General features: G+C 71.6%; 54 protein-coding genes (1 of these 54 only partly in view). 30 read left to right on the top strand and 24 right to left on the bottom strand.

What is annotated here, in order from left to right:
* Positions 1-373: 373 nt before the first annotated feature.
* Positions 374-2,110, bottom strand: coding sequence for a DEAD/DEAH box helicase (locus tag ACLJPY_RS14760; protein ID WP_410588904.1), 1,737 nt, complete (start codon positions 2,108-2,110; stop codon positions 374-376).
* A gap of 227 nt (positions 2,111-2,337) precedes the next feature.
* Here ACLJPY_RS14760 and ACLJPY_RS14755 point away from each other — a divergent pair, with 227 nt between their 5' ends.
* Positions 2,338-3,489: a YihY/virulence factor BrkB family protein gene (locus tag ACLJPY_RS14755; RefSeq protein ID WP_410588902.1), complete on the top strand. Its 1,152-nt coding sequence runs from the start codon at positions 2,338-2,340 to the stop codon at positions 3,487-3,489.
* Positions 3,490-3,578: 89 nt separating this feature from the next.
* On the top strand, positions 3,579-6,719 hold the full coding sequence (locus tag ACLJPY_RS14750) for an efflux RND transporter permease subunit (protein WP_410588900.1): 3,141 nt from the start codon (positions 3,579-3,581) through the stop codon (positions 6,717-6,719).
* Between the two features lie 111 nt (positions 6,720-6,830).
* On the opposite strand, the gene ACLJPY_RS14745 is transcribed toward ACLJPY_RS14750, so the two are convergent.
* Positions 6,831-7,667, bottom strand: a complete 837-nt coding sequence (locus ACLJPY_RS14745; RefSeq protein WP_410588899.1) for a hypothetical protein — start codon at positions 7,665-7,667, stop codon at positions 6,831-6,833.
* Positions 7,668-7,834: 167 nt separating this feature from the next.
* Complete coding sequence (locus tag ACLJPY_RS14740; RefSeq protein ID WP_004561020.1) at positions 7,835-8,077, bottom strand: DUF3039 domain-containing protein; 243 nt, start codon at positions 8,075-8,077, stop codon at positions 7,835-7,837.
* Between the two features lie 69 nt (positions 8,078-8,146).
* Between ACLJPY_RS14740 and ACLJPY_RS14735 the strand changes: the two genes are divergently transcribed.
* Genes ACLJPY_RS14735 through ACLJPY_RS14725 form a run of 3 tightly spaced genes read left to right on the top strand, consistent with a single transcriptional unit; the run spans position 8,147 to position 10,548 of the window.
* Positions 8,147-8,764 (top strand): hypothetical protein, encoded by a 618-nt coding sequence (locus ACLJPY_RS14735; RefSeq protein WP_410588898.1) that lies wholly within the window; start codon positions 8,147-8,149, stop codon positions 8,762-8,764.
* Positions 8,765-8,773: 9 nt separating this feature from the next.
* Positions 8,774-9,679 carry a pseudouridine-5'-phosphate glycosidase gene (locus tag ACLJPY_RS14730; RefSeq protein WP_410588897.1) on the top strand — a complete coding sequence of 302 codons (906 nt, stop codon included), beginning with the start codon at positions 8,774-8,776 and terminating at the stop codon, positions 9,677-9,679.
* On the top strand, positions 9,676-10,548 hold the full coding sequence (locus ACLJPY_RS14725; RefSeq protein WP_410588895.1) for a carbohydrate kinase family protein: 873 nt from the start codon (positions 9,676-9,678) through the stop codon (positions 10,546-10,548). Before ACLJPY_RS14730 ends, ACLJPY_RS14725 begins: the two co-directional genes overlap by 4 nt.
* Before the next feature lie 29 nt (positions 10,549-10,577).
* Here the strand turns inward: ACLJPY_RS14725 and ACLJPY_RS14720 are convergent, their stop codons facing one another.
* Both ACLJPY_RS14720 and ACLJPY_RS14715 read right to left on the bottom strand, forming a co-directional pair.
* Complete coding sequence (locus tag ACLJPY_RS14720) at positions 10,578-10,892, bottom strand: DUF3099 domain-containing protein (protein ID WP_410588894.1); 315 nt, start codon at positions 10,890-10,892, stop codon at positions 10,578-10,580.
* 38 nt (positions 10,893-10,930) lie between these two features.
* Positions 10,931-12,196 (bottom strand): amidohydrolase, encoded by a 1,266-nt coding sequence (locus ACLJPY_RS14715; protein WP_410588892.1) that lies wholly within the window; start codon positions 12,194-12,196, stop codon positions 10,931-10,933.
* A 28-nt stretch (positions 12,197-12,224) separates the two neighbouring features.
* Between ACLJPY_RS14715 and ACLJPY_RS14710 the strand changes: the two genes are divergently transcribed.
* The 4 genes from ACLJPY_RS14710 (at position 12,225) to ACLJPY_RS14695 (ending at position 17,906) form a co-directional block, all read left to right on the top strand.
* Entirely contained in the window at positions 12,225-13,727 is a 1,503-nt protein-coding gene (locus tag ACLJPY_RS14710; RefSeq protein ID WP_410588890.1) for a methyltransferase, read from the top strand.
* On the top strand, positions 13,724-14,149 hold the full coding sequence (gene dtd, locus ACLJPY_RS14705; RefSeq protein ID WP_410588889.1) for a D-aminoacyl-tRNA deacylase: 426 nt from the start codon (positions 13,724-13,726) through the stop codon (positions 14,147-14,149). Before ACLJPY_RS14710 ends, dtd begins: the two co-directional genes overlap by 4 nt.
* A 288-nt stretch (positions 14,150-14,437) precedes the next feature.
* On the top strand, positions 14,438-15,472 hold the full coding sequence (locus ACLJPY_RS14700) for a sigma-70 family RNA polymerase sigma factor (protein WP_410588887.1): 1,035 nt from the start codon (positions 14,438-14,440) through the stop codon (positions 15,470-15,472).
* A gap of 775 nt (positions 15,473-16,247) precedes the next feature.
* Complete coding sequence (locus ACLJPY_RS14695) at positions 16,248-17,906, top strand: fumarate hydratase (protein ID WP_410588886.1); 1,659 nt, start codon at positions 16,248-16,250, stop codon at positions 17,904-17,906.
* Positions 17,907-17,965: 59 nt separating this feature from the next.
* Here the strand turns inward: ACLJPY_RS14695 and ACLJPY_RS14690 are convergent, their stop codons facing one another.
* The 4 genes from ACLJPY_RS14690 to ACLJPY_RS14675 all read right to left on the bottom strand — a co-directional run bounded on the left by ACLJPY_RS14690 (position 17,966) and on the right by ACLJPY_RS14675 (position 20,856).
* Positions 17,966-18,643: a hypothetical protein gene (locus ACLJPY_RS14690; protein ID WP_410588885.1), complete on the bottom strand. Its 678-nt coding sequence runs from the start codon at positions 18,641-18,643 to the stop codon at positions 17,966-17,968.
* A 161-nt stretch (positions 18,644-18,804) separates the two neighbouring features.
* Positions 18,805-19,281: a hypothetical protein gene (locus ACLJPY_RS14685; RefSeq protein WP_410588884.1), complete on the bottom strand. Its 477-nt coding sequence runs from the start codon at positions 19,279-19,281 to the stop codon at positions 18,805-18,807.
* A 244-nt stretch (positions 19,282-19,525) separates the two neighbouring features.
* The gene (locus ACLJPY_RS14680) at positions 19,526-20,032 is read right to left on the bottom strand and encodes a hypothetical protein (RefSeq protein WP_410588882.1); all 507 of its coding nucleotides are present in this window, start codon (positions 20,030-20,032) and stop codon (positions 19,526-19,528) included.
* A gap of 41 nt (positions 20,033-20,073) precedes the next feature.
* Positions 20,074-20,856 carry a GntR family transcriptional regulator gene (locus ACLJPY_RS14675; RefSeq protein WP_410588881.1) on the bottom strand — a complete coding sequence of 261 codons (783 nt, stop codon included), beginning with the start codon at positions 20,854-20,856 and terminating at the stop codon, positions 20,074-20,076.
* Between the two features lie 80 nt (positions 20,857-20,936).
* Between ACLJPY_RS14675 and ACLJPY_RS14670 the strand changes: the two genes are divergently transcribed.
* Both ACLJPY_RS14670 and ACLJPY_RS14665 read left to right on the top strand, forming a co-directional pair.
* Entirely contained in the window at positions 20,937-22,148 is a 1,212-nt protein-coding gene (locus tag ACLJPY_RS14670) for an APC family permease (protein WP_410588880.1), read from the top strand.
* Positions 22,149-22,272: 124 nt separating this feature from the next.
* Positions 22,273-23,073 carry a S1 family peptidase gene (locus tag ACLJPY_RS14665; protein ID WP_410588879.1) on the top strand — a complete coding sequence of 267 codons (801 nt, stop codon included), beginning with the start codon at positions 22,273-22,275 and terminating at the stop codon, positions 23,071-23,073.
* Between the two features lie 53 nt (positions 23,074-23,126).
* On the opposite strand, the gene ACLJPY_RS14660 is transcribed toward ACLJPY_RS14665, so the two are convergent.
* Positions 23,127-24,227, bottom strand: coding sequence for an NAD(P)H-dependent flavin oxidoreductase (locus ACLJPY_RS14660; RefSeq protein WP_410588877.1), 1,101 nt, complete (start codon positions 24,225-24,227; stop codon positions 23,127-23,129).
* Positions 24,228-24,240: 13 nt separating this feature from the next.
* On the bottom strand, positions 24,241-25,857 hold the full coding sequence (locus ACLJPY_RS14655) for an acyl-CoA synthetase (protein WP_410588876.1): 1,617 nt from the start codon (positions 25,855-25,857) through the stop codon (positions 24,241-24,243).
* 62 nt (positions 25,858-25,919) lie between these two features.
* Here ACLJPY_RS14655 and ACLJPY_RS14650 point away from each other — a divergent pair, with 62 nt between their 5' ends.
* The 4 genes from ACLJPY_RS14650 to ACLJPY_RS14635 all read left to right on the top strand — a co-directional run bounded on the left by ACLJPY_RS14650 (position 25,920) and on the right by ACLJPY_RS14635 (position 29,957).
* Positions 25,920-26,708 (top strand): crotonase/enoyl-CoA hydratase family protein, encoded by a 789-nt coding sequence (locus ACLJPY_RS14650; protein ID WP_410588875.1) that lies wholly within the window; start codon positions 25,920-25,922, stop codon positions 26,706-26,708.
* Between the two features lie 90 nt (positions 26,709-26,798).
* The gene (locus ACLJPY_RS14645; protein ID WP_410588874.1) at positions 26,799-27,776 is read left to right on the top strand and encodes a Zn-ribbon domain-containing OB-fold protein; all 978 of its coding nucleotides are present in this window, start codon (positions 26,799-26,801) and stop codon (positions 27,774-27,776) included.
* Between the two features lie 7 nt (positions 27,777-27,783).
* Entirely contained in the window at positions 27,784-28,797 is a 1,014-nt protein-coding gene (locus tag ACLJPY_RS14640) for a thiolase domain-containing protein (protein ID WP_410588872.1), read from the top strand.
* Positions 28,794-29,957: a thiolase domain-containing protein gene (locus ACLJPY_RS14635; RefSeq protein ID WP_410588871.1), complete on the top strand. Its 1,164-nt coding sequence runs from the start codon at positions 28,794-28,796 to the stop codon at positions 29,955-29,957. The genes ACLJPY_RS14640 and ACLJPY_RS14635 overlap by 4 nt, the downstream gene beginning before the upstream one ends.
* A gap of 26 nt (positions 29,958-29,983) precedes the next feature.
* Here ACLJPY_RS14635 and ACLJPY_RS14630 read toward each other — a convergent pair whose 3' ends face one another.
* Both ACLJPY_RS14630 and ACLJPY_RS14625 read right to left on the bottom strand, forming a co-directional pair.
* Positions 29,984-31,003, bottom strand: coding sequence for a YhjD/YihY/BrkB family envelope integrity protein (locus ACLJPY_RS14630; protein WP_410588870.1), 1,020 nt, complete (start codon positions 31,001-31,003; stop codon positions 29,984-29,986).
* A gap of 49 nt (positions 31,004-31,052) precedes the next feature.
* On the bottom strand, positions 31,053-31,844 hold the full coding sequence (locus ACLJPY_RS14625; protein WP_410588869.1) for a transglutaminase-like domain-containing protein: 792 nt from the start codon (positions 31,842-31,844) through the stop codon (positions 31,053-31,055).
* 35 nt (positions 31,845-31,879) lie between these two features.
* On the opposite strand from ACLJPY_RS14625, the gene ACLJPY_RS14620 reads away from it, so the two are divergent.
* A complete protein-coding gene (locus ACLJPY_RS14620; protein ID WP_410588868.1) occupies positions 31,880-32,449 on the top strand; it encodes a dienelactone hydrolase family protein in 570 nt (189 codons plus the stop codon).
* Positions 32,450-32,530: 81 nt separating this feature from the next.
* On the top strand, positions 32,531-32,770 hold the full coding sequence (locus ACLJPY_RS14615) for a hypothetical protein (protein WP_410588866.1): 240 nt from the start codon (positions 32,531-32,533) through the stop codon (positions 32,768-32,770).
* A 39-nt stretch (positions 32,771-32,809) separates the two neighbouring features.
* Here the strand turns inward: ACLJPY_RS14615 and ACLJPY_RS14610 are convergent, their stop codons facing one another.
* On the bottom strand, positions 32,810-34,036 hold the full coding sequence (locus ACLJPY_RS14610) for a cytochrome P450 (protein ID WP_410588864.1): 1,227 nt from the start codon (positions 34,034-34,036) through the stop codon (positions 32,810-32,812).
* Between the two features lie 231 nt (positions 34,037-34,267).
* Here ACLJPY_RS14610 and ACLJPY_RS14605 point away from each other — a divergent pair, with 231 nt between their 5' ends.
* Complete coding sequence (locus ACLJPY_RS14605) at positions 34,268-35,425, top strand: steroid 3-ketoacyl-CoA thiolase (RefSeq protein WP_410588863.1); 1,158 nt, start codon at positions 34,268-34,270, stop codon at positions 35,423-35,425.
* On the opposite strand, the gene ACLJPY_RS14600 is transcribed toward ACLJPY_RS14605, so the two are convergent.
* Positions 35,422-35,808 (bottom strand): RidA family protein, encoded by a 387-nt coding sequence (locus ACLJPY_RS14600; RefSeq protein ID WP_410588862.1) that lies wholly within the window; start codon positions 35,806-35,808, stop codon positions 35,422-35,424. The genes ACLJPY_RS14605 and ACLJPY_RS14600 overlap by 4 nt on opposite strands.
* A 43-nt stretch (positions 35,809-35,851) precedes the next feature.
* Between ACLJPY_RS14600 and ACLJPY_RS14595 the strand changes: the two genes are divergently transcribed.
* The gene (locus ACLJPY_RS14595; RefSeq protein ID WP_410588861.1) at positions 35,852-36,649 is read left to right on the top strand and encodes an alpha/beta fold hydrolase; all 798 of its coding nucleotides are present in this window, start codon (positions 35,852-35,854) and stop codon (positions 36,647-36,649) included.
* A gap of 352 nt (positions 36,650-37,001) precedes the next feature.
* Here the strand turns inward: ACLJPY_RS14595 and ACLJPY_RS14590 are convergent, their stop codons facing one another.
* The 4 genes from ACLJPY_RS14590 to ACLJPY_RS14575 are packed head-to-tail and all read right to left on the bottom strand — an operon-like array spanning position 37,002 to position 41,008.
* Complete coding sequence (locus ACLJPY_RS14590; protein WP_410588859.1) at positions 37,002-38,204, bottom strand: amidohydrolase family protein; 1,203 nt, start codon at positions 38,202-38,204, stop codon at positions 37,002-37,004.
* A complete protein-coding gene (locus ACLJPY_RS14585) occupies positions 38,201-39,616 on the bottom strand; it encodes a sodium:solute symporter family protein (protein ID WP_410588858.1) in 1,416 nt (471 codons plus the stop codon). The genes ACLJPY_RS14590 and ACLJPY_RS14585 overlap by 4 nt, the downstream gene beginning before the upstream one ends.
* Positions 39,613-39,810 carry a hypothetical protein gene (locus tag ACLJPY_RS14580; protein ID WP_410568387.1) on the bottom strand — a complete coding sequence of 66 codons (198 nt, stop codon included), beginning with the start codon at positions 39,808-39,810 and terminating at the stop codon, positions 39,613-39,615. Before ACLJPY_RS14580 ends, ACLJPY_RS14585 begins: the two co-directional genes overlap by 4 nt.
* Positions 39,811-39,814: 4 nt before the next feature.
* Positions 39,815-41,008 carry a M20 metallopeptidase family protein gene (locus ACLJPY_RS14575; protein WP_410588856.1) on the bottom strand — a complete coding sequence of 398 codons (1,194 nt, stop codon included), beginning with the start codon at positions 41,006-41,008 and terminating at the stop codon, positions 39,815-39,817.
* Between the two features lie 68 nt (positions 41,009-41,076).
* On the opposite strand from ACLJPY_RS14575, the gene ACLJPY_RS14570 reads away from it, so the two are divergent.
* Positions 41,077-42,141 (top strand): Lrp/AsnC family transcriptional regulator, encoded by a 1,065-nt coding sequence (locus ACLJPY_RS14570; RefSeq protein WP_410588855.1) that lies wholly within the window; start codon positions 41,077-41,079, stop codon positions 42,139-42,141.
* 801 nt (positions 42,142-42,942) lie between these two features.
* On the opposite strand, the gene ACLJPY_RS14565 is transcribed toward ACLJPY_RS14570, so the two are convergent.
* The 4 genes from ACLJPY_RS14565 to ACLJPY_RS14550 form a co-directional block, all read right to left on the bottom strand.
* Positions 42,943-43,866 (bottom strand): SCO0930 family lipoprotein, encoded by a 924-nt coding sequence (locus ACLJPY_RS14565; RefSeq protein WP_410588854.1) that lies wholly within the window; start codon positions 43,864-43,866, stop codon positions 42,943-42,945.
* A gap of 39 nt (positions 43,867-43,905) precedes the next feature.
* The gene (locus ACLJPY_RS14560) at positions 43,906-45,300 is read right to left on the bottom strand and encodes a DUF1996 domain-containing protein (RefSeq protein WP_410588853.1); all 1,395 of its coding nucleotides are present in this window, start codon (positions 45,298-45,300) and stop codon (positions 43,906-43,908) included.
* Positions 45,301-45,571: 271 nt separating this feature from the next.
* Positions 45,572-46,360 carry a zf-HC2 domain-containing protein gene (locus tag ACLJPY_RS14555; RefSeq protein ID WP_410588852.1) on the bottom strand — a complete coding sequence of 263 codons (789 nt, stop codon included), beginning with the start codon at positions 46,358-46,360 and terminating at the stop codon, positions 45,572-45,574.
* A 7-nt stretch (positions 46,361-46,367) separates the two neighbouring features.
* Entirely contained in the window at positions 46,368-46,925 is a 558-nt protein-coding gene (locus tag ACLJPY_RS14550; RefSeq protein WP_364286316.1) for a sigma-70 family RNA polymerase sigma factor, read from the bottom strand.
* A gap of 239 nt (positions 46,926-47,164) precedes the next feature.
* On the opposite strand from ACLJPY_RS14550, the gene ACLJPY_RS14545 reads away from it, so the two are divergent.
* From ACLJPY_RS14545 to ACLJPY_RS14525, 5 genes are read left to right on the top strand one after another with little or no spacing between them, the layout of a single operon-like run.
* Positions 47,165-47,764, top strand: coding sequence for a hypothetical protein (locus ACLJPY_RS14545; RefSeq protein WP_410588850.1), 600 nt, complete (start codon positions 47,165-47,167; stop codon positions 47,762-47,764).
* Positions 47,748-48,548 carry a DUF4142 domain-containing protein gene (locus ACLJPY_RS14540; protein WP_410588849.1) on the top strand — a complete coding sequence of 267 codons (801 nt, stop codon included), beginning with the start codon at positions 47,748-47,750 and terminating at the stop codon, positions 48,546-48,548. The genes ACLJPY_RS14545 and ACLJPY_RS14540 overlap by 17 nt, the downstream gene beginning before the upstream one ends.
* Positions 48,541-49,158: a ferric reductase-like transmembrane domain-containing protein gene (locus tag ACLJPY_RS14535; protein WP_410588848.1), complete on the top strand. Its 618-nt coding sequence runs from the start codon at positions 48,541-48,543 to the stop codon at positions 49,156-49,158. Before ACLJPY_RS14540 ends, ACLJPY_RS14535 begins: the two co-directional genes overlap by 8 nt.
* Position 49,159: 1 nt before the next feature.
* The gene (locus ACLJPY_RS14530; protein ID WP_013224408.1) at positions 49,160-49,390 is read left to right on the top strand and encodes a ferredoxin; all 231 of its coding nucleotides are present in this window, start codon (positions 49,160-49,162) and stop codon (positions 49,388-49,390) included.
* On the top strand, positions 49,383-50,807 hold the full coding sequence (locus ACLJPY_RS14525) for an NAD(P)/FAD-dependent oxidoreductase (protein WP_410588846.1): 1,425 nt from the start codon (positions 49,383-49,385) through the stop codon (positions 50,805-50,807). The genes ACLJPY_RS14530 and ACLJPY_RS14525 overlap by 8 nt, the downstream gene beginning before the upstream one ends.
* An 820-nt stretch (positions 50,808-51,627) precedes the next feature.
* Here the strand turns inward: ACLJPY_RS14525 and ACLJPY_RS14520 are convergent.
* Positions 51,628-53,034, bottom strand: coding sequence for an MFS transporter (locus ACLJPY_RS14520; protein ID WP_410589209.1), 1,407 nt, complete (start codon positions 53,032-53,034; stop codon positions 51,628-51,630).
* A gap of 138 nt (positions 53,035-53,172) precedes the next feature.
* Here ACLJPY_RS14520 and ACLJPY_RS14515 point away from each other — a divergent pair, with 138 nt between their 5' ends.
* The 5 genes from ACLJPY_RS14515 to ACLJPY_RS14495 form a co-directional block, all read left to right on the top strand.
* Entirely contained in the window at positions 53,173-54,063 is an 891-nt protein-coding gene (locus tag ACLJPY_RS14515) for a LysR family transcriptional regulator (protein WP_410588844.1), read from the top strand.
* A gap of 143 nt (positions 54,064-54,206) precedes the next feature.
* Positions 54,207-54,650 carry a helix-turn-helix transcriptional regulator gene (locus tag ACLJPY_RS14510; protein WP_410568409.1) on the top strand — a complete coding sequence of 148 codons (444 nt, stop codon included), beginning with the start codon at positions 54,207-54,209 and terminating at the stop codon, positions 54,648-54,650.
* A gap of 10 nt (positions 54,651-54,660) precedes the next feature.
* The gene (locus ACLJPY_RS14505; RefSeq protein ID WP_191315778.1) at positions 54,661-55,071 is read left to right on the top strand and encodes a VOC family protein; all 411 of its coding nucleotides are present in this window, start codon (positions 54,661-54,663) and stop codon (positions 55,069-55,071) included.
* A 7-nt stretch (positions 55,072-55,078) separates the two neighbouring features.
* Positions 55,079-55,336 carry a helix-turn-helix transcriptional regulator gene (locus tag ACLJPY_RS14500; RefSeq protein WP_410588842.1) on the top strand — a complete coding sequence of 86 codons (258 nt, stop codon included), beginning with the start codon at positions 55,079-55,081 and terminating at the stop codon, positions 55,334-55,336.
* 34 nt (positions 55,337-55,370) lie between these two features.
* Positions 55,371-56,152: the 5' end (the start) of an ATP-binding cassette domain-containing protein gene (locus tag ACLJPY_RS14495; RefSeq protein WP_410588840.1), read on the top strand. It continues 1,600 nt past the right edge of the window; only the first 782 of its 2,382 coding nucleotides appear in the window; its start codon is at positions 55,371-55,373; its stop codon lies beyond the right edge, outside the window.

Genomic DNA, 56,152 nt, shown 5'->3' with positions numbered 1-56,152 from the left:
CACGGTTCGGCAACACGGGCTGCCCATCGCCCGGAAAGAGTAGATCCGCTGACGATGTGATCGCCAGCACTCACGGTAAGTTACATCCAGGTTTCATCAAGGCGTGATATTGCGCCGGTGGTGTGCACCGAGCGCAACCCGTGGCGAAGCCACGCTCCCGAGCCGTGATTGGTCGCCGACTTGCGGGATCCGGCGCCCGTCGTGCCCGCAAGGCCACCACGCGGGGGACGGACGGGCAGTTCGCCGGTGACAGCGTGATACAGAGCGTCACAAGCTCGGCCGTGCGACGACGACCGCTTCCGGGAACGGACGGTGACCGGGGAACTTCAGCCTCCCGGGCGACAAGCGGCGTCGCCCGGGAAGCGGCGCCGCCTCACCAGGACCGCAGCGTGACGATCCGTTCCTCGAGCTGCTCGACGGTCGCCATCGCGGTCACCGGGCCGCCGCAGACCCGCCGCAGCTCGTTGTGGATCGCGCCGTGCGGCTTCTTCGTCCGGTGGTGGTACATCCCCACCAGCGCGTTCAGCTCCTTGCGCAACGCGTTGAGCCGCTCGCTGACCGACTGCGGCCGGGCCGTCGGCGGGGGCGCTTCCTCCTTGGCCGGCTTGCGGCGCTTCTCGTCCGCGATCTGCTCTTCCTGCCGCTTGCGCAGCAGGGCGCGGACCTGGTCCGGCTCCAGCAGGCCGGGCAGCCCCAGGTACTCCTGCTCCTCGTCGGACCCCGAGAACACCGCCGTGCCGAACGAGTTGCCGTCGTAGATCACCTGGTCGAGCTCGGCCGAGGCGCCCAGCGACGTGAACGCCTTCTCTTCCTCGCCCGGCTCGTCCTCGGTGCGGTTGGCCTGGGCCAGGAGCTCGTCCTCCCAGCCCTCCTTCTCGCGGTGCGGCTTGCCGAGGACGTGGTCGCGCTGGGCCTCCAGCTCGCTGGCCAGCTCCAGCAGCACCGGCACCGACGGCAGGAACACGCTCGCCGTCTCGCCCTTCTTACGCGCCCGCACGTACCGGCCGATCGCCTGGGCGAAGAACAGCGGGGTCGACGCGCTCGTCGCGTACACGCCGACCGCCAGGCGCGGGACGTCGACGCCTTCGGAGACCATCCGGACCGCGACGATCCAGCGCTCGTTCGTCTCCGAGAACTTCTTGATCCGGCCCGACGCCTTCGGGTCGTCCGAGAGCACCAGCGTCGGCATCTCGCCGGAGATGCGCTCCAGGATCTTCGCGTACGCCCGCGCCGACTCCTGGTCGGTCGCGATCACCAGGCCGCCGGCGTCCGGCACGCTCTGGCGGACCTGCGACAACCGCGTGTCGGCGGCCTGCAGCACCGCGGGGATCCACTCGCCCGCCGGGTCCAGCGCCGTGCGCCACGCCCGGGCGTTCTGCTCCGCCGTGAGCGGCTCGCCGAGCCGGGCGGTGAACTCCTCGCCCGCGCTCGTGCGCCAGGACGCCTCGCCCGAGTACGCGAGGAAGACGACCGGCCGGACCACGCCGTCGGCCAGCGCGTCCGCGTAGCCGTACGCGTGGTCGGCCTTGCTGCGCTGGAAGCCGCCCGCGTCCGGCTCGTAGGTGACGAACGGGATGGCCGAGTCGTCGGACCGGAACGGCGTCCCGGTCAGCGACAGGCGCCGGACGGCCGGGGTGAACGCCTCGCGGATCGCGTCACCCCAGCTCTTCGCGTCGCCGCCGTGGTGGATCTCGTCGAGGATGACCAGCGTCTTGCGGTTCTCCGTGCGCACCCGGTGCAGCGTCGGGTGCGCCGCGACCTGCGCGTACGTCAGCGCGACACCGTTGTAGTCCGACGAAGTGACGCCGGTGGTGTTGCGGAAGTTCGAGTCGATGGCGATGCCGGCCGCCGCGGCCGAGGCCGCCCACTGGTGCTTGAGGTGCTCGGTCGGCGTGACGATGGTGACCGCTTCGATCGTGCGGTCGCTGAGCAGCTCCGCGGCGATCCGCAGGCCGAACACCGTCTTGCCGGCACCGGGTGTCGCCACCGCGAGGAAGTCCTTCGGCTTCCGCGTCAGGTACTTCGTGAGCGCCCGCCGCTGCCACGCCCGCAGCGGGCGCGCGGTCGAGTCCTTCTCCGCGGGAGGCGCCCCGAGCTGCGTCTCCGTCATCGCCGGTCCTCCCCCTCGCTCAAGTGCTTTGACGTGCGAAAACCCTCACTGTGGTACCGACTTCTGCTGCGTTGGGCCGGTCGGCGACTGCGGTGAGGGCACTGGAGCGAGTCTACCGGCCGGGTCCGGCGGTTCCGGGCACCGGCACGGGTGATGTCCCCCGACACGCCCGGCCGCAGGGGGTGTGACGAGCCAAATCAGCACGGATGGACCATGCTGGACACGTCATGGGTGAGGTGCAGCCGTCCGCAGCGACGAAGGTGGCCCGCAAGGGGCCGTGGCGGCTCGTCACGCGCACGTTCGCCAAGGCCTGGGAGGGCAACATCTTCTCCGAGGCCGCCGAGGCGGCCTTCTGGCAGACGCTGTCGCTGCCGCCGCTGCTGCTCGGGCTGCTGGGCAGCCTGGGCTTCGTCGGCGAGTGGTTCGGCCAAGGGGTCGTCGGTGCGGTCCACGACCGCATCATCGGGTTCTGCCGGACGGTGTTCAGCCAGAACGCCGTCCATGACATCATCGAACCGACGGTGAACAGCATCCTCACCGTCGGCAAGGGCGAGATCGTCTCGGTCGGCTTCCTCATCTCGCTGTGGGCGGGTTCGTCGGCGATGTCGTCGTTCGTGGACGCGATCACCGTCGCGCACGACCAGTACGGCGTCCGCAACGACGTCTGGCAGCGGATCTTCGCGCTGCTGCTCTACCTGTGCGGCCTGGTGATCCTGGTGGTCGGGCTGCCGCTGCTGGCGATCGGCCCCGACCTGCTGCCGGAGTTCTTCCCGCTCGCCTGGCGTCCGACCGTGACGTCGTGGGTGAGCGCGCTGTACTTCCCGGCCCTCGGCGCGATGATCACCCTCGCGCTGACCACGCTGTACAAGCTCGCGCTGCCGCGGAAGCTGCCGTGGCACCGCGGGCTGCCCGGCGCGGTGCTCGCCATGGTCGTGTTCCTGCTGTCCTCGGTCGGCCTGCGCGTCTACCTGAACTGGATCACCAAGACCGGCTACACCTACGGCGCGCTGGCCGCGCCGATCGCGTTCCTGCTGCTGATGTTCTTCATCGGGCTGGCCGTGGTGGGCGGCGCGTACTTCAACAGCGCGATCCAGGAGCTGTGGCCGGCCAAGGCGACCCGGCGGCAGCGGCGCAGGTGGCGGCGGCTGGAGATGGAACGCGCCTCCGAACGGCTGCGCTCGGAGGAGGGCCGCAAGCTGTGGGAGCGCTCGACCACGCCGCTGCGGCGCCCGCGCGCCGAAGACGCCTCGCCTGACGGCGAAGCACCCGAGCCGTCCGAAGAGGACCGGTCGTCACCGAGCGCGCCCGAGCCGGCACCCAGTGCTGCTCAGGGTCGCGGGTCCACCGGAGGGACGACCCGGAATCCACCCGGAGACTGAGTCGCTCCTCAGGTCGGACGTGGCACGCTTCCCCCGTCACTGACGCAGGCGTCGGTCGCCGCGTCGTTCCCGAGGGGGTTTTCGAAGTCATGTCCGTGCTGGCCAGACTGAGCCTGCGCAACCGGAGCCTGATCGGCCTGCTCGCGCTGGTCGTCGTCGGCTTCGGCGCCTTCGCGCTGCCGCAGCTCAAACAGCAGCTCTTCCCGTCCCTGCAGTTCCCGCAGGCCCAGATCGTGACCGCGTACCCCGGCGCTTCGCCGGACGCGGTCGACCGGCAGGTCTCCGAGCCCCTCGAAGGCGGCCTCCAGGGGCTGAAGGGCCTGGAGCAGATCACTTCGACGTCGTCGGACGGCGTGTCGCGGGTCGTCGCGCAGTTCGAGTTCGGCACCGACATCGACGCCGCCGTCTCGCAGATCCAGCAGGTGGTGAACCAGGTCCGGCCCCGGCTGCCGCAGAACAACGAGCCCGCCGTGTCCGCGGGCAGCACCGACGACCTGCCGGTCGTGCTGGTCGCCGCGGGCACCGCCGGGGACCCGCAGACCCTCGCGCCCGCGCTGACCGACCAGGTCGCGCCGGAGCTGCGGAAGATCGAAGGCGTCCGCACGGTCACCGTCACCGGTGTGCAGACACCGCGCGTCACGATCACCCTCGACTACGCGAAGCTCGCCGCCGCCGGGGTCGACCCGGCGTCGGTCGGCACCACGCTGCAGACGGCGGGGGCCGCCGTGCCGGCCGGGACGCTGACCGAGGACGGCAAGACGCTGTCGGTCCAGGTCGGCGGCGGACAGACCACTGTGGACACGCTGCGCAACCTGTACCTGACGCCGGGTGCTTCGGCGGCGCGCCCGGGCACTCCGGCGCGCGGTCCGGTGAAGCTCGGCGACGTCGCCGACGTCCAGGCCGGGTTCGCGCCGCCGACGTCGATCACGCGCACGAACGGCAAGCCCAGCCTCGGCCTCTCGATCACCATGGTGGACAACGGGAACGCCGTCGCGATCTCCCAGGCGGTCCGGGACAAGCTGCCGGACCTGGCGAAGAAGACCGGCGCCGAGATGAGCGTCGTGTTCGACCAGGGCACGCCGGTCAAGGACGCGATCAGCGGCCTGACCACCGAAGGCCTGCTGGGGCTGGCCTTCGCCGTCGTCGTCATCCTGTTGTTCCTGCTGTCGGTGCGCTCGACGCTGGTGACCGCGGTGTCGATCCCGCTGTCGGTGGTCGTCGCGCTGCTGGCGCTGTGGACCGGCGACCTGTCGCTCAACCTGCTCACCCTCGGCGCGCTGACCATCGCGATCGGCCGGGTGGTCGACGACTCGATCGTGGTGCTGGAGAACATCAAACGACACCTGGCCTACGGCGAGGAGAAGCAGCGGGCGGTGCTCGACGGCGTCCGCGAGGTGGCCGGCGCGGTGACGTCGTCCACGCTGACGACGGTCGCGGTGTTCCTGCCGATCGCGTTCGTCGGCGGGTTCGTCGGCGAGCTGTTCTCGCCCTTCGCGATCACCGTGACGGTCGCGCTGCTGGCGTCGCTGCTCGTGTCGCTGACCGTGGTTCCCGTGCTGGCGTACTGGTTCCTGAAGCAGCCGGCGGTCCCGGCGGACGCCGTCGAAGCCGAGCGGGCGCGTGAAGCCGCCGTCGAGAAGGAGCGCCGCAGCGTCCTGCAGCGCGCGTACCTGCCGGTGATCCGGTTCGCGACCCGGCGGCGGCTGACCGTCGTGCTGCTGGCGCTGCTGATCTTCGCCGGCACGGTCGGGCTCGCGACGCGGCTGAACACGAACTTCCTCGACCAGTCCGGCGGCACCACGCTGAACATGACGCAGAAGCTGCCCGCGGGCACCAGCGTCGACGCCAAGGAGAAGGCGGCCACGGCGGTCGAGCAGGCCCTGTCCGCCGAGCCCGCGGTGCAGACCTACCAGGTCAGCATCGGCGGTGGCGGCACGTTCGGCTTCGGCGGCGGCACCAACACGAGCATCTCGGTCACCGTCGCCAAGGGCACCGACCTCGACGCGCTGTCGGACCGGTTGCGCGCGAAGCTGACGTCCCGGCCCGAGCTGGGCGAGGTCAAGATCGGCGCGGACGCGTCCGGCTTCAACTCCGACCAGGTCTCGGTGACGGTGACCGCGCCGTCGGAGGCCACGCTCAAGCCCGCGTCCGACCAGGTCGTGGAGGCGCTGCGCGGGGTGTCCGGGCTGACCGAGGTGTCGAGCGACCTGAGCGTCGGCTCGCCGCGGGTGCAGGTCGAGGTGGACGACGCCGCGGCCGCCGCGCACGGGCTGTCGGCGAGCACCATCGGGCAGATCGCCAACCAGGCGATCGCCGGGCGCACGGTGACGCAGCTGCCGGTCGACGGGCAGCGCACGGACATCGTGCTGCGCGCCGGCACCGCTCCGGTGACGGTGGACCAGGTTCGCGGGCTGCCGATCCCGGGCCCCGGCGGCGTCGTCCGGCTCGACGAGGTGGCCAAGGTGTCCACTGTGGACGGCCCGGCGTCGGTGCACCGCACCGGCGGCGACCTGAGCACCACGGTGACGGCGAAGAACACCGGCGACAACCTGAGCAAGACGACCGCGGACATCAAGTCCAAATTGGACGGTCTGACGTTCACCGGCGGGGCGGCGTACTCGCTGGGCGGGGTGAGCCAGGACCAGCAGGAGGCGTTCTCGAACCTGTTCCTGGCGCTGCTCGCGGCCATCGCGATCGTGTTCCTGATCATGGTGGCGACGTTCCGGAGCCTGATCCAGCCGCTGATCCTGCTCGTGTCGATCCCGTTCGCGGCGACCGGGGCGATCGGGCTGCTGCTGGCCACCGGCACCGCGCTCGGCCTGCCGGCGCTGATCGGGATGCTGATGCTGGTCGGCATCGTCGTGACGAACGCGATCGTGCTGATCGACCTGATCAACCAGTACCGCGCGGAGGGGATGAGCGTCGCCGACGCTGTCACCGAAGGCGGCCGGCGCCGGCTGCGCCCGATCCTGATGACCGCGGCGGCGACGATCTTCGCCCTGGTCCCGATGGCACTGGGCATCACCGGCCAGGGCGGGTTCATCGGCCAGCCGCTGGCGATCGTGGTGATCGGCGGCCTGGTCAGCTCGACGCTGCTGACCCTGGTCCTGGTCCCGACCCTCTACACGATGGTCGAGACCCGCAAGGAACGCCGCCGCGCCCGCCGCGACGCCCGCCGAACCCCATCCCAGGCCCCCGAATCGGAGTCCCTGAACCCGGAACTCGCGTGAGCCAAGCCGGAACTCGCGTGATCTGAGCCGGATGTCGCGTGATTGGGGCCGTAACTCACCAGTTACGGCCCCGATCACGTGAGTTACGGCTTCAATCACGCGAGTTACGGGTTACTGGCGGAAGCGGTAGGTCTTGCTGTCCCAGAGGATGCAGATGCTCGGGGCCATGACCACCACGCGGAGGGTGTTGTCGCGCTCGTCGAAGTCGATGCCTTCGACCTCGAACGAACCCGAGCAGCCGCTGCGGAGCGGGAGCTGGCCCAGTGAGGTGACGTGGGCGGTGACGTCCGCGCCGGAAAGCGGGCCGGCCAGGTCGACCTGGAGCAGGGGTTTCGTCGTGCCGAAGAGGCTGCCGTCCGGGTCGTCCGACGCGCAGAGCAGGCGGGTCGCGGTCTGGAAGTCGCAGCCCTGGACGTCGCGGACCGGGTGGTCGAGCCGGATCGCCGCCGCGTACGGCAGGTTCTGGGCCGGGTCCTTGGCCACCACGCCGGGCATCGGGTGCACCAGGAGCCGGTCCATGGTGCCCCACTCCCCCGCCACCAGCCAGCGCGCGTCGGGCGACACCGCGGCGAAGGAGTTGTTGTTCGCCTCCCACGACTCGAGGTTGTGCTTGTAGTTCGCCCACGAGCCGTCCGGGGCCTGGACGCGGAAGAGCTTCGCGCCGCGGTCGTCACGCTGGTAGGGCTCGACGTACCAGCCCTGCGCCGAGCCGGGGTCGCCGACGTGGTTCCAGCCCTGGGCGTTCAGATCGGCCGGGATCGTGCCGACCCCGGTGTAGCGGATCGTCGTGCCCGACGGACGCACGATCGTCGCGAGGCCCTGGCTTTCGTCGAGGGCACGGGCGTTGTCGGAGCCGACCTCCGTCCAGCCCGTGACGGCCTGGGCCAGCGCGGGTGAGACGACGGCGAGCAGGGCGGCGAGGGTGAGCACGATCCCGGTTCTGCGCATGTGCGACTCCGGTGGGTGAGAGTGACCTGGCCCGCTGGATTTACCAGGCCGCCCGCACCGGGCACACCCGCCGAATGAAGGTTTTTCACATTTGTTCGGCGACTTGTCTCATTCCGGACAGCTCAAAATCCCGGCGGGGACGCCCCCGCCGGGGTTCCGGGCCCGGGTCACTTGCCGGGGCGGAGACTGTCGTAGATCTCCTTGCAGGCCGGGCAGACCGGCGACCCGGGCTTCGGCGACTTCGTCACCGGGAAGACCTCGCCGCACAGCGCCACCACGTGAGTACCCATGACCGCGCTCTCGGCGATCTTGTTCTTCTTCACGTAGTGGAACATCTTCGGCGAGTCGTCGTCGGTGGTGTCCGTGCCCTCGGGCGTGGTTTCCGGCTTCGTCAGCGTCTCGGTGCTCACCCGTCCATTGTGCCCGAGCCCCGCCGGACCGCCCACGATCGGCCCCTGGCGCCTGGCAGGATCCGGGAGGTGCGGTGGGACGAAGCGATCACGACGCTGGGCGGCGCGCCCGGCGCCCGGCCACGGCTCGAAGCGCGGTACGGCGAGCCGCACCGCCGCTACCACACGCTGGACCACGCGGCCGCCGTCGTCCGTGACTCCGCGTGGCTGGCCGGGCCCCTCGATGTGACCGAGCGTGCCGTGCTCGCCGTGGCGGCGTGGGCGCACGACGTCGTCTACGACGCGAAGCCCGGCGAAGACGAGCGCGCCAGCGCCGCCTGGGCTCGGGAAGCACTGGCCGGGGTGGCCGAAGCGCAGGTCGAGCGGGTCGAAGGCCTGGTCCTCGCCACCATCACGCACGACGCCCCGCCGGACGATCTCCTCGCCACCGCCCTCCTCGACGCCGACCTCGCCATCCTCGGAGCACCCGTAGAGCATTACGCCGCGTACGCCCGCGGAGTGCGCGAGGAGTACGCGAAGTACTCCGACGACGTCTGGCGCGAAGGCCGCATCGCGGTCCTGGAAGGCATGCTCGCGCGCGAGCTCTACCGCAGCGAAACCGCGCGGACACGCTGGGCGAGCACCGCCGCGCGGAACCTGACCACCGAGCTGACCCACTGGCGCGGCGAGCGGGGCGATCACCGATGATGGTCCCTCGTGACCACCCCACTCAACCTGCACGAAGAGGTCGCCTCGGCGCTGCGTGACGGGCACCCCGTCGTCGCGCTGGAGAGCACCATCCTGTCCCACGGCCTGCCGCCGGGCCGCAACCTCGACGTCGCGCGCCGCCTCGAAGGCGTCGTCCGCGACGGCGGGGCCGTCCCGGCCACGATCGCGGTGCTCGACGGGCGGGTCGTCGTCGGCCTCTCCCCCGCCGAGCTCGAGCGCGTCTGCGCGCCGGACGCCGGCCTGGACAAGCTCTCGCTGCGCGACCTCGGCCCGGCCGTGGGCCTCGGCCGCTCGGGCGCGACGACCGTGGCGAGCACGTCGGCGCTGGCCGCCGCGGCGGGGATCGGCGTGTTCGCCACCGGCGGGCTCGGCGGCGTGCACGTTGGCGCGGCGCAGTCGTGGGACGTCTCCGCCGACCTCGGCGTGCTGGCGAAGGTGCCGACCGTGGTCGTCTGCTCCGGCGTGAAGTCGGTGCTCGACATCCCGGCCACCCTCGAGGTCCTGGAGACGAATTCGGTGCCGGTGCTGGGGTACCGCACCGACGACTTCCCGGCGTTCTACCTGCGCTCGTCGGGGCACGGGGTGGGCTGGCGGGTCGACGACCCGAAGCAGGCCGCCGCCGTCATCGACGCGCACCGGGCCTACGCGAATTCCGGCGTCCTGCTGGCGAATCCGATTCCGGAAGCGTCCGAAATGGACAAGGAGCTGCACGACCGGCTGCTCGCCGAGGGCCTCGCGCTCGTCGAAGCGCAGGGCGTGCACGGCGCCGACGTCACGCCGGTGCTGCTGGAGCACTTCCACACCGCGAGCGGCGGCGTGAGCATCGACGCGAACGAGGCACTGGTGCTCAACAACGCCAAGCTGGCCACCGAAGTCGCGGTGGCACTCTCGTGAGCGGGATCGTGGTGGTCGGCGACGCGGCCCTGGACGTGATCGCCCGGCACGACAAGCCGTTGCCGCACGGCGGGGACGCGCGCGCGAAGATCCGGTTCACCGGCGGCGGCGCGGGCGCCAACACGGCGCTGTGGCTCCGGCACCTCGGCGCCGAGACCACCCTGGTCGCGCGGATCGGCGACGACCCCGGCGGCCGGCTCATCCGGGCCGAGCTGGAGGCGGCGGGCGTGCGCTGTGCGTTCGCCGTCGACCCCGAAGCGCCGACGTGCTGCGTCGTCGTCATGGTCGACGGCTCCGGGCAGCGCAGCATGCTGGCCGACCGCGGCGCGAACCAGCGCTTCGCGCCCGAAGACGTCACGCCCGAGGCACTGGAAGGGGCGAGCCACCTGCACCTGTCGGGGTATGTGCTGCTGGACCCGCCGTCGCGCGCGGCCGGGCTCGCCGCACTGGCCGTGGCGAAAGAGGCGGGGCTGACGACGTCGGTCGACCCGCAGGCGGCCGCGCACATCACCGACCCGGCCGCGTTCCTGGCCGACGTCCGGGGCGTCGACCTGCTGATGCCGAACACCGAAGAGCTGGTCGCGCTGACCGGTTCCGCGGACCCGGCGTCGGCGAAGGAGCTGCTCGGCACGGTCGGCGCGGTGGTCGTCACCGCCGGGCTCGACGGCGCCAGCTGGGTCGACGCGGACGGCGTCACCAGCGTGCCCGCGGTCGAGGCCGACTGCATCGACTCGACCGGCGCGGGCGACGCCTTCGACGCGGGGGTGCTCACCGGCTGGCTGGCCGGGGAGTCCACTGTGGACATCCTGCGGCACGGAACCCGCCTGGGCGCCCTCGCCGTCGGGAAGGTCGGCCCCCAGCCGGTCTGAAGGGCACTTTCACGTGAAAGTGCCCTTGGTCAGCCGTCGATGACGCGGTGGCTGGTGCCTTCGATCGCCTTCGCCTCGTGCACGTACCGCGAGACCTGCTCGGTCTTGCGGGGCGGGCGGTCGTTGGCGATCAGCACCGCCACCCACGGCAGCGGCACCGAGATCGCCAGGAAGGTCAGCGCCAGCCACCACACGTGGTAGGTCAGCCCGGCCGCGATCAGGCACGGGATGCGGCAGCACATCATGATGACGTACTTGCGCTTGCGCGCGGCGAACTGCTCTTCGTACGACGGGGCCGCCCCGGTGATCAGCACCGGGTCCGAGTCGTTGGCGGGCATGGTCACTGCACCACCTCCGCTGTCCATCGTCCCACTTGCGGGGTTCATCCGACACCGGGGTGACGCATCTTGCTCAACGCCGCCACGACGAGGGTTTCGATACCCGTGCGCAGGGTCGGGTGCAGCACCGGGGCGAACCGCGGCGAGTGGTTGGACGGGATGTCCCGCTCGAACCGGCCCTCGGTCATCGCCGTGATCACCGTCTGCGGGTCGTAGCCACCGACCAGCCAGAACACCGACGGCACGCCGGCCGCGCGGCCGAACTCGCTGAAGTCCTCACTGCCGGTGACCAGCGGCGCCGGCAGCACGATGTCGGCGCCGAAGCGGGCGCGGAAGGCCTCGGTGAGGACTTCGTTGGCGGCTTCGTCGTTCTCGGTGATCGGGTAGGCGCCGGACCGCTCGATGTCCGGCGGCTTCGGCGCGCCGGCCGTGGCGGCCTCGCCGTGGACGATCCGCTCGACCGCGGCCAGCACCCGCTCGCGCACGGCCTGGTCGAAGGACCGGACGTTGACCTCGAGCACGGCGTCGTCGGCGATCACGTTGGCCGCGGTGCCCACGTGCAGGGACCCGACGGTGACCACGGCCGAGTCCGTGGCGGCGATCTCCCGCGAGACGATCGTCTGCAGCTTGAGCACCACGGACGCGGCCAGCACGGCCGGGTCGACAGTGGTCTCCGGGCGCGAGCCGTGGCCGCCGCGGCCGTGCAGGGTGACGCGCAGCGTGTCGGTGGCGGCCATGATCACGCCGGGGCGGGTGAGCACCCAGCCGGCCGGGCCCGGCACCAGGTGCTGGCCGAACACGACGTCGGGCTTCCCGGCGATGTCGAACAGGCCGTCGCGGACCATGGCCGACGCGCCGCCCGCGCTCTCCTCCCCGGGCTGGAACACCACCAGCAGCGTGCCCGACCAGCTCTCGCGGCCCTTCGCCAGCAGCGCGGCGGCGCCGGACAGCCAGGTGGCGTGCATGTCGTGGCCGCAGGCGTGCATGACCGGGACGTCGTGGCCGTGCTCGTCGGTGCCGCGGGCGGTGCTGGCGTAGGACAGCCCGGTCTTCTCCTCGACCGGCAGCGCGTCGATGTCGGCCCGCAGCAGCACCGTGGGTCCCTCGCCGTTGCGCAGCACGCCCAGCACGCCGGTGCCGGCGATGCCGGTGTGCACCTCGTAGCCGTCGGCCTCCAGGCGCCGGGCCAGCTCGGCCGCCGTCCGGGTCTCGGCGAAGGACAGCTCCGGGTGCCGGTGGAGGTCGATGTACAGCGCTTCGAGCTCGGGCAGCGCCGCGTCGAGCGGGGCGAGGACGCGTTCAAGGGTCACGGGGGCCATCGTGGCAGCATTACCCACCGTGAGCACGCGAAGCGCATTGCCCGACCTGTCCGACGACGTCTGCGCGCGGCTGCGCGAGGCCTTCCGGCGCACCGCCTACGACGCCGACGGCGTGGTGGCGGCCCTCGGCGGGGCCGCGCACGCGGCGCTGGGCCGCGGTGAGCCGGTGCCGGCCGAGCGCGCGAGCCGGGACGCCGGCGACCTCGGCACGCTGATCCGGCTGTTCCTGCTGGGCGACACCGAGCCGGAGACCGCGGTCAAGGCCGCCCTCGCGCCGCTGTCCCCGGAAGACGCCGTGGCCGCGGGCGTGCTGGCCCCGGCGGACGGCGGCTACCGGGCCGCGCTCGACATCCGGCCGCACGGCGACGAAGAGGGCTCCTGGTGGGTCGTGTCCGACCTCGACGCCGACCTGCTGGGCCACACCGTGCCCGAGGACCACGTGCTCGGGGTCGGCCACGCGTCGCTGTCGCTGATCCGGGCGACCGGCCGCCGCCCGGTCGGCACCCTGCTCGACCTGGGCACCGGCAACGGCGTGCAGGCGCTGCACGCGACCCGGCACGCCCAGCGGGTCACCGCCACCGACGTCTCCGCGCGAGCCCTGGCCCTGGCCGCGGCGACCTTCCGGCTGAACGAGCTGGACGTCGAGCTCGTCCGCGGGGAGTGGTTCGCGCCGGTCGCGCGGCGGAAGTTCGACCAGGTCGTCTGTAACCCGCCGTTCGTGGTCGGCCCGGCGCGGGTCGACTACACCTACCGCGACTCCGGGCTGGCCGGCGACGACGCGAGCGCGCTGGTCGTGCGGCAGCTGCCGGGCTTCCTCACCGACGGCGGCACCGGCCACCTGCTGGCCTCCTGGCTGCACACCTCCCGCGAGGACTGGGCCGACCGGGTGAGCCGCTGGCTGCCCGCGGAGACCGACGCCTGGTTCGTGCAGCGGGACGTCGCCGATCCGGCGCTCTACGTCGGCACGTGGCTGCGGGACGCGGGCCTCGACCCGCGATCGCCCGAAGGCCGGGCCAAGGCGGCGGCGTGGCTGGACTGGTTCGCCGCGAACGACGTCCGGGGCATCGGCTTCGGGTTCGTCACACTGCGGCGGGCGGCCGGGCGAACCCCGACGGTGGTGTGCGAGGACCTGCGGCAGGCCTACGACGACCCGCTGGGCCCGGAGGCGGCCGGCTGGCTGGACCGCGTGGAATGGCTACGCGAATCGGGTGATTCATTACTCGATGTCCGCTTTGTGGTGCCCGACACGGTGCTGCTCGAAAGCGTCGAAGAACCGGGCGACGAAGGCTGGGCGACGACCGTCCGGCGCCTGCACCGCACCGACGGGCCCGGCTGGCAGCACGAGGTCGACGAGCTGGCCACCCGGCTGCTGGCCGGCTGCCGCGGCGCGCTGCCGCTGGAGGACCTGATCGAGCTCCTCGCGGCCGCACAAGGGCTGTCTTCCGAGGAGCTGGCGGCCGCCGCACTGCCCGTGGTCCGGGAACTCGTGCGGCACGGGATGCTCGTCCCGGCGGACCGGTGAGGGCGGTCGCGGCCCGCGTGACGCGGGCGGACGTGACGGTCGACGGCGAGGTCGTCGGCGCGATCGACGAGCCGGGTTTGCTTGTGCTGCTGGGTATCCACGTCGACGACGATCCGGCGAAGGCCGCGACGATGGCGCGCAAACTGCACGAACTGCGGGTGCTGCGCGACGAGGAATCATGCGCCACGGCGAATGCGCCACTGCTCGTGGTGAGCCAGTTCACGCTCTACGGCGACACGAAAAAAGGGCGTCGGCCGTCGTGGACGCAGGCGGCCCGGCCGGAGGTCGCCGAGCCGTTGGTGGACGCCGTCGTGGCCGAGCTGCGCGGCCGCGGGGCCACCGTGGCGACCGGGCGGTTCGGGGCGATGATGGCGGTGTCGAGCGTGAACGACGGTCCGTTCACGGTTTTGGTGGAGGTCTAGACCACTCGCCTCCGGTTCATTTCCTGACCGGATTCACATGGAATTCTCAGGTATCCCCGTCACGGAACGTTCTCAGCAAAAGCTCAGCATTGGTCGAGCAACCGGATCGCTCCGGCAGCCGTATTCTCCTGTGACGAGCCGGGAACGTTTTGGGAACCCGGAGCGTTGTGCCAGATGTCCAGCCAAGCCGGCCGGACCGGCGAACCGGGATCCACAGGCCCCGGTCCGCGGGTACGCACCCGGTGGACGACCGCAGCAGCACGTTCAGCCCGTGACCGGGGAGGCAGAATGTCAGTCCAGACTCTCGAACGCGAGTCGCGCGGGATTCGCGAGCGCATCCCGGCTCAGACGACCGAGGAGCCGACGACGCTGGGCGTGGGGACGCTCACCGACGCCGACCTCGACGCCCAGAGCCCCGCCGCCGACCTCGTCCGCGTCTACCTCAACGGCATCGGCAAGACCGCCCTGCTGTCCGCGGCCGACGAGGTCGAGCTGGCCAAGCGCATCGAAGCCGGCGTCTTCGCCCAGCACATGCTGGACACGGCCGAGGACCTCACGGCGAAGCGGCGCACCGAGCTGGCCGCCCTGGTCCGGGACGGCCACGTGGCGAAGAACCACCTGCTGGAGGCGAACCTCCGCCTGGTGGTCTCGCTGGCCAAGCGCTACACCGGCCGGGGGATGCCGCTGCTCGACCTGATCCAGGAGGGGAACCTGGGTCTGATCCGCGCGGTGGAGAAGTTCGACTACTCCAAGGGGTTCAAGTTCTCGACGTACGCCACGTGGTGGATCCGGCAGGCGATCACCCGCGGCATGGCCGACCAGGGCCGCACGATCCGGCTGCCGGTCCACCTGGTGGAACAGGTGAACAAGCTGGCCCGCATCAAGCGCGACCTGCACCAGCAGCTCGGCCGCGACGCGACGCACGAGGAGCTGGCGGCCGAGTCGGGCATCCCGGCGCACAAGATCTCGGACCTGCTCGACCACTCGCGTGACCCGGTAAGCCTGGACATGCCGGTCGGCACCGAGGAGGACGCCCCGCTGGGCGACTTCATCGAGGACTCCGAGGCGACCGACGCCGAGAGCGCCGTGATTTCGGGCCTCCTGCAGGACGACCTGCGCCGCGTCCTGGCGACGCTGGACGACCGCGAGCAGCACGTGATCCGCCTGCGCTACGGCCTCGACGACGGCCAGCCGCGCACGCTCGACCAGATCGGCAAGCACTTCGGGCTGTCCCGCGAGCGCGTCCGCCAGATCGAGCGCGAGGTCATGTCGAAGCTGCGCCAGGGCGAGCGGGCGGACCGCCTCCGCGCGTACGCGAGCTGATCGGTTCTTCGGAGGGGCGGGTGCGCTTGCGCACCCGCCCCTTTTGCGCGTTGGCGACCGCCTGACCAGGCGTTCGGCAGAACCGGAGAATTTTCCACGAAAACCGGGTTTCATGATCACCGGCGTTGGGTAGCAAACCTCAGCCAGCACCCGTTCGGCGGCGTTGACTTATGACCTGCGTCACGACAGCCTCGTTTGAAGGCGCCCCACCAGTGCCGGCGCAGGCCTCGCAACCGGGTGTGCACGCATCCGGGAGCTTTCCCCGGGAGGTCGGGTCCGTCGGGGTGGACCCGGCCTCCCGACCAGCTCCCCCCCATCGCACACCCTCCGCCTCCCGCACCCGCAGGGTCGGCTGGCGTACCCAGACAGCCAGCTTGCGTACCCGGAGGGTCGGCGTGCGTACCTGGAGGGTCGGATCACGTACCCAGACGGTCGGGCCGCGTACCTGGAGGGTCGGGCTGCGTATCCAGGGGGTCGGGTTGCGGAGCTGGACGGTCGACGCGTACCTGCACCCACCCAGACCTCCCCGCCCACCCCGATCTGAAGCCGAAAACACGGACGGTGGTGCCGGGTCAAGGCAAGCTTTCCCGCCTTGACGCGGCACCACCGTCCGTAGTCACAATCGGGCGGGCTTCGGGGTGGCGGGTTTTTTCACCCAGCCCCCTTACGAAGCCGAACAGCGTGGGGTGGCCCACAGTGACCGGATGCCTCTTCGGCGTGCCCTCCCCCGCCGCATAAGGTGGACCGATCCCGGAGCTGGCAAAGGAGCCTGGCAGTGCCGTCCACCACGTTTCAGCACACCGAAGTCCTCCCGCTGGGCAAGGACACCACCACCGAATACCGGCTGGTCACCGCCGAAGGCGTCGAAACCGTCGAAGCCACCGGGCGGAAGTTCCTGAAGATCGACCCGGCAGCACTGACCACCCTCGCCCGCACCGCCATCACCGACATCCAGCACCTGTTGCGCACATCACACCTGCAGCAGCTGCGTGCCATCGTCGACGACCCCGAAGCGAGCGGCAACGACCGGTTCGTCGCCATGGACCTGCTGCGCAACGCCGCCATCTCCGCTGGGGGCGTCCTCCCCATGTGCCAGGACACCGGGACCGCGATCGTCATCGGCAAGCGCGGCGAAGGCGTGCTCACCGGCGGTGACGACGAGCGCGCGCTTTCGCAAGGCATCTTCGACGCCTACCAGCAGCTGAACCTGCGGTACTCGCAGATGGCGCCGGTGAACTTCTGGGACGAGCGCAACACCGGGACCAACCTGCCCGCGCAGGTCGAGCTCTACCACAAGGACGGCCAAGGCGACCCGGCCTACGAGTTCCTCTTCATGGCCAAGGGCGGCGGCAGCGCCAACAAGACGTTCCTCTACCAGGAAACCAAGGCCGTCCTGAACCCGAAGCGGCTCGCCCGGTTCCTCGACGAAAAGCTGCGCAGCCTCGGTACCGCGGCCTGCCCGCCGTACCACCTCGCGATCGTCGTCGGCGGGATGTCCGCGGAGTTCAACCTCAAGGTCGCGAAGCTCGCCTCCGCGCGCTACCTCGACACCCTGCCGCAGGAGGGCTCCGAGCTCGGGCACGCCTTCCGCGACCCGGACCTCGAGCAGCAGGTCCTGGAGATGACCCGCCAGTTCGGCATCGGCGCGCAGTTCGGCGGCAAGTACTTCTGCCACGACGTCCGCGTCATCCGGCTGCCGCGCCACGGCGCCAGCTGCCCGGTCGGCATCGCCGTCTCCTGCTCCGCCGACCGTCAGGCCAAGGCCAAGATCACCGCCGACGGCGTCTTCATCGAGCAGCTCGAGCGCGACCCGGCCCGCTTCCTGCCCGACGTCACCGAGGAAGACCTCTCCGACGACGTCGTCGCCGTCGACCTGAACCGGCCGATGGCCGAGATCCGTGCCCAGCTCTCGCAGCTGCCGGTCAAGACGCGGCTTTCGCTCACCGGGCCGCTGGTCGTCGCGCGGGACATCGCGCACGCCAAGATCGCCGAGCGCCTCGACGCCGGCGAAGAAATGCCGGCCTACCTGAAGGACCACCCCGTCTACTACGCGGGCCCGGCGAAGACGCCCGAGGGCTACGCGTCCGGCTCCTTCGGCCCCACCACGGCCGGGCGGATGGACTCCTACGTCGAGCAGTTCCAGGCCGCGGGCGGCTCGCTCGTCATGCTGGCCAAGGGGAACCGCTCGAAGCAGGTGACGAACGCCTGCCAGGCGCACGGCGGCTTCTATCTCGGCTCGATCGGCGGCCCGGCCGCCCGGCTCGCGCAGGACTGCATCAAGCAGGTCGACGTCCTCGAGTACGCCGAGCTCGGCATGGAAGCCGTCTGGAAGATCGAGGTCGAGGACTTCCCGGCGTTCATCGTCATCGACGACAAGGGCAACGACTTCTTCGCCAGCACCGGCGACCCGGTGCTGCAGATCAGCTTCCGTTAGCGGACGAGGAAAGGGGGGACACCGGCCCGCCGCCGGTGTCCCCCTCCTCTTTCCCGCCCTCAGCCGACGCGCTCGATCCGCGCGTGCCGGATGAGGAACTTCCCGGGTTCCCGGACCTGCTCGAAGGCCGCGTTGTTCAGCAGCGTGCAGCTGCCCGACACCGACGTCACCGTGACCGTGGTGGACTTCGAGTTGTCCAGGTTGGTCACCTTCAGCTTCGTCCCCGCCGGGAACTGGTTGCTCGACGCCGCCGGCGCGCCGCCTTCGCCGGAGAGCGTCACGGTCGAACCCGGGCAGACGACCTGGCCCACCGCACCGCCGGCGGCCGCGTCCGGCTTCTTCTGCTGCCCGGGCGCCTGGGCCTGGCCCGGCGCGTTACCGGAATTCCCCGGTGCCTTCGCGGCGTTCCCGGGCGCGGCCTGGCCGTTGTTCGCCACGACGTTCGCCGTGCAGCCCGCCACTTGCCGCCGCTGCTGGATCAGGTCCACCACCGCCTGCCGGTTGGCGATCCGGGCGGCCGACTGCGCGTCCGGGTTCGCCTGCTGTCCGGCGATGAAGTTCAAGTTGTTCTGCAGGGCGGTGTCGAGGCCGCCGCAGTTCTCCTTGGGCGCTTCGGCCGCGTTGCCCGCGGGACTGCTCAGCGCGATGGCGGTCGCGGTGACACCGGCGACGCCCAGCAACGCGGCCAATCCGACGGTCGCCTGCTTGCGGTGCCTGCCACTGCTCAACCGGGGCATGGGGCCCCTCCTCTCTGATCGCCACCTCACCCGGGGACACGGCCCGGTCACGGTGGCGGTTCAGCGGAAGCCCCGACAATTTTTCGACAGCTTCGACGAAGCGGACCACGGCCGCCGCGTGGTCCGGACCACGCGGCGGCGATCGTCCACTGCGGACTGCGCTACTTCGGCGGCGTGGTCTTCAGCACCACGGTGCGCTGGTCCAGCGGCGCGGCCAACGCGACGGAAATCACCGGGTACCGGATGTCCATCGTGCACATCTGGTTGGTCTGGGCCTTCGTTTCGCTCAGGTTGACGACGACGTGATCGCCCGCCTGTTCGGCGGCTTCGCCGAGCGCGTGGCCGCAGCCGCCTTCCTGGGCGCGGATGTTGAGCACGGTGCCGCCGTTGGCCGTCCAGACCTCACGCGGGAACGTGGCGGGCAGCGCCGTCGCGTCGATCTGGCGCGCGGGAACCGGCGCGCTGCCTTCGGGCACGGTCAGCCGCGGCTTGCCGGGCGGGTTGGGTTCGGGCGGCGCGGGCAGCACCGACGCGCTCGGCGACGCCGGTGTCGAGACACCACCGGCGGGCAGGTTGGCCGGCGTGTGTTGGCCGGCGCAGGCCGTGACCACCAGCAGGAGCGCGCCTGTCCCGGCCACTTTCGCTGAGTACCTCATGCCCCGAAGACGGAACGGGAGCGGTGCGGGGTTGCACCAATCGGACAGAATCCGGAGGGGCCGCCCGGACTCCCGGGGTGCACCGCCGGGGTCCGGAGCGGCCGCCCGGACCTCCCGGGCCACCAGAAATCGCCTCGGCCGGGAGCGCATCTCGAAGCCGCCCGAAAGTGGTCTGGGAGGGCGGCCCCGGGCATCCCCGGGGCGGCCCTCCCAGCGCCGGTGGTGGTCAGCCCTGGCGGAGGACGACCGTGCGGGTCCCGAGCGGCGCCGCGAGCGTCAGCGGGACCTGGATCTCCTTGATGTAGTCCGGGCACATCTGGCCCTTCGGCGCCGAGAGCACGTTCACCAGCACGACCACCTGCTGGGCCGTTTGCTCGCCGACGTGCGCCGAGACGCGGCGGCAGCCGCCCTCCTCAGCCTGCAGGACCAGTGTCTTCCCGTCGAGGCTGCGGGTGAGGCTGCGCGGGTAGCCCTCGGGCAGCCCGCGGGCGTCCACCTGCGTCTCGGCGACGACGTCGTCACCCGGCGCGATGCCCTGCGTCGGCCGTCCCACCGTCCGGGACGGCGGCGGGCCGAGCGTGGGTGTCACCGTTGCCGGCACGCTCGCCGACGTCGTGGGCGTCTCGGACGCCGGACTGGTTCCCGCCGGGGCACCGGCGCCGGAATTCGCGGCACAGGCCGTCGCCGTGAGCAGCAGCAGGCCGGCGCCCAGCAGTTTCACCGTGGTACGCATACCGGCCAGACGGAACGGACCCCGTCCGGGGTTGCATCCGGTCAGCTTCGGGTGGCGCGGCCCAGGCGGGTCGTGAAGCTGAGCCGGTCCCCGCGGTAGAGCGACCGCACCCGCTCGAACGGCACGCCGTCGGGGCCCCACGAGACGCGGTGGGTCAGCAGCATCGGCAGCGCCGGGTTCGTCCCGATCAGCAACGCCTCACGCGGGGTGGCCAGCACCGTTTCGACCCGCTCCTCCGCCCCGTCGAACACCACGCCGAGCTTCTCGGTCAGGCACGCGTACAGCGACTGCTCCGGGTCGAACACGTCGAGCAGGCCCGGGAACCGCGACGCCAGGAGATATGTCGACTCGAGGCCGACCCGTTCCTCGTCGGCCAGCAGGACGCGCTCGAGGTGGAACACCTCGGCGTCCGACGTCACCTGCAGGTCGGCGGCCAGCGCGCTGCCGGCCAGGCGCCGCTCCAGCGTGATCACCGTGCGGCCCGGCCGGATGCCCTGGCGCCGCAGCCCCTCGGTGTAGCTCACCAGGGCCAGCGGCTGGACGAGCTTCGGGCCGGCGATGTAGGTGCCGCTCCCCTGGCGGCGGCTGAGCCTGCCCTCCAGCACCAGCTCCGCGACCGCTTGCCGTACCGTCGCCCTCGACACTTCGAACCGTTCGCACAATTCCCGTTCCGTGGGCAGCACCGCGCCTTCGCCGAGTTCCGCGATCACCGCCAGCAGTTCGACCTTGACCGCGTAGTAACGCGGGACGCGGCCGTGTTCGGGAATCCCGTCGAGGACGGGACCGTCGGCGGACAGGCGGGAATGGCGCGAAGGGGCGGGCACGGAATCGACCCTATTCGGTTTCACGCGCGCGGTGGTTCGCTGTGGTACGCAACACGGCCGCGACGTGGAGGATCACCCGGATGCCCCCGACCCAGCTCGACCGCCGGCTCGGCCTCGCCGACGCCGTTTTCCTCGGCCTGGGCTCGATGATCGGCGCGGGGGTGTTCGCCGCGTTCGCCCCCGCGGCGCGGGCCGCCGGGGCCGGATTGCTCATCGCGCTGGTTCTCGCGGCCGTGGTCGCTTACTGCAATGCGACGTCTTCGGCGCGGCTCGCCGCGATTCACCCGGAATCCGGCGGTACCTACGTTTACGGCCGGGAAAGGCTCGGTGAATTCTGGGGCTACCTGGCCGGCTGGGGATTCGTCACCGGGAAGACCGCCAGTTGCGCCGCGATGGCGCTGACCGTCGTCGCCTACGCCGCGCCCGGGCTCGGGCAGCCGTGGCGGAGCCTCCTGGCCGTCGCGGTGGTCGCCGCGCTCACCGCCGTCAACTACTTCGGCGTGCACCGGTCGGCGCTGGCGACCCGGGTGATCGTGTCGTGCACCCTGCTCGTGCTGCTGGTCTCGGGAGCCGCGATGGCCGCCGGGCCGTCCGGCGGCGGTCCGCTCGTCGCCTGGCCGGGCGGCGGAGGCGTGCTCGAAGCGGCCGGGCTGCTCTTCTTCGCCTTCGCCGGGTACGCGCGGCTCGCGACGCTCGGCGAGGAGGTCCGCGACCCGGCCCGGACCATCCCCCGCGCCATCCCGCTCGCCCTCGGCATCACCCTCGTGGTCTACGCGGCGGTGGCGGTGCTGCTGCTCGTCCGGCTCGGCCCGGCCGCGCTCGCCGCGAGCCCGGACCCGATCGCCGCGGCCGTCCCGGGGTGGCTCGCCCCGGTCGTCCGGGCGGGCGCGGCGATCGCCGCGCTCGGCTCGCTGCTCGCGCTCATCCTCGGTGTCTCGCGCACGACGCTGGCGATGAGCCGCGACGGGCACCTCCCCCGCTTCCTCGCCGCCGTGCACCCGCGCCACCGGGTGCCGCACCGGGCCGAGCTCGCCGTCGGGCTCGTCGTCGCCGTCCTCGCGGCGACGATCGACCTGCGCGCCGCGATCGGCTTCTCCTCCTTCGCCGTCCTGACGTACTACGCGATCGCCAACGCCGCCGCGCTCACCCTCAAGGGGAAGGTGCGGGCCGCGCTCGGGCTGGCCGGGTGCGTGGTGCTGGCCTTCAGCCTGCCGCTGCCGTCGGTGCTGGCCGGCGGCACCGCCCTCTTGCTGGGCGTTCTGGCCTACGGCGTTCGCCGGATCCGCCGGTGAGAAATCACCCAACCGCCCGAAAGATCCGAAGAAAGTCGGTTGTCCCGGTTCCGCTCACCTGGTGTAGTCAGGGAGCCGCGAACGGCAACGGTCTCCACTGTGGACACTGGAAGGACTGATCCCCTTGGCTCCCAAGCGCTGGTTCACCCTGCTCAGAAACGCCACCACCGCACTGGCCGCGGTCGCCGCCGCCGCGGCGTTCGCCACCCCGGCGATCGCCGCCCAGCCGCCGTCCACCGACGTCGTCGGCGGGACCCGGGCCGCCCAGGGCGAATTCCCGTTCATGGTCCGGCTTTCCATGGGCTGCGGCGGCGCCCTGTACACGAAGCAGATCGTCCTGACCGCGGCGCACTGCGTCAGCCGGACCGGGGCCAACACCTCCATCACGGCGACCGTCGGGGTCGTCGACCTGCAGAGCACCAGCGCGCAGAAGATCCGCTCGACCTACGTCTACCAGTCCCCCACCTACGGCACCTCGACCGGCGGCGACTGGGCGCTGATCAAGCTCGCGAGCCCGGTGAGCGGCCTTTCGACGCTGCCGATCGCGTCGACGTCGGCGTACAACAACGGCACGTTCACCGTGGCCGGCTGGGGTGCGGCCCGCGAAGGCGGCGCGCAGCAGCGGTACCTGCTCAAGGCGACCGTCCCGTTCGTCGACGACGCCACCTGCGCCGCCCAGGGCGGCAGCTACCCGGACCTGATCCCGAGCGCGGAGATCTGCGCGGGCAACCTCGCCTCCGGCGGCGTCGACACCTGCCAGGGCGACTCCGGCGGCCCGATGTTCCGCCGCGACAACGCAGGCGCCTGGATCCAGGTCGGCATCGTCTCCTGGGGTGACGGCTGCGCCCGCGCGCACGCCCCCGGCGTCTACACCGAGGTGAGCACGTTCGCGTCGAAGATCGCCGCGGCCGCCGCCACGCTGTAACCGGTTCCGCACGACGGAGGGGCCCCGCCGCGGCGGGGCCCCTCCGCTGTCGTTCAGCGGGTCTTGTCCAATCGCGACAGTGCTTCCTTGTAGCCGGCGACGAGCTCGGCGACGACGTCGGCGACCGGGCGGACCCGGTTCATCCGGCCGACGATCTGCCCGACCGGCATCGACACCACGCTCGGGTCGTTCGCCGCGTGGATCCGGTTGTGGGCCGGGGAAACCAGCAGGTTCTGCAGCGGCATCGGCAGCGGCTCGGGTGCGTCCGGCGCGGCCCACGCCTCGGTCCAGCGGGTCTTCAGCAGCCGGGCCGGTTTGCCGGTGTAGATCCGCGTCCGCACGGTGTCCGACGACGAGGCCGCGACGAGCGCCTGCTGCATCGCCACCGACTCCCCCATCGTCTGCAGGTATTCCTCGGTGGCCAGCCACATCGAGCCCATCCAGACGCCGGACGCGCCGAGCGCCAGCGCCGCGGCCACCTGGCGGCCGGAACCGATCCCGCCCGCGGCGAGCACCGGCACGTCGACGGCGTCGACGATCTCCGGCACCAGCACCATGGACGCGATTTCGCCGGTGTGGCCACCGGCTTCGTAGCCCTGTGCCACCACGAAGTCGACGCCGTTCTCGACGTGCCGGACCGCGTGCTCGGCCTTCCCGGCGAGCGCCGCGACCGGGACGCCCTTGTCGTGGCACTGGGCGATGACGTCGACCGGCGGCGAGCCGAGCGCGTTGGCGATCAGCTTGATCGGGTGGTTCAGGGCGACCTCGACGTGCGAGCGGGCCACCGAGTGCAGCCACCCGAGGACGCCGGCGCGCTCGTCGGTGTCGTCCGGCAGCGGCGGCACCGAAAGCTCTTTCAGCACTCGGTCCACGAACGCGCGGTGGCCGTCCGGGATGAGTTTCGCCAGGTCGACCTGCGTGCCCTCGGCGGGCACCTTCGCCGGCATGACGATGTCGACGCCGTACGGCTTGCCGCCGGTGTGCTCGTCCATCCAGGTGAGCACCCGGTCGAGCTCGGCGGCGTCGTTGAACCGCACGCAGCCGAGCACGCCGAGCCCGCCGGCGCGGCTGAGGGCCGCGGCGACGTGCTCCGACGGGGTGAACCCGATGATCGGCAGGTCGATGCCGAGCCGGTCGCACAGGGGTGTCCGCACTGGCGCTGTCCTCTCAGACGGGCTGGGCCGTGGCCGGTTCGTGCTCGGCGGCGTAGCGCTGGGCCCACGGGTAGTCCGGTTTGCCGCTGGGCGAGCGGCCGATCTCGCCGGCCAGCCAGACCGTGCGCGGCACCTTGTACCCGGCGATCTGCCCGCGGACGTGCTCTTGGAGCGCGTCCAGGTCCGCGTCGGCGCCTTCGCGCAGCTGGACGACGGCGGCGACGCGCTGGCCGAGCCGCTCGTCCGGGACGCCGATGACGAGCGCGTCGAAGACGTCGGGGTGCGACTTCAGCGCCCCTTCGACCTCCTCCGGGAAGACCTTCTCGCCGCCGGTGTTGACGCACTGGGAGCCGCGGCCGAGCAGCGTGACCGTGCCGTCCTCTTCGTAGCGGGCGTAGTCGCCCGGGACGACGTACCGGACGCCGTCCACCTCGACGAAGATCTTCTTGCTCTTCTCGGGGTCGCCGTAGTAGCCGAGCGGGACGTGCCCGCGGCGGCCGATGAGCCCGACCGCGCCGGGCTTCTTCTCGACGACGCTGCCGTCCTCGTCCAGCAGGATGGCGTCCAGGCCGAAGGCCACCCGCGGGCCCGCGCTGTGGTCGGATCCCTTGGCCACCATGCCGATGCCGGTGAAGCCGCTCTCCGACGACCCGATCGCGTCGGTGATCACCGCGTTCGGGACCAGCTCGACGAACTCCTGCTTCACCGACTGCGAGAACAGCGCGGCGTGGCTCGACACGGCGACGATCGACGACGCGTCGTAGCCGCCTTCGCGGAAGGCCTCGATGAGCGGCCGGGCCATCGCGTCGCCGACGATCGTCAGCACCTGGACCTTGTGCTGCTGCACGGCCTTCCAGATCTCGTGGGCGTCGAACCGCGGCACGAAGATCACCGGGCTGCCGGTGAACAGCGCGCCGAAGGCGGCCCACTGCGCGGCGCCGTGGATCAGCGGGGCGGCGGGCAGCCGGGTCAGGCTCCCGGCCTTGCCCTGCTCCGCGAGCGTCCATTCGTCCGGGACGTATTCACCGGTGACGAAGTTGATCCCGCCGCCGAGGGCGCGCCAGACGTCCTCCTGCCGCCAGAGCACGCCCTTCGGGTAGCCCGTGGTGCCGCCGGTGTAGAGGATGTAGAGGTCGTCGCCGGAGCGCTCGGCGAAATCGCGTTCGGGGGACTGCTCGGCGAGCGCGGTTTCGTAGTCGACGCCGCCGTAGCTCCCGTAATCGCCGCCACTGCCGTCGTCGACGACGACAACGTGTTTCAGTTTTGGCGTCTCCGGCAGCACCGCGGCGACCTTGCCGGCGTAGCTGCGTTCGTGCACGAGGGCGACCAGCTCGGCGTCGTTGAACAGGTAGACGAGCTCGCCGTGCACGTAGCGGTAGTTGACGTTGACGGCGATCGCGCGCAGCTTGTACGCCGCGATCATCGCCTCCAGGGCCTCGATCGAGTTGCGGGAGTAGACCCCGATGTGGGATCCGCGTCCCACGCCGTGCGCGGCGAGGTGGTGGGCGAGCCGGTTGGCCCGCGCGTCCAGTTCGGCGAAGGTCACTTGCCGGTCGCCGCACACGACCGCGACGCGCTCCGGCACGGCGTCGACGGCGTGCTCCAGAAGATCCGCGATGTTGAGTGCCACGCCCTCAAAGTAGAACATGTTATCGTTCCGGGCAATGGCACTGCTCCTTTAGGAGGTCTTCCGTGGGCGAACCGCACGCGCTGGTGACGCAGGAGGGGCAGACCCTCGTCGTCACGATGAACCGGCCCGAGGCGCGCAACGCGATCACCGGCGAGATGATGTCGATCATGGTCGACGCCTGGGACCGCGTGGACTCCGACGAGGAGATCCGCAGCTGCGTCCTCACCGGCGCGGGCGGCGCGTTCTGCGCGGGCGCGGACCTGAAGTCGATGTCCCGCAATTCGCCGTCGGAGTCGTTCGCGTCGGGCAAGTTCGACCCTTCGCGCATCCCGGGGCTGCTGAAGGGCCGCCGCCTGAAGAAACCGCTGATCGCGGCGGTCGAGGGCCCGGCGATCGCGGGCGGGACCGAGATCCTCCAGGGCACCGACATCCGGGTGGCCGGCGAGTCGGCCCGGTTCGGCGTGTCGGAGGCGCGGTGGGGGCTGTTCCCGATGGGCGGGTCGGCGGTGCGGCTGCCGCGCCAGATCCCGTACACGGTGGCCGCGGACATCCTGCTGACCGGACGTCACCTGTCCGCCTCCGAAGCGTTGGCGATCGGCTTGATCGGGCACGTGGTGCCGGACGGGACCGCCCTCTCGAAGGCCTTGGAGCTGGCCGCGCTGGTGAACGCGAACGGGCCGCTGGCGGTGCGGGCGATCCTGCGGACGATCCGGGACACCGAGGGGTTGCACGAGGAAGAGGCCTTCAAGCTGGACTCGCAGTACGGGATCGAGGTCTTCGCGTCGGAGGACGCCAAGGAGGGGCCGCGGGCGTTCTCGGAGAAGCGGAAGCCCGAGTTCCAAGGACACTGACGTCGCTGACTTAGAACGCGTTACACATCCACCGCGCCACCCTGTGGGGGAATCTTGCCGCTCGAACGAGAACGTGTTTCACTCAAGGACGTGACCGAGACCCCGCTTGCGGCACCGCTGAACGTCGGCTTCGACTACACGCGCTCGACCGGGCCCGTCCTCGGGCGGTTCGTCAACGCGCTGCGCGAGCACCGCATCGAAGGCATCCGCGGCAGCGACGGCCGGGTGCACGTCCCGCCCGTCGAATACGACCCCGTGACCGCCGAGCAGCTCGGCGAGTTCGTGCCGGTCGCCGAAGAGGGCACGGTCGTGTCCTGGTCGTGGTGCCCGGAGCCGCTGGACGGGCAGCCGCTGAGCCGGCCGTTCGCCTGGGCGCTCGTCAAGCTCGACGGGGCCGACACGCCCATGCTGCACGCCGTCGACGCCGGCGAGCCCGGCAACATCCACAGTGGACAGCGGGTGCGCGTGCGGTGGGCCGACGAGGTCGTCGGGCACATCCGGGACATCGCCTACTTCCTGCCGGTGGACGCCGAGGACACCGCGGCCACCGAGCCCGCTCCCCCGGTCGCCGACCGCGAGGAAGGCGCGCCAGTCAGCGTCGTCATCACGCCGGTGCACCTGAAGTACCTGCATTCCGCTTCGCCCGAGGAGAGCACCTACCTGCGCAGGCTCGCCGAGGGGAAGCTGATCGGCCAGCGCTGCCCCGCCTGCGGCAAGGTCTACATCCCGCCGCGCGGGGCCTGCCCGACCGACGGCGTGCCGACCACCGAAGCGGTCGAACTGCCCGACACCGGCATCGTCACGACCTTCTGCATCGTCAACGTCCCGTTTCTCGGCCAGCGGCTCAAGCCGCCGTACGTCGCCGCGTACATCCTGCTCGACGGCGCCGACATCGCCTTCCTGCACCTCGTCCTCGGCTGCGCCGCCGAGGACGTCAAGATGGGCATGCGCGTGCGCGCCGCGTGGAAGCCGCGCGAACAGTGGTGGACGTCGCTGGAGAACATCAGCCACTTCGAGCCGACCGGCGAGCCGGACGCGGCTTACGAAACCTTCGCCCACCACCTGTGAGGTCCTGATGCCAGACGTCGCCATCGCGGGCTTCGCGAAGGCCCCCAACGTCCGCGAGACCGAGGGCACCACCAACGGCGTGGAAATGCTCGTCCCGATCTTCGCCGAGGTCTTCGCGCGGACCGGACTGTCCAAACAGGACATCGGGTTCTGGTGCTCCGGCTCGTCGGACTACCTGGCCGGACGCGCCTTCTCCTTCATCGCCGCCGTCGACGCGATCGGCGCGTTCCCGCCGATCCACGAGTCGCACGTCGAGATGGACGCCGCCTGGGCGCTGTACGAAGCCTGGCTGAAGATCAAGATGGGCGAGGTCGAAACCGCGCTCGTCTACGGCTTCGGCAAGTCCAGCGCCGGGCAGCTGCGCCGGGTGCTCGCCCTGCAGCTCGACCCGTACGTCGTCACGCCCCTGTGGCCGGATTCGGTTTCCATCGCCGGGATCCAGGCCCGGCTGGGCCTCGAAGCCGGTCTCTGGTCCGAAAAGGACCTCGCCGAAGTCGCCGCGCGCGGGACCGGCCAGGACGTCGCGGAGCTGCTCGACACGCCGTACTACGCCGACCCGTTGCGGCGGCACGACATCGCGCCGATCACCGACGGCGCCGCGGTCGTCATACTGTCCACTGTGGAACGGGCGCGGGACATCGTCGAACGCCCGGCCGTGATCGCCGGCATCGAGCACCGCGTCGACTCCCCCGTGCTCGGCGCGCGCGACCTGACCCGCAGCCCGTCCACCGAGGCGGCGGCGAAGGCACTGGACCTCGACGGCGTCGACCTCGCCGAATTGCACGCGCCCTTCACGCACCAGGAGCTCATCCTGCGCACCGCGCTCGGGCTCGGCGACGGCGTCAAGATCAACCCCTCCGGCGGGGCGCTGTCCGCGAACCCGATGTTCTCCGCCGGTCTCGCCCGGATCGGCGAGGCCGCGGTCCGGATCCACAGCGGCGAATCCCGCAAGGCCGTGGCGCACGCGACGAGCGGGCCGGCCCTGCAACAGAACCTGGTGACCGTGCTGGAGGCCCGATGACCAAGCAGCTCACCGCCGTGCTCGGCACCGGCCAGACGCACCACCGCGCCAAGCGCCAGGACGTCTCGATGCCGGGCCTGCTGCGCGAGGCGATCGACCGCGCGATGACCGACGCCCAGGTGGCGTGGGCCGACATCGACGCCGTCGTGCTCGGCAAGGCCCCGGACCTGTTCGAGGGCGTGATGATGCCCGAGCTGTTCCTCGCCGACTCCCTCGGCGCGACCGGCAAACCGCTGCTGCGCGTGCACACCGCCGGCTCGGTGGGCGGCTCGACGGCCCTGGTCGCGGCGTCGCTCATCCAGGCCGGTGTGCACCGGCGCGTGCTCACGGTGGCGTACGAGAAGCAGTCCGAGTCGAACGCGATGTGGGGCCTGTCGATCCTGCCGCCGTTCCAGATGCCGGTCGGCGCGGGCGCGGGCGGCTACTTCGCGCCGCACGTGCGGTCCTACATCCGCCGGTCGGGCGCGCCCGAGCACGTCGGGGCGATCGTCGCGGCGAAGGACCGGCGCAACGGGGCCCTCAACCCGTACGCGCACCTGCGGCAGGCGGACATCACCGTCGAGTCGGTGCGGGCGTCGCAGATGCTGTGGGACCCGATCCGCTACGACGAGACGTGCCCGTCGTCCGACGGCGCGTGCGCGATGGTGCTCGGCGACGAGGCGGCCGGGGACGCGGTCGAAGGGGGCGCCGCCTGGGTCCACGCGACGGCGATGCGCACCGAGCCCACGACGTTCGCCGGCCGCGACCAGGTCAACCCCCGGGCCGGGCGCGAGGCGGCGGCCGCGCTCTGGGCCGAGGCGGGCATCACCGACCCGATGTCCGAAGTGGACGTCGCCGAGATCTACGTGCCGTTCTCGTGGTTCGAGCCGATGTGGCTGGAGAACCTCGGGTTCGCGCCCGAGGGCGAGGGCTGGAAGGTCACCGAGAAGGGCGAGACGGCGATCGGCGGCCGGCTGCCGTGCAACCCCTCCGGCGGCGTGCTGTCCTCCAACCCGATCGGCGCGTCCGGCATGCTGCGGTTCTCGGAGGCGGCGAAGCAGGTGATGGGCCGGGCCGGCGACTACCAGGTGGACGGCGCCCGGCTGGCCCTCGGGCACGCCTACGGCGGCGGATCGCAGTACTTCTCGATGTGGCTGGTCGGTTCGGAGAAGCCCGCCTGACGGGCACTTTCACGTGAAAGTGCCCCTTATCGGCGGGAGCGGCGCCAGCGGAGGGCCAGGAGCGTGCCGAGGACGCCGGTGAGCACGCCGACCGTGGCGGGCACGGCCATCGGCGGGTCCACCACGACCACCGGCTCCAGCACCACCGGCGCCGGCGGCTGGACCGGCTTCGGGGGTGCGTCCGAGCCGGTCGCCGTCCACGCCGTGACGAACACGAGCAGCCGTGCGACGAGCGAGATGAAGAAGATCAGGCCGATCACCGAGCCGAACGCGATGCCGGTCGGCGAGTCGCCGATGAGCCGGAGGTAGAACCCGCCGGCCAGCTTCAGCGCCTCGAAGCCGACGGCGAGGGCGATCGCGCCGCGGACCGCGCTGCGCACGCCGACCTTCTGCCGCGGCAGCCGGGTCAGCACCCACAGGAACACCAGCCAGTCGGCGGCCAGCGACAACGGCACCGAGGACGCGGAGACGAGCTGGTGGCCCCAGCTCGTGTCGTCGAGGCCGGCCAGCCGGAGCAGGTAGCTGCCGAGCGCGGTGCCGGAGATGGTGAGCGCGAACGACACGAGCAGCGCCGCGGTCAGGCCGAGCAGCGCGAGCAGGTCGACGAGGATCAGCCGCGGCAGCGACTGGTCCGACCGGTTCTGCCCCCACAGCGCCGTCAGCGAGTCCCGCAGCGCGTTCATCCAGTTCCACCCGGAGTAGAGGCCGATGGCCAGGCCGACCACGCCGACGCTGGTCCGCTGTTCGACGAAGCCGGTGAGCAGTTCGGTGGCCTTGTCGCCGAGCCCGCCCGGCAGCGTGCTGACGATCGCGTGCACCAGCGTGTCGAGCAGGTGCGGCTGGGTGGCCAGCACGAACCCCGCGACCGACGAAGCGACCATCAGCAGCGGCACCAGCGACAGCAGGCTGAAGTAGGTGATCGAGGCGACGTAGTGGTAGCCGCCGGAGTCGATGTAGCGGTTGGTCGCGCGGGCGATGTGGTCCAGCCACCGGTACCGGGCGCGAGCCCGGGCCCAGGGGCTCGGAGCCTTGGGGGAACTGTTCACGAAGACTGTCTACCCAGCCGGGGCCGTCTTTGCGCAGGCAACACGCGGATCAGCCGAGAACCACCGGACCGGACCCGTCGTCGGCGGGCAGCGCGGCGTCCGTCGTGGCGAAGACGGTGCTGCCCAGGAAGTCGAGTTCGCCGCCGAGCGTGGCGAGGAAGGCGGTGTCGGCGGCGTCTCGGCCGGTGGAGATGCGGAGCATGGTCTGCCGCGGCGCGAGGCGGGTGGCGTCGAAGACGTACCAGTGGCCGTCGACGGCGGCTTCGAAGACGGCGTGGAAGTCCATCGGCGCGAGGCCGGGCGCGTAGACGCCGCAGTAGCGCGCGGGGATGTCGAGGAACCGGCACAGGGTGATGCAGACGTGCGCGAAGTCGCGGCAGACGCCTTCGCCGGCGAGCAGGGTGTCGACGGCGTCGTCGGTGGGGCGGCTGGAACCGACCACATAGGACAGTCGCTCGTGGACGTGCCGGACAACGGCTTCGACCTGCTTGCGCGGGTTCCCGAGCTCGACGAGCTCCCGCGGCACGAGCCCGGCGACGCGGTCGGACGGGCAGTACCGGCTCGGCCGGGTGAACACGGCGACGTCGGCGAGCGTGACGGGCTCCGGCTCGGGTTCGTCCAGGGCACGCTCGGCGTGGTAGGTGACGCGGTGCTCGCCGGCGGGGAGGTCGAAGACCTCGGCCCGGGCACCGTGCGCGAACTCGACGGGCCGGCTCTCCCCGTGCCAGGACACGGTGAGTTCCTCGACGTCGGCGTGCGCCGCGGCGACCGAGATCGCCGCGGGCCCGGGCCGGGTGACGCGGATGGCGAATTCGACGTCCACGGTCGCTCGCGAGGCCATCGTCCCATCATCGCACCTGCTGGCAGAATCGCCGGGTGACCGACATCGTGGTGTTCCACTCCGTGCTCGGGTTGCGGCCCGTCGAACTCGGCTTCGCCGGCCGCCTGCGGGCGGCGGGACACCGGGTCACCACCCCGGACCTCTTCGACGGCCGGACGGCGTCGACCCTCGACGAAGGCTTCGCGCTGAAGGACGACGTCGGCTGGGAGACCATCACCCGGCGAGCCCGCGACGCGACGCGCGACCTGCCCGCGGAGACCGTGCTCATCGGGGTGTCGATGGGGGCGGGCGTCGTGGAGACCGTGCTGCCGCACCGGCCCGCGACGGCCGGCGTCCTGTTCCTGCACGCGGTCGGTGCCCTGCCGCCCGGGAGCCGCGCGGGTCTGCCGGTGCAGGTCCACGTGGCCGACCCCGACCCGATCGCCCCTCCGGCGCAGATCGCGGCCTGGCGCGAGGCGGCGGTCTCGGCGGGTGCCGAGGCTCGGGTGTACACCTATCCGGGCCTCGGCCACTTCTACACCGACGCCGACGGCCCCGAGTACGACGCGGCCGCGGCGGAGCTCACCTGGGACCGCGTCGCCGGGTTCCTCTCGGATCTGGGGTAGCCGGCCGTTGCCTCGTCGCGAAGCCATCGCCCCCTGCGCGGTGGGCTCGCCGGAGCACCGGTCGCGAGGAAAAAGGTTCCGATGCCGCGCAGGCGGCCCCACGAACTCCGGGCGGCGGCCCGGCACCGCCCGGCGTGGCGCGAAGTCCCCCACGTCCCCGGCCTCCCGGCGGCCCTCCTCGAAGAGGTCCTCGCCGCGCTGCCGTCGAGTTCGGCGGCCCGGCTCGCGCGCCTGATCCGACCGTCGGACGAGTTGTTCCTCGAACGCAGCCTGCCCGACCCGAAAGCCCCGGCCCGCCGGCCGTGGTGCGAGCGGTGCTGAAGTCCCGCGGGACCGGAAGGCCCCGCGGGACCGGCGAACTCAGCCGTAGTGCACCGGGTAGTGCTTGATCCCGTTCAGCCAGCTCGACCGCAGCCGCACCGGCGGTGCCGCTTCGCTGATGCCCGGCAGCACGTCGGCGATCGCGTTGAAGATCAGGTCGATCTCCAGGCGGGCCAGGTTCGCGCCGATGCAGTAGTGCGACCCGGTTCCGCCGAAGCCGACGTGCGGGTTGTCCTCGCGGAGAATGTCGAACTTCTCCGGGTCGTCGAAGACTTCGTGGTCGAAGTTGGCCGAGCTGTAGAACATGCCGACGCGGTCGCCCCGGCGGATGTGCGCGCCGCCCAGTTCGGTGTCGCGGGTGGCCGTGCGCTGGAACGCGACCACCGGGGTGCCCCAGCGGACGATCTCGTCCGGCGCGGTCTTCGGCCGCTGCTCCTTGAACAGTTCCCACTGGTCCGGGTGGTCCAGGAACGCCTTCATGCCGTGGGTGATCGCGTTGCGCGTGGTCTCGTTGCCCGCCACCGCGAGCAGGATGACGAAGAAGCCGAACTCGTCCGAGCCGAGGGCCTCACCGTCGACGTCGGCCTGGATCAGCTTCGTGACGATGTCGTCCATCGGGCACTTGCGGCGGTCCTCGGCCATGTTCCACGCGTAGCCGACGAGCTGCGCGGACGCCTCCAGGGGCGCGACCTCGTACTCGGGGTCGTCGTAGGCGACCATCTGGTTGGACCACTCGAAGATCTTGAGCCGGTCCTCCTGCGGGATGCCGATCAGCTCGGCGATCGCCTGCAGGGGCAGTTCGCACGCGACGTCGGTGACGAAGTCGCCCGACCCCTTCTTGCGCGCTTCCGAGGCGATGCGCTCGGCGCGGTCGCGCAGCGTGTCCTCGAGCTTGGCGATGGACCGCGGGGTGAAGCCCTTCGACACGATCCGCCGCAGCTTCGTGTGCTGCGGGGCGTCCATGTTGAGCAGCACCAGGCGGTTCGCCTCGAGGTTGTCCTCGGTCATGTTCTCGTCGAAGCGGATGATGGCGGTCTTCTCCCGCGACGAGTACAGCGTGCTGTCGCGCGAGACCTCCTTGACGTCCGCGTGGCGCGAGACGACCCAGTAGCCGTCGTCGCGGTAGCCGGCGGCGTTGTGCTTCTGGGGGTTCCACCACACCGGGGCGGTCCGCCGCAGCTCGGCGAACTCGGCGACGGGAAGTCGCTCCGCCAAGAGGTCCGGATCGGTGAAGTCGAACCCGGCGGGGATGAGCGGAGCGGCCACGTTGCCTCCCACGGTTCGGCTTGGAACACGTTCTAGCTTGGATTGAAGCATACGGCGTTAACCAACGGAAGACCGTGAGTGAAACCTGTTTACTAAACCGATGAGGCCAGGTGAGCGTGCGCTCACCGCCGGAAGATCAAGAAGGGGTCGAGCCTGCGCGGACTTGCGCAAAACAGTAACTTGTTCTAGTTTCGGCCGTGGTGAACAGTGTTTCCCGACGAAGGGGACGACATGGGCGTGCCGGTCATCGTCGAAGCCGTGCGGACCCCGATCGGCAAGCGGAACGGCCTGCTGGCCGGCCTGCACGCGGCCGAGCTGCTGGGCGCCGCGCAGCTCGCCCTGCTGGACCGCGCCGGGATCGACCCCGCGCTGGTCGAGCAGCTCATCGGCGGCTGCGTCACGCAGGCCGGCGAGCAGTCGAACAACGTCACGCGCACGGCGTGGCTGCACGCGGGCCTGCCCGAGACGGCGGGCGCGACGACGATCGACGCCCAGTGCGGCTCGGCGCAGCAGGCCACCCACCTCGTCGCCGGCCTGATCGCGGCGGACGCCATCGAGGCCGGGGTCGCGTGCGGCGTCGAAGCGATGAGCCGGGTGCCGCTGGGCACGAACCGCGCCGGCGCGTCGCCACGGCCGTCGTCGTGGTCGATCGACCTGCCGAACCAGTACGGTGCCGCCGAACGCATCGCGGTCCGCCGCGGGCTGACGCGGGCGGACGTCGACCGGTTCGGTGCGGCGTCCCAGCGGAAAGCTGCGGCCGCCTGGGCGGCCGGCCACTTCGACCGCGAGGTGGTGCCGGTGAAGGCGCCGGTCCTCGGCGCCGACGGGGCACCGACCGGGGAAACGCGCCTGGTCTCCCGCGACCAGGGCCTGCGCGAGACGACGGTGGACGGCCTCGCCCGGCTCAAGCCGGTGGTCGAGGACGGCGTCCACACGGCGGGCACGTCCTCCCAGATCTCCGACGGCGCGGCGGCGCTGCTCCTGCTGGACGCGGACCGGGCCGCGGCGCTGGGCCTGCGTCCCCGCGCCCGGATCGTCGCGCAGGCACTGGTCGGCGCCGAGCCGTACTACCACCTGGACGGCCCGATCCGCGCGACGGAACGCGTGCTCGCCCGGACGGGGATGGGCGTCGGCGACGTGGACCTGTTCGAGGTCAACGAAGCGTTCGCCTCGGTGGCGCTGTCGTGGCAGCAGGTGGTCGCGCCGGACCCGGCCCGGGTGAACGTCAACGGCGGCGCGATCGCCCTCGGCCACCCGGTGGGCAGCACGGGCGCCCGGCTGCTGACCACGGCGCTGCACGAACTGGAGCGCCGGGACGCCTCGACGGCGCTGGTGACGATGTGCGCGGGCGGCGCACTGGCCACCGCGACGATCATCGAACGGCTCTAGCCCGGCAGGTGGGCGTCCACCTCGATTTCGATCTTCATCCGCGGGTCCGCCAGGCCGCACTCCAGCATCGTCGCGGCCGGGCGGATGTCGGCGAACGCCTTGCGCAGCACCGGCCAGCACGGCTCGAAGTCCTCGCGCGAGGGCAGCAGGTAGCGGACGCGGACCACGTCCGCGAACGTGCAGCCCGCCTCGGCCAGCGCCGCCTCGATGTTGCGCAGGCACTGGGCGGCCTGCTCGACGACGTCGTCGGAGATGGTCATCGCCGCGTAGTCGAAGCCGGTGGTGCCCGAGACGTACACGCGATCGCCGTGCACCACGGCGCGGGCGTACCCGATCCGGTCCTCGAACACCGACCCGCTGAGGATCGCTCGCCGTTCCGTCATACCGCGCACATTAGCTTGCGGCCCTTGTGCTTCACTTCGATGCATGATCTCGGAGAGCCGCTGCCCGGTGGAGGACGGTGAGCTCCTCGTCCGCCGCGGCGGCGAGGGCCCGGCACTGCTGCTGATCGCGGGCGGCACCGGATCGGGCGACGCCTACCGCGCGCTGGCGAAGCAGTTGTTCGCGGACTACACCGTGATCACCTACGACCGCCGCGGCCACTTCGGCAGCACGGACACCACGACGGGCCCGGTCCCGGTTTCCCTGCAGGCGGACGACGCACTGGCGGTCCTCGGCCACGCGGCCGACGGCCCGGCGCAGGTGTTCGGCTCGAGCGCGGGCGCGCTGATCGGCCTCGACCTCGTCGCCCGCTACCCGGACCGCGTCACGACGCTGGTCGCGCACGAACCCCCGGCGGTCCACCTGATGCCGGACGCGGGCGGCTGGCTCGAAGCGGCGGCGGAACAGGTCCGGCTGGCCCGGTCGGGCGAGCTGATGGCCGCGGTGACGCGCTTCGCGGACGCGATCGCGGGCGCGGCGCTGCCGAACCTGCCGAACCTCCGGCTGCCGCACGAGGCCGACTGGCTCCGGCTGTTCGACCGCGAGCTCACGGAGTTCTTCGACTACCTGCCGGACCTGCGCGCGCTGCGCAAGGCGAGCACGGAGATCGTCCCGGTGGCGGGCGAGGGCAGCCGGGGCCGCTACCACTACCAGCCGGCGAAGATCCTGGCGCTGGAGCTGGGGTTGCCGTTCACGGAGGTGCCGGGCTCACACCTGGCGCCGCAACGGAACCCGGCGAAGTTCGCCGCGGCGCTGAAGCAGCTGCTGACCCCGGAGTCCTGACGGACGACGCTCACCGGGTGATGCCGAAATGAGCAGCGAGCGCGTGGCCGAAGCCGGCAAAGAGCTCGAGGTGCCCGCCTTTGAATCTCCAGAACAGGCTCCACGAGCACTGTGCGCGAGAGGTCCGGATTGACGCCAGACCAAAACTTGCTGAGCGAATCGCTATGCGTTCGAGCGAGCAAACAGCACCCAGCCGCACCGCAGCCTTCTCGTGGCCCAGCTGATCAATCGCCTTGCTGTGCTGGTCGGTGATCCGCCGTTCGGTGCTGTCGGTGACCGTCGAGCGGGAAACCTCCTGACGGCCGTTGCCGCCCCAGGATGACGCTGAGTAGCTCCGAACGGAGCAACCGCGTCAGACCACCCGGATGCCGTCCTTCCAGACCTCCCGGACGTTCGACGCCAGCGCCGGGAAGTCGTACGGGTCGCCCGCCACCACCACGACGTCCGCGCGCAAGCCCGGCGCCAGCCGGCCCAGCTCGCCGTCCAGGCCCATCAGCCGGGCCGCCGAGGACGTCGTGGCCTCCAGGACGTCGCCCGGGGTCATGCCGCACGCCGCCATCAGGGCCAGTTCCTCGAGGTTCGTGCCGTGCGGACCCACTCCGCTGTCCGTGCCCATCGCGATCCGGACCCCCGCCGCGTACGCGCGGCGGACCGAGTCGCGGTGGACCTCCACCACTTCGCGGGCCTTCGCCACCACCGCCGGCGGCAGGTCGACGCCCGCGTCGGCCGCGCGGACCACGTTGACCGGAGCGATCAGCGTCGGGACCAGCCAGGTCCCGTGGCCGAGCATCAGCTCGATCGCCTCGTCGTCGAGGTACATGCCGTGCTCGATCGAACGCACGCCGGCGCGGACCGCGTTCTTGATGCCCGCCGCGCCCTGGGCGTGGGCCATCACCGGGCGGCCCTGCATCGCCGCCTCCGTCACCAGGACGTCCAGTTCCTCCGGCGTGAACTGCGAGTGCCGCGGGTCGTCGCGCGGGGACAGGACGCCGCCGGTCGTGCACACCTTGAGCACGTCCGCGCCCGCGCGCAGCATCGTCCGGGCCACCCGGCGCATCTCGTCGGGCCCGTCGGCGGTCGCGTCCGGCCGGCCCGGGTGCGGCACCATCAGCGGCACGCACAGCCCCGACGGGTGCCACGCGTCGCCGTGGCCGCCGGTCGGGCTGATCAGCCCGACCGAGATCTGCAGCCGCGGGCCCGGGATCAGGCCGTCGTCCACCGCCTGCTTGATGCCGAGGTCCGCGCCCGCCGCGTCGCGGACCGTCGTGATGCCCAGGCCCAGCGTCGCCCACAGGTTCCGCGCGGCTTCGTAGAACTGGTAGGAGAACGGCTTCTGCACCCGGGACAGCAGGCCGATGTCGGAGATCGTCACGTGCACGTGACAGTCGAAGAGCCCGGGCAGAAGGACCGTGCCGGTGCAGTCGACGCCCTCGTCGCCGTCGAGGTCCGTGCCGACCTCGACGATCCGGCCGTGCTCGACGACGACGTCGGCCGGGGCCGGGTCCGCGCCGGTGCCGTCGAAGACCGAACCGCCGGTGAACACCGTGCGCGTCACGCCGCCTCCACGAGAGGTTCCCGCCGCGGCGCCACCACCGCGGTCGCTGCGAGCACGACGACGTTGGCGCCGAGGCCGACCAGGCCGACGTTGACCGTGCCCACGAGATGAGTGTCCACAAAGGTCAGCCAGAGCACCACGAGCTCGCCCGCGACCAGCCCGGCCAGCACCGGGCCCTTGCCGACCGGCACGCGCCGCAGGAACCCCAGCAGGTTGGCCGGGGCCAGCTGCACCGACCCCGAATAGGTGAGCAACAGCAGGTTGGCCAGCAGATCCGGCCGGAAGACGCCGAGCACGAGGGCCAGCGTACTCGCGAGGACAACCGTGCCGTGGTTGATCCAGAACTGGCGGCGGCCGCTGCGGACGCGCACGATGTTGCGCGCCACCAGCGACGATATCCCGATCAGGATCCCGGCCGCCGGCACCATCGCGGTGGCCGTCGCGGCGACCACGACGACGCCGGTCACCCAGCCGGGCAAGGCGTCCTTCGACAGCGTCAGCAATACGCCGTTCGGGTCACTTCCCTTCGGCACCACGAGGATCGCCGCGAAGCCGATCACCATCGGCAGCAGCAGGCTCAGCTCGTACACCGGCATCCAGGCGTAGTTGCGCCGCAGCACCTTCGGGTCGCGCGCCGACATCAGCGCCGGCCACGAGTGCGGCAGCGTCATCAGCCCGACGCCGATCGCGCTGACCAGCATGCTCGTCACGAACCACACGTGGTCGTTCGCTCCACTGTGGACGATCAGCTTCTCGGGGTGCAGCTGTTGCACCTTGTGGAACACCGCCGGGATGCCGCCGGCGAAGTGCGTCGGCACCGCGATGATCAGGACGACCAGCGCGACCAGCATGATGCCGTCCTTGAAGTAGGACGTCGCCGCGACGCCGCGCAGGCCGGCCCACAGCACGAACGCGACGACCAGCACGCTGCCGGTCACCATGCTGAGCGTCCCGGACGCGGTGTCGCCGGTGACGAGCCGGACGATCAGCCCGAGCCCGGTGATCTGCAGCTGCAGGTACGGCAGCACGAACACGACGCCGAGCACCGCGGACAGCGTGCCGAGCGTCCGGCTGGCGTAGCGGTCTTCGAGGAAGTCGCCCTGGGTGAGGTAGCCGCGCTCCTTGCCCATCGTCCACAGCCGTTTCGCGAGGAAGAACAGCACGACGTAGGCGATCGGGACGTACGGCAGCGCGTACATCGCGGCGACGCCGCCGGAGAAGGCGAGCCCGGCCATGCCGAGGAAGGTGAAGGTGGTGAACACCTCCCCCGCCTGCAGGAACCACATCGTCATGGCACCGAACCGGCGGCCGCCGACGGTCCATTCGGCGAGGTCGGCGACGGGTTTGCGCCGCCCGACGAAGCCGAGGACGCCGATCAGCACGATGCCCGCGAGGGTGAAGGCCAGGATCATCCGTCGTCCTCCTCGGCGCGCATCAGGCGTTCCGACAGCAGCAGCGCCGGGGTGAACATGAGGCACCAGAACGCGCCCCACACGATCATCCGCGGCAGGCCGAGCCACAGCCCGGTGGTGTTGACGAACGGCAGGAACGGCATCAGCACCAGGGCGAGCACGGGCAGCAGCGGGGGCCAGTGGTAGCTGCGCACGGCGTCACCCGGCCAGGAGCCCGAGCCGGCGGACGGCGAGTTCGGCCAGCAGCGCGGCGCCGTCGCCGAGCACGCTGTCGTCGAAGCGGGCCCGCGGCGAGTGGTTGTCCGGCGCGGTCGCCGGGTCCGTCGGGCACGCGCCGAGGAAGAGGTACGCGCCGGGCACCCGGTCGAGGACCCGGGAGAAGTCCTCCGAACCGGTGATCGGATCGGCCATCTCGGTGAAGCGTTCCTCGCCGAAGACGTCGCGGATCGTGTCGGCGACGAAGCCGTACGCCTCGGCGTCGTTGACCGTGGCGGGGTACTCGGGTTCGTAGGTGATGTCGATGTCGAGGCCGTGCGCCTGGGCGATGCCGCGGCAGACCTGCACCGCCCGCTCCCCCACCCGCGCGGCGACCTCCGGCGAGAACGACCGCAGCGTCGCCTCGAACACCGCGTCGTCCGGGATGATGTTGCGCCGCGTGCCGGCGTGGAACGAGCCGACGGTGATCACGACCGGGTCGAAGACGTCGAAGGTGCGCGTGACCATGGTCTGCAGGGCGGTGACCATCTCGCAGGCCGCCGGGATGGGGTCGCGGGCATCGTGCGGGGACGAGCCGTGGCCGCCGTCGCCCTTGACCCGGACTTCGAGGGCGCCGGAGGCCGCCATCAGCGTGCCCGGGCGGGCGGTGAAGTGGCCCTTGGCGTAGCTGGCGGCCGAGACGTGCAGGCCGTAGGCGGCGTCGACGGGCCGGCCGGACGCCGTCAGCACGCCTTCGTCGATCATGCGGCCGGCGCCGTCCCAGCCCTCTTCGCCGGGCTGGAACATGAAGACGACGTCGCCGGGCAGGTCGTCCTTGCGGGCGACGAGCAGCCGGGCCGCGCCGACCAGGCCCGCGGTGTGCAGGTCGTGGCCGCAGGCGTGCATGGCGCCGTCGACGGTCGAGCTGAACTCCTCGCCGCTGGCCTCGGTGACCGGGAGCGCGTCCATGTCGCCGCGCAGGAGAACGGTGCCGCCGGGCCGGCCACCGCGCAGGACCGCGGTGATGGACGACAGGTTCTTGCCGAGGGTGAGTTCGAGGGGCAGGCCGTCGAGGGCCTCGAGCACCCGCTCCTGGGTCCGGGGCAGGTGCAGGCCGATCTCGGGGATCCGGTGCAGGTCGCGGCGCAGGGCGACCAGCTCGTCGAGCAGGGCGGCGGCATCGGAGCGCAGGGTCATCCGCCGATGATGCGAGAGTCGAGCACAATGGCCGGGGAAAATCGCCGGAACCACCGTTTCGAGGGCTGATGAGCGAAGAATCCGCCATGCTGGCCGAGCAGGACCTCAAACTGGCCGACGCCCTCCAGGCGGCACCGCGGGCGTCGTGGTCGACGCTCGGCGACGCGCTCGGCCTGAGCGCGGTGACGGTGGCCCGCCGCTGGGACGCGCTGGTGGAGCGCGGCGACGCCTGGCTGACGGCGTACGCCGGCGGCGAGCTGCTCTCACAGCTGGCGCTGGCGTTCGTCGCGGTCGACTGCGCGCCGGGGGCGGTGTTTCCGGTGGCGGACGCGCTGGCCGCGGACGTCCACGTGGCCACGGTCGAGTACGTGGCGGGGCCGTGCGACCTGCTGGTCCACGTCGTCACACCGTCGCTGCGCGACCTCGGCGCGCAGGTGGCGGACCGGGTGGCGGCGGTGCCCGGCGTGACGCGGGTACGGACGGCGCTGTCCCCGCGGATGTTCACCGAGGGCAGCCGCTGGCGGGTCCGGGCGATTTCGCCGGGTCAGCGCGAGGCGTTGTCGCCGAAGCCACCGCGTCACCGCGCCCCGCTGCGATTCGACGCGGCGGACCGGGCCCTGGTCTTGGCTTTGGGCGCGGACGCCCGCGCATCGGCGGCGGCGTTGGCGGGCTCACTGGGCGTCGGCGCGACGACGGTGCGCCGCCGCCTGGAGGGCCTGCTGGGCCGCGGCGCGATCCGCGTCCGGTGCGAAATCGCGCGATCGGTGTCCCCGGCACCGGTGACGGTGACGCTGTGGCTGCGCGTGCCACCGGACAAGCTCGAGACGACGGCCCGGTCGCTGGCGATGGTGCCGGAGGTCCGGATGTGCGCGGCGCTGACGGGCGACGCGAACCTGATGCTGGTGCTGTGGCTGCCTTCGCAGCACGAGGTCGTGGCGGTGGAGGCCCAGCTGGCGGCGAAGCTGCCGTGGCTGGAGATCACGGCCCGGGCGGTGACGCTGCGGAGCGTCAAGCTGATGGGCCGGTTGCTCGACCCGGCGGGGCGGGGAGCGGGCCGCGTGCCGCTGGACTTCTGGGCCGCGGTCCCCGTGCCGGAGCACGGGGACCGCAGCGTTCACCGGTCCGGGGGATGAGGGGGGTGAGGTGGAGGGAAGCATCCCCCGGGACCGGGGTTCTTGGGGCCGGGGACCGTGGGGCGGTCGGTGGGCCGGGTTTCGTGCTGGAGTTGGTGGCCGGGCCGGGTCTGGCGTGGTCCGGGACGGCAGTCGCGTGATCGAGGCCGGAACTTGCGTGTTTCGGGGCGGATCTCGCGTGATTGGGGCCGGATCTCGCGTGACTCGCACCGGGTCTCACGTGGTTGGGCGCGGATCTCGTGTGCTGGGACGGGTATTGCGCGTGATTGGCGGGGCATCTCGCGTGATCAGGAAGGCATCACGCGTGATTGGGCGGGCATCTCGAAATCGGTTCGCGTACCCGGAACGTCGGGCTGCGTACCTAGAGGGTCGGGCTGCGTACCTAGAGGGTCGGGGTGCGTGCCTGGAGGGTCGGGTTGGGGGAAGGGGTTCCGGCGCGGTGGATGGGGGGTGAGGTGGAGGGAAGCGTCCACCGGCCGGAACCGCGGGCGGGAGCGACTCCCGCCTTTTCCTCCTTCGCTGATCCGGCTGGACCGGATCGGTGGGGGTGAGGAATCCCGGCCCGGTGGACTTTGGGGGGTGAGGTGGAGGGAAGTGTCCACCGGGCCGGGGCTCGGGTGCGGGATCAAGTCCCGCGTTTCGGGGTGCGGGAGGGAGTCCCGCGGTGGTGCGGGAGGGGGTCCCGCGGGTGGGTGGAGCGGTGGGGTGCGGGAGGGCCCGCGGTGGTGGAGCGGCCGGCCCGGCGGATTTCGGGGGGTGAGGTGGAGGGAAGTCTCCGCCGGGCCGGGGTCTGGGGGCGGGTCAGTGCCCGCCGGGGGATCGGGCCGATGCCTGCTGGACCGTCGGCCGGCGGGCCGGGTCCGCCTTGCAGCCGTTGGGTTCCAGTGCGTACCACGTGCCGCCCGTGCCGTGGCCGTTCGCCTCGCCCGGGCTCTTGTCCTGGGCGTAGCGGTACACCGGCCAGCCGCCGAGCGTCACCTGGGTGGTGCCGTCCGGGCGGCGGATGCGGCCGAGCAGGCCCGGGTCGATGCCGTCCGCCGCTGTGGTGCGGCCGTCCGCGAGCAGCGGGGGCCACTTCTGCGCGCAGGGTCCGTCGCAAGTGGACTTCCCGGCACCGCGGCCGTCCGGGGTGAACAGGTACAGCGTGCGGCCGCCGTTGTCCGTGACCACCGGTCCGAGGCCGCCGATCTGCGTCGTGCCGAGCGTGGGCCGCTCCGCGACCGCCTTGCCGCCCGCCGGTGTGATCGGTGCCCAGTCCGCGACGTCGCGGCCGAGCGCGATGCCCGGGCCCGTGTCCTTCGCGTACCGGTAGACCGGCCAGCCGGCGACCGTCACCTGCTTGCGGCCGTCGGGCCGGGTGACCTCGCCGACCAGCCCGCTGCCGGCCCCGGCGGCGAGCGCCGGGCCGTCGGACACCAGCGGGGGCCACGTCGTCGCGCACGGGCCGGCGCAAGTCGACTTCGACGGCTCGGCCGTGTCCTTCGCGTACCGGTAGAGGGTGTGCCCTTCGGCGTCGGCCAGCACCGGGCCCAGCCCGTCCACTGTGGACGAAATCAGCTGGGTCGCGGAGCCGGCCGGAACCGCGCTCGCCGGCTGCGGCTGCGCGCCGAGCACCACCGGCTGGACGGCACCGGAAGCGGCGTACGGGTTGGTCCCGCAGGCCGCGACCAGCGCGAGTCCGGCAACGGCGAGCGGCGCGGCAACGGCCGGGCGAGCACGGTTCACGACGGATTCTCCTTCCCGCTTGCAGCAGTGACGGAACGGCTATTCGGCGCAGGCCCGGCCGGAGTTGATGCAGTTGACCAGCCGGCCCATGATCTGCCGGCTCATCACGTTCGCGAAGTCGTCGTGGTCGGAACGCGGGTTGTGCTTCTCCTGGGCGAAGGCGTCCACTTTGTACTCACCGTTCTGCTGGACGTCCTGCGGGACGTTGTACACCAGCGTCACCTGCAGCTGCGGCACGTTCTTGAACCCCTGCGGGCACTTGCCCTGCTGGTCGGCGAAGACGATGTGGCTGCGGTGGTCCTTGCTGTCGGTGTTCTTGCCGTCCCAGCAGTTCGGGAAGGCGTGGATCCGCTCCACCTTGCTGCCCTTCGGGCAGATCGGGTACAGGTCGGTCAGCCGGTCCTCGAACCCGGTGCAGGTCCAGCTCGGCCGGGCGTTCTTCGGGCCGTTGGTGCTCTGCTTGGCGTCACCGTAGAGGATCCGCAGGCCGAGCGGCATCGCGACGACGTCCCGCGCGCCACCGCCGATGAACTTCAGCGTCGCCGACTCCGGCTCGATGATCGTGCCGTCGTTGTCGCCGACCTCCTTGTTCGCGCCCTGGATGCCGCCGAGCTGGTCCTGCTGCTGGCCCTGGTTCTGGTTGGCCTGGTTCTGGTTCTGGTTGTTCTTGTCCTGCTGCTGGTTCTGGCCCTGCTTGTCCTGCTGGTTGTTCTGGTTGTTCTGGTCCTGCTGGTTGTTCTGGTCCTGGTTGCGCTGCCGACGCTGCTGCTGACCGTCCTGGTTCTGGCTCTGGTCACCCTGCTGCTGCGCGCTGCGGCCCGAGCGGCCACCGCCCTGCCCCTGGCTGTTGCGCTGGTCCTGCGCGTCCTGGGCGTCCTGGGCGCTCTTGTCCTGCTGGACGTCGCCCGTCTTGCCCTTCTGCTGCTGCTGGGCCTGCTGGTTCTTCTGCTGCGCCGCTTCCTTGTCACCGCGGTCGATGCGGATGACCGGCCAGAAGTAGGCCGACTTGTCACCGTTCCTGCAGGTGGTCCCGCCGGCGAGCAGGCTCTTGAGGGTCGAGTCGGCGTTGGTGGTCTTGTTGCCGACGTAGTCGTGCAGGTGCTGGGCGCCGTTCTTGATCCCGGGCTGGGCGATGAAGTTGTCCGGGTTCTGGTGCGCGCCGTCGGCGTTGGTTCCGCAGTTGACGGTGAAGGAGCCCTGGGCGCCCTTCTTCTTCAAGGCCGCGTTGACGTTGTTGCCGGCGGGAACCTTGTTGATGTCGATGAAGAACGACGGGTCCGCGGGGTCCGCGCTGGCCTCGCCCGTGCGGCCCGCGGTGACCGCGACGGCGAGTGCGCCGACGGCGATCGCCAGGCCGATCGCACCCATCGCGATCTTGGTTCGGCGGGCAACGCGGTGCTTGCCCGTCACGGGGGACCGAGAATTCCGGGCCATAGACTAGTTCACCTCGTTCGTTATTCCGGGCGCGCGCCACCAGCGCGGCAGCCCGGGCAAGAACTACCGTTGATTGAGCTCGAGATCGCGGAACCCGTTGGAGAGGCTTGCGGTTCCGGCTGTCGGGACGCATCGGGGGATGCATTGGGGGATACGGACCCGGGCGGCGCGAGGTTCAAAAGCGACCGGCCCGTTATCTGTTCGTTATCTGCCGGAACGCAACCGGGCAGCATTCACCCAGGTCATGGCATTCCAGAGGAAAGAAAGAGATTCAGCGCTGGACGACCACGAGGACGGTGCCGTCCTCGCCGCGGACCTCGAACCGGCTGATCTGGTCCATGGCCAGCGACACCGAACCCTGCAGCCGCAGCGGTTCGGGCGAGCCGGGGATGCCGAACCCCTTGGGCGGCACCGACCAGCTGGAGACGACGCGCTCGGCGCCGGTGGCCGGCACGGCGACCAGCTGGCACTTCACCGGTCCGACGATCCCGCGCAGTTCGAGCTCGACGCGGCTGCCCCACTCCACCGGCGAAACGGTGACGAGGGCGCTCACGGCGGACCCGCCGCTGCCGCGGCCGTAGGTCTGGCCGCCGCCGGGCTGGCCCTGGGCACCGCCGGGCGGCGGGGTCGACGTCGCCGGGACGCTCGTCGCCGGCGGCGGCTGCTTGCCACCCGGCGCGGCGAGCGAAGCGGGCGGGACGGCGTCGGCCGGCCGGACCGCCAGCGTCACCAGCGGGCCGGCGATCACCGCCGCCGCGGCCGCGGCCCCGGCGAGGATGCCGATCCGGCGACGGCGGCGGCGCTTGACGGCGGCTTCTTCCATGAGGCCGCGCAGCACCCGGGGGCCGGGCGAGAGGGTCCGCGGGCCGGGCGCCGGCATCGGCGGCTCCGGCCAGCTGCGCTTCACCAGGTCGAGCACGTCCGGCAGCTGGTAGAGCTCGATCAGGTCGAGCTGGCAGTGCGGGCAGTTCATCAGGTGGGCTTCGAACTGGGTGTTCTCGGCCTCGCTGAGGACGCCCAGCACGTAGGCGGCGACGTCGGTGTGTGCGGATCCGGCCACGCTCAGTTCACCCCCGCTCCCGCAAGGCCCGGCGCAGCGCGCGGACGGCGTGGTGGATGCGGGACTTGACGGTGCCGGGCGGCACGCCGAGGGTGGCCGCGACCTCGTTCACGGTCCGGTCGCGCAGGTAGGTCTGCTGGATGGCCTCGCGCTGCTCGGGCGAAAGCCCCTGCAGCGCCTCGTAAACGATCATCGCGGCGAGTGTCCGGTCCGATTCGTCGGACACCGCGATCGCGTCGGACTCGATCTCCTCGAGCTCCTGGGGCCGGACGCTGCGGCTGCGCCAGCCGTCGATGACGGTGCGCCGGGCGACGGTGAACAACCAGGCGCGCAGCATCTCCGGCTGGCGGTCGAGCTTGTCGGCGTTCCGCCACGCCTTGATCAGGGTCTCCTGCACGACGTCCTCGGCCCACTGCCGGTCGTGGCCGGTCAGGCGCAGCGCGAACGCCATGAGGGACCCGCCGAACTCCTGGTAGAGCGCCTTCGCCAGGTCATCGGAGCCGTCGCCGGGCTCGACGGCCTCGGGGTCTCCGACGGACCTCAGCGCTCGGGTGTGCCGTCCCACGCGGGACATCCTGGTGTGCCGGAGGCCCGGCGTCCAGTACTTCCGAGCCCAAACCGGGAGCAAAACTTTTTTGAACCGTTTCCGGACCGTGTCCGTATCCCCTACCGAAGACCCCGACCAGGCGTTGTCCCCCGCAACGCTCCGCATCCACTCCGGACCGAATGTCCACTGTGGATCTTTCGCGCCCTTTTCCGTTGCACTACCGGCAACAGCGCGTAGTCATGCCCCACGGAGGAGCAGTGATCCGCATTCCCCGCCCGGTGGTCCCCGCCGCCGTGTGCCTCTCCGCACTCGCTTTGCTCACTGCCTGTACCGCCGGCGCGGCCACCACCCCGGGTGGCGGGTACGCCGCCGGCGGCGCCGGGATGCAGATGCCCGGCATGCAGCAGGGCCAGGTCGTCCTGCCGATGCCGCAGGGCATCTCCGCCGACCCCAACAACCCGGCGAAGAACCAGCTCAGGGCCGCGAAGACGTTCGACCTGGGGCTCATGCTCGTCGACGGGACCGGGTACACGATCTACCGGTACGACCGCGACACCCCCAAGCCCTCGCGGTCGAACTGCACCGACGCGTGCGCCGCCAAGTGGATCCCGGTCAAGGCCGGCGGCAACCTGGCCCCGATCGACGTCGACCAGTCGCTGATCGGCGAGATCACCCGCGACGACGGGTCCCAGCAGCTCACCCTGGCCGGCTGGCCGCTGTACCACTTCACCGGCGACAGCGAGCCGGCCGACACGTCCGGGCAGGGCGCGGACCAGGCGTGGTACCCGATCGCCCCGGACGGCAAGAAGATCACGTTGACCCAGGACGAGTGGAGGCAAAATGCGTTCGGCGTCTGAGCTCGCCGGGGTCGGCTTCGACCCGCCGTCGGTCCTCGAGCGCTCCCGGACGCTGGTCCGCATCCTGTTCGTGCTGGTCGCGGTGCTGACGCTGCTCGCACCGGGCTACACCTCGCTCGCCCAGACCGGCGCCGTGAACTCGGTGTCCGACACCGACGCGGTGCTGCTGACCAAGGTCCGCCAGGCCGGCCTGTGGGAGATGCCCTCGGGCATGATGGCCATGCAGAAGGGCAGCCCGATCGTCCAGAAGGTCGGCTTCGCGATCATGATGGACCACGGCCGCCTCGACGTCGCCACCCGCGCGCTCTCGCAGAAGCTCAACTCGCCGGTCCCCGACCAGCCGTCCGACGAACAGCGCGGCTGGCTGGCCGAAGAGATGGCCGCCGCCCCCGGCCCGGAGTTCGACCGCGTCTTCGCCAACCGGCTGCGGGCGGCGCACGGCCAGGTGTTCGCCATCCTCGCGCAGCTGCGGGCCGGCACCCGCAACGACGACGTGCGGGCCTTCGCCACCGTCGGCAACCAGGCCGTGATGCGGCACATGACGATGCTCGAGAGCACCGGGATGGTCGACTACACCGCGCTGCCCGCGCCGGTCGTCTCCACCACCGCGGCGCCCACCGGCATCCAGCTCGGTCTCGACACGTCCCAGCTCGCCGTGGTCGGAGCGCTGTTCCTGCTGGTCGGTGGCGGGTTGTTCTACGTGCTGCGCCAGATCAAGAGCAACCGCGGCCGCGCCAGGGCGTCCCGCCCGGCCACCGCGAGAACCGGGGGTAGCCATGGTTGAGACGTGGCACGACGCAACCATCTTCCTCACCCAGCAGTTCCAGCCGAAGACCGACCCGGCGGCCCGCGGGCTCGCGGCCTTCGCCGCACGGACGTCCTACGCGGCGACGATGCTGACACTCACCTGGGGCGTGCTCACCGCGACCGGCTGGATCCGCTCGGTCACCGGCCGCAAGGGTCTGCGCAGCACCCACATGGTGCTCGCCACCGCGACGATCATCTTCGGCCTCGTCCACGCGCTGGGCTTCACGTACCTGACGGTGGCGCCGTACAGCTTCGCCTACATGTTCGTCCCGTTCGGCTCCGGCCAGGAACCCCGCCACATCGCGGGCATCATCGGCTTCGAGGTCATGTTCGCCATCTTCCTCACCGCCGGCCTGCAGCGCTTCACCTCCTACCGGCGCTGGCTGTGGCTGCACCGCTGCGCGTACCCGGCGGTCGGGCTGATCGCCGTCCACTCCTGGTTCGGCGCCATCGCCAACGGCCACCTCTCGGTGACCTGGCTGGGCGGCATCACGCTGCTCGTCCCGGCCGTGACGGTGTCGATGCTGCGCTTCATGCCGGCCCGGACCCTGGAACGCATCGGACTCGTGGAAGAGCAGGTGGCCTGAGATGCCCTTCCGCTTGCCCGGGGGCGGCCCCCGGATCAGCGTCGACAACGACCGGTGCGAGCTCTACGGCATCTGCGCCATGGAGGCGCCGGACGTGTTCGACCTCGGCCAGGACGGCCGGCTGCGCTTCCACACGCGGCTGCTGGACGAAACCACCATTGAACAGGCGAAGATGGCCGCCCGCTGCTGCCCGATGCAGGCGGTCGTGATGAGAGGGGACCTCGATGGCTGACGGCGACCGGATCGTCATCGTCGGTGCGGGCGTCGCCGGGCTGCGTGCCGCGGAACGCTTGCGGGAACTGAACTTCGACGGCGAGATCGTGCTCATCGGCGACGAGGCGCGGCGCCCGTACCACCGCCCGATGGTGTCCAAGGCGCTGGTGATGGGGACCGAACGGCCCAGCGACGTGGGCCTTTCGCACTACCTGCCGGACCTCGACGTGCACTGGCGGCTCGGGGCGCGCGTGACGCACCTCGACACCACCGAGCGGGTCGTGCACCTGCCCGGCGGCGAATCCCTCTGGTACGACGGCCTGATCGCCGCGACCGGCGTCTACCCGCGGCACCTGCCCGGGGCGCCGCGGCACGACCCGCGCGTGCGGATCCTGCGCACGGTCGAGGACTCGATGGCGGTGCGGCGCTGCCTCAACGCCAGCAAGAAGCCGGCCGTCGTGATCGGCGCCGGGCTGATCGGCAACGAGTTCGCCGCGAGCATGCGGCACATCGGCCGGGACGTCACCCTGATCGGGCACGCGAAGGCCCCGCTGCACCGCTTCGGCGACCGCGTCTCCAGCGGCGTCGTCGAGGCCCACCACGAGCACCGGGCGAACCTGGCCATGCGCAGCGAAGTCCGGCACTGGATCAGCACCAAGGACACCGTCGGGCTGCACCTGACGAACAACCAGCTGCTGGTCGCCAGCGTCGTCGTGCTCGCCATCGGCAGCGTCCCGTCGGTGGACTGGATGCGCGGCTCCGGCCTGGACATCAGCGACGGCGTGCTCTGCGACTCGAAGCTGTTCGCCGAAGGCGCCTCCGACGTCGTCATCGCCGGCGACATCGCGCGCTGGCCGAACCTGCGGTTCGACGAGACCCCGCGGCGGGTCGAGCACTGGATCAACGCCGTCGAGTCGGCCCGGCACGCGGCGGAGAACCTGCTGATGGGCCAGTCCAGCGCGCGGCCGTTCACCCCGCTCCCCCGCGCCTGGTCGACGCTGTACGACACCCGGCTGCAGATGTGCGGGATGCCGTCGCTGGCCGAGGACACCGTGACGCTGGCCGACGGCATCACCGGCTTCATCCGCGACGGACGGCTCGTCGGCATCTCGTCGTGGGACAAACCGCGGGCGATGCTCAACTGGATGGCCGAGCTGGACCGGCGGCTGCCCGCCCCCGACTACGTGCCCGAGCCGGAGCCCGCGCCCGCCCCGGAGGTGCCGGTGGTCGAGCCGTCGCTCGCCGCGCTGGCGGCCGACGTGCCGCCGGAGTTCGACAGCGGCTTCGACCACCAGGCCTTCGAGCGCGAGTTCGAGAGCGAGTTCGCCAACGACATCCCGACGACGGCGTTCCCCGCGCAGGCGCTGCCCACCACGGCGTTCGCCGCGCAGCCCGGGGCGGCCCTGCCGACGATGGCCATCCCGATGGGGAGGTAGCGAAGCCGGGACGGGGCTGCGCGCGGCGGCCTCCCGTCCCTTGCCGGTCACCACACCCCCTCCGCGGCTGGGTGGTGTGGTGACCGGCCCCAGCGTCCCCCAGCCCGCCTCGCGTCCGTGACACCCGGGACTCCGCCCCGAGCCGGGGGCTTCGCCACCCGGACCCCCGAAAGGGGGTTGTGAGGACACGAGCGCCCGGCGGGCCAGGAGAAGGTCATCCCGAGGGAACCCGACGCCCCCGGGGTGACCTTCTTCCGGCACACCGGGCGGGGGCCCGGGGTCGAGCGCCGCGGCGGATCACTTCGCCGGGGCGCACGGGCCGTGGCGGTCGTTCCGGTGGACGGGTATGCCGCCGGAAGGAACACCACGGTCTTGCACCGGTGCAGGGCCGTCCCGGAGGCACGGGAACCCCCGGGACGGCCCCCACCCACGCAAGTCCCGCCCCCAATCACGCGAGCCGACCGTCCAGGTACGCAACCCGACCCTCCAGGCACGCAAGCCGACCCTCCGGGCACACGAGTCCCGTTCCCAATCACGCGAGTCACGCCTCCGGTCACGCGAGCCGACCGTCCAGGTACGCAACCCGACCCTCCAGGCACGCAAGCCGACCCTCCGGGCACACGAGTCCCGTTCCCAATCACGCGAGTCACGCCCCCAATCACGCGAGTCCCGCCCCCGGTCACGCGAGATTCCCCTCCGAACACGCGTGATGCCCCTCCGGACACGCGAGATGCCTCCCCGATCACGCGAGATGCCCCTCCCCACCGCCCGAAACCGACCCCGGTCACACCCCCGGGCGCACGGAGAACCAAGACGGCCCTCACCGGGAGCGCCGCGACCACCACGACTCCCCCACGACGAGACCCCCGAGGACGAGCACCGCCACCCCGGTGACCCGCAGCCCCGCGTCCGTCCCGGCGACGAACGCCGTGACGACCTCCGACGCCCGAGGCGCCCGGGCGAGGGCCTCCGCCACCGTGTGCGCCCCGCGAGCCTCCGGCGGCAGGGCGGCGGCGAACCTCGCCGTTGACACCGTGCTGATCACCGCGACGCCGAGCGCGCTCCCGAACTCCCGGGTGGTCGCCTGCAACCCCGTGCCGACCCCGGCCTGGTCCGGCGGCAGGGCACCCGCGATCACGCCCGACAGCGTCGGCAACGCCAGCGTCACGCCGATTCCGGTCACGACGAGCCAGGCCGCGTAGCCGCCGTACGGGGTCGCCGGGTCGCTCGTGGACAGTCCGAGCAGGCCGCCGCCGACGCACGCGAACGCGCACGCGATCGTCGCGTCCAGGCCGATCCACCCGGCCAGGCGCCCGGCGTGCCGTCCGCCGAGGATCACCGGGACCGTCAGCGGGACGATCCCGAGTCCCGTCGCCAGCACGCCGAACCCCTTGGCGTACTGGAGGAACGACGCGTTGACGTAGAACAGCGCGAACATGCCGAAGAAGATCGCGGTCAGCCCGAGGCACGCGCTGCGCAGGCGCGGGTCCCGGAACAGCCGCGGGTCCAGCAGCGGGTGCTTCGAACGCAGCTCGGTGCCCACCCAGGCCGCGAACAGCACGGCCGCCCCGGCGAACCCGGTCACGACGACCACGCTGCCCCAGCCCGCCTCCGGACCCTGGACGATCGCGACCAGCAGCGCGACCGACGCGCCGGTCAGCAGCGTCGCCGCCACGGGCCCGAGCCGCCGGTCGTGGCGGGAGGACACCGGCGCGAAGCGGGCGACCAGTGCGGCGAGCACCAGCGCGACACCCGCGGCCGCGGCGAACAGCCAGCGCCACGACCCGGCGGTCAGCACCAGGCCGCCGCCGACGTTGCCGGCGACCCCGCCGATGCCGGTCATCGACGCCCAGGTGGCGATGGTCGCCGGCTTGCGGGCGGCCGGGACGGCGTGCAGGAGCACGGCGAGGGAGTTGGGCAGCACGGCGGCCGCGCCGATCCCGGTCAGCGCCCGGCCCGCGAGCAGCACGGCGACGCCCGGGGCCAGTGCCGACAGCAGCGTGCCCGCGGCGAACAGCCCGAGCCCGGTCAGCAGGACGCCCTTGCGGCCGAACCGGTCGCCCGCGGCCCCGGCGGGGATCACCAGGCAGGCGAACACGACCACGTAGGTGTCGACGATCCACACCAGGGCCGGCGCGGACGGCTGCAGCGCGCTCGCGCCGAGCAGCGGGACGGCGAGGTTGATCGCGGCGACCATCCCGACGACGAGCACCACCGCGGCGCACATGAGGGTGAGGAGACCGCGCTGCGACGTCCGGCCGGACGTCGGTTCGCGAAGCTGAGTGGTCATGGGCCCGACGGTAGGGACGGCGGACTGCTGCACGCGACGCAACTTCGGTAACGCACATTTGCGTATGCTGCAACTGTGCCCGAGCAGCTCGACCTCAACCTCCTGCGGGTGTTCGACGCGCTCCTGCGTGACGGCAGCGTGACGGCGGCGGCCGAGCGCCTCCACCTCTCGATCCCGGCGACCAGCCGCGCGCTGGGCCGGCTGCGCCGGGCGATGGGCGACCCGATCCTGGTGCGCGCCGGTCGCGGGCTGGCGCCGACGCCGTTCGCGCTGCGCACGGCACCGCGGGTGCGCTCGCTGCTGGAGGAGGCCGCGGCCCTGGTCAACACCGACTTCTCGCTCGCCGGGCTCGAGCGCACCTTCACGATCCGCATCAACGACGGCGTGGCCGCAACCCTGGCGACCGCGGCGGCCGAGGCCACGGCGGAGGCCGCTCCGGGCGTCACCCTGCGGTTCGTGGCCGAAGGCAGCGAGAGCACCGACGCCCTCCGCGACGGCTCGGTCGACCTGGACATCGGCGTCGGCGGGCACGCGGCGCCCGACATCCGCACCGCCGTGCTGTACCGCGAGCGCCTGGTGGCCGCCGTGCGCGCGGACAGCCCGCTGGCCCGGCACCGACGGCCGACCCTGGCGCAGTTGTGCGGTCACCCGCACGTGTCGGCGTCCCGCCGCGGACTGGCCCGCGGCCCGCTGGACGACGTCCTCGCCGCGGCGGGCCTGCACCGCCACGTCGCCGCCGTCGTCCCCACGGCCGCGGTGGCCGTGCTGGTGATCGCTTCGAGCCCGTACGTGGGGCTGCTGCCGCAGCGCCTCGCCGAGCAGTGCGCCGGCCCGCTCGGCCTCCGCTGGTTCCCGGTCCCGGCGGACCTGCCGGAGCTGGAGGTCCGCCTGTCCTGGCACGCCCGGCTGGACGCCGACCCAGCCCAGCAGTGGCTCCGCGACACCCTCCGGTCCGCCCTCCCCTGACACCCGACCCTCCAGGCACGCAGCCCGACCGTCCGGGTACGCAGCCCGACCCTCCAGGTACGCGAGCCGACCCTCCGGGTACGCACCCGGCCCGACCGGACGAACCGGCCCCCGTCCCCGCCACCCTGTGGCACGATTCAACCGTGACCAGCTCGCCCGCGACGGCCCAGTACCTGCGCGACCTCGCGCTGCTGCGGCGCGTCCGGGACCGGATCGACCGGGAGTACGCCCAGCCCCTCGACGTCGAGGCGCTGGCCCGTGGCGTGAACATGTCCGCCGGGCACCTCAGCCGGCAGTTCCGCCGCGCCTACGGCGAGTCACCGTATTCGTACCTGATGACGCGGCGGATCGAACGGGCGATGGCCCTGCTGCGCACGGGCGAACTGAGCGTCACCGAGGTCTGCTTCACCGTCGGCTTCTCGTCGCTGGGCACCTTCAGCACGCGGTTCGCCGAGCTGGTCGGGATGCCGCCGAGCGTCTACCGGGAACAGCAGGCCGAGGCCACCGTCGGGATGCCGCCGTGCGTCGCCAAGCAGGTCACCAGACCGATCAGGAATCGAGAAGCGCGGCCGTCGGCGGCCACCTAGGGTGACCACCATGGACGTCACCATTCACTCGAGCTTCCTCCCGCACACGGACCCGGAAGCGTCGCTCGCCTTCTACCGCGACCTCCTCGGCTTCGAGGTCCGCCAGAACGTCAAGTACGGCGACATGCAGTGGATCACCGTCGGCCCGCCGAACCAGCCGGACACCGCGATCGTGCTGACGCCGGTGGCCGCGACGCCCGGCCTGACCGACGACGAGCGCCGCATGATCAACGAGATGATGGCCAAGGGCACCTACGCCGGGGTCAACCTCGCCACCAAGGACCTCGACGCGCTGTTCGCCAAGCTCGAGGCGGGCAACGCCGAAGTCGTCCAGGAGCCGGTCGAGCAGCCCTACGGCATCCGCGACTGCTCCTTCCGCGACCCCGCCGGCAACCTGCTCCGCATCCAGGAACTGCGCTGAGCCCGGCATGTGCCTGAGCCTGCAGGCCGCCGCGCAGCGCCACCTCCGCGAGCTGGTGCTGCTGCGCCGCGTCCGCGACCGCATCGACCGCGAGCACGCCGCGCCCCTGGACGTCGAAGCGCTGGCGAGCGCGGTGGGCCTGCCCGTCGCGCTGTTCGTCCGCCGGTTCCGGGACGCCTACGGCCTTACGCCACACGCCTACCGGCGGGCCGCCGGAGCCGTCAGGAATCGAGAAGCCCGGGCGGCCGGGCCGGAAGTAGCGTGAACCGCGCCGCCCGAACGACCACTGGAGCACACCGATGAGCAAGCCCACGGGGAAGACCGCGCCGCACGTGGCCGACGGCCACGACCTGATCCGCGTCCACGGCGCGCGCGTCAACAACCTCAAGGACGTCAGCGTCGAGCTGCCCAAGCGGCGGCTGACGGTGTTCACCGGGGTCTCCGGATCCGGCAAGAGCTCGCTGGTGTTCAGCACGATCGCCGCCGAGTCGCAGCGGCTGATCAACGAGACCTACAGCACCTTCGTGCAGGGGTTCATGCCGACGCTGGCCCGGCCCGACGTCGACGTCCTCGACGGGATCACCACCGCGATCATCGTCGACCAGGAGCGGATGGGCGCCAACCCGCACTCCACCGTCGGCACCGCCACCGACGCCAACGCGATGCTGCGCATCCTGTTCAGCCGGCTCGGGACGCCGCACATCGGTTCGCCGCAGGCGTTTTCGTTCAACGTCGCCTCGATCAGCGGCGCGGGCGCGGTCACGATCGAAAAGGGCGGACGGCAGGTCAAGGAACGCCGCAGCTTCAGCATCACCGGCGGCATGTGCCCGCGCTGCGAGGGCCGCGGCAAGGTCAACGACATCGACCTCACCGCGCTGTTCGACGAGAACAAGTCGCTCAACGAAGGCGCGATCACGATCCCGGGCTACAGCATGGAAGGCTGGTACGGCCGCATCTTCCGCGGCTCCGGCTTCTTCGACCCGGACAAGCCGATCAAGAAGTTCACCAAGAAGCAGTTCAACGACCTCGTCTACAAGGAACCGACGAAGATCAAGGTCGAGGGCATCAACCTGACCTACTC

The sequence above is a fragment of the Amycolatopsis sp. lyj-23 genome, assembly GCF_046549135.1.
Classification (GTDB): Bacteria; Actinomycetota; Actinomycetes; order Mycobacteriales; family Pseudonocardiaceae; genus Amycolatopsis.
Note: the sequence above shows the minus strand (reverse complement) of the source record. Positions and strands in the feature narration are given on the sequence as shown.

What these genes read in the sequence shown, in the direction of transcription:
- ACLJPY_RS14635 (WP_410588871.1), top strand. Translation starts at nt 28,794, where the DNA reads ATGACCAAGCAGCTCACCGCCGTGCTCGGCACCGGCCAGACGCACCAC.
- ACLJPY_RS14680 (WP_410588882.1), bottom strand. Translation starts at nt 20,032, where the DNA reads ATGCGTACCACGGTGAAACTGCTGGGCGCCGGCCTGCTGCTGCTCACG.
- ACLJPY_RS14690 (WP_410588885.1), bottom strand. Translation starts at nt 18,643, where the DNA reads ATGCCCCGGTTGAGCAGTGGCAGGCACCGCAAGCAGGCGACCGTCGGA.
- ACLJPY_RS14605 (WP_410588863.1), top strand. Translation starts at nt 34,268, where the DNA reads ATGGGCGTGCCGGTCATCGTCGAAGCCGTGCGGACCCCGATCGGCAAG.
- ACLJPY_RS14750 (WP_410588900.1), top strand. Translation starts at nt 3,579, where the DNA reads ATGTCCGTGCTGGCCAGACTGAGCCTGCGCAACCGGAGCCTGATCGGC.
- ACLJPY_RS14670 (WP_410588880.1), top strand. Translation starts at nt 20,937, where the DNA reads ATGCCCCCGACCCAGCTCGACCGCCGGCTCGGCCTCGCCGACGCCGTT.
- ACLJPY_RS14585 (WP_410588858.1), bottom strand. Translation starts at nt 39,616, where the DNA reads ATGATCCTGGCCTTCACCCTCGCGGGCATCGTGCTGATCGGCGTCCTC.
- ACLJPY_RS14560 (WP_410588853.1), bottom strand. Translation starts at nt 45,300, where the DNA reads ATGGCCCGGAATTCTCGGTCCCCCGTGACGGGCAAGCACCGCGTTGCC.
- ACLJPY_RS14755 (WP_410588902.1), top strand. Translation starts at nt 2,338, where the DNA reads ATGGGTGAGGTGCAGCCGTCCGCAGCGACGAAGGTGGCCCGCAAGGGG.
- ACLJPY_RS14575 (WP_410588856.1), bottom strand. Translation starts at nt 41,008, where the DNA reads ATGACCCTGCGCTCCGATGCCGCCGCCCTGCTCGACGAGCTGGTCGCC.
- ACLJPY_RS14500 (WP_410588842.1), top strand. Translation starts at nt 55,079, where the DNA reads ATGTGCCTGAGCCTGCAGGCCGCCGCGCAGCGCCACCTCCGCGAGCTG.
- ACLJPY_RS14595 (WP_410588861.1), top strand. Translation starts at nt 35,852, where the DNA reads ATGATCTCGGAGAGCCGCTGCCCGGTGGAGGACGGTGAGCTCCTCGTC.
- ACLJPY_RS14505 (WP_191315778.1), top strand. Translation starts at nt 54,661, where the DNA reads ATGGACGTCACCATTCACTCGAGCTTCCTCCCGCACACGGACCCGGAA.
- ACLJPY_RS14625 (WP_410588869.1), bottom strand. Translation starts at nt 31,844, where the DNA reads ATGGCCTCGCGAGCGACCGTGGACGTCGAATTCGCCATCCGCGTCACC.
- ACLJPY_RS14745 (WP_410588899.1), bottom strand. Translation starts at nt 7,667, where the DNA reads ATGCGCAGAACCGGGATCGTGCTCACCCTCGCCGCCCTGCTCGCCGTC.
- ACLJPY_RS14525 (WP_410588846.1), top strand. Translation starts at nt 49,383, where the DNA reads ATGGCTGACGGCGACCGGATCGTCATCGTCGGTGCGGGCGTCGCCGGG.
- ACLJPY_RS14760 (WP_410588904.1), bottom strand. Translation starts at nt 2,110, where the DNA reads ATGACGGAGACGCAGCTCGGGGCGCCTCCCGCGGAGAAGGACTCGACC.
- ACLJPY_RS14640 (WP_410588872.1), top strand. Translation starts at nt 27,784, where the DNA reads ATGCCAGACGTCGCCATCGCGGGCTTCGCGAAGGCCCCCAACGTCCGC.
- ACLJPY_RS14535 (WP_410588848.1), top strand. Translation starts at nt 48,541, where the DNA reads ATGGTTGAGACGTGGCACGACGCAACCATCTTCCTCACCCAGCAGTTC.
- ACLJPY_RS14570 (WP_410588855.1), top strand. Translation starts at nt 41,077, where the DNA reads ATGAGCGAAGAATCCGCCATGCTGGCCGAGCAGGACCTCAAACTGGCC.
- ACLJPY_RS14615 (WP_410588866.1), top strand. Translation starts at nt 32,531, where the DNA reads ATGCCGCGCAGGCGGCCCCACGAACTCCGGGCGGCGGCCCGGCACCGC.
- ACLJPY_RS14540 (WP_410588849.1), top strand. Translation starts at nt 47,748, where the DNA reads ATGCGTTCGGCGTCTGAGCTCGCCGGGGTCGGCTTCGACCCGCCGTCG.
- ACLJPY_RS14600 (WP_410588862.1), bottom strand. Translation starts at nt 35,808, where the DNA reads ATGACGGAACGGCGAGCGATCCTCAGCGGGTCGGTGTTCGAGGACCGG.
- ACLJPY_RS14700 (WP_410588887.1), top strand. Translation starts at nt 14,438, where the DNA reads ATGTCAGTCCAGACTCTCGAACGCGAGTCGCGCGGGATTCGCGAGCGC.
- ACLJPY_RS14520 (WP_410589209.1), bottom strand. Translation starts at nt 53,034, where the DNA reads ATGTGCGCCGCGGTGGTGCTCGTCGTCGGGATGGTCGCCGCGATCAAC.
- ACLJPY_RS14530 (WP_013224408.1), top strand. Translation starts at nt 49,160, where the DNA reads ATGCCCTTCCGCTTGCCCGGGGGCGGCCCCCGGATCAGCGTCGACAAC.